Origin of the sequence: Collinsella sp. AM28-11LB (genome assembly GCF_003469895.1) — a bacterium.
Lineage (GTDB): Bacteria > Actinomycetota > Coriobacteriia > Coriobacteriales > Coriobacteriaceae > Collinsella.
This window is the reverse complement of the sequence record NZ_QSKJ01000004.1, coordinates 1-57,671: the sequence shown is the minus strand read 5'-3', so window position 1 is coordinate 57,671 and position 57,671 is coordinate 1. Positions and strand designations below refer to the sequence as shown.

Annotated in this window: 46 protein-coding genes, 2 tRNA genes and 1 pseudogene (1 of these 49 running past the window's edge); 14 read left to right on the top strand and 35 right to left on the bottom strand. The window is 60.9% G+C overall.

The window, feature by feature from the left end; genetic code table 11:
• The 4 genes from DW732_RS04030 to DW732_RS04015 all read right to left on the bottom strand — a co-directional run.
• Positions 1-615: the 5' portion of an FHA domain-containing protein gene (locus DW732_RS04030; protein WP_118098859.1), read on the bottom strand. 387 nt of this gene lie to the left of the window's left edge; only the first 615 of its 1,002 coding nucleotides appear in the window; its start codon is at positions 613-615; its stop codon lies off the left edge, out of view.
• 123 nt (positions 616-738) lie between these two features.
• The gene (locus tag DW732_RS04025; protein WP_158567343.1) at positions 739-1,815 is read right to left on the bottom strand and encodes a hypothetical protein; all 1,077 of its coding nucleotides are present in this window, start codon (positions 1,813-1,815) and stop codon (positions 739-741) included.
• A gap of 196 nt (positions 1,816-2,011) precedes the next feature.
• Complete coding sequence (locus tag DW732_RS04020) at positions 2,012-2,875, bottom strand: zinc ribbon domain-containing protein (protein WP_118098857.1); 864 nt, start codon at positions 2,873-2,875, stop codon at positions 2,012-2,014.
• Between the two features lie 155 nt (positions 2,876-3,030).
• Positions 3,031-3,564, bottom strand: a complete 534-nt coding sequence (locus tag DW732_RS04015; RefSeq protein WP_118098856.1) for a zinc ribbon domain-containing protein — start codon at positions 3,562-3,564, stop codon at positions 3,031-3,033.
• Positions 3,565-3,790: 226 nt separating this feature from the next.
• On the opposite strand from DW732_RS04015, the gene DW732_RS04010 reads away from it, so the two are divergent.
• The 7 genes from DW732_RS04010 to DW732_RS03980 all read left to right on the top strand — a co-directional run bounded on the left by DW732_RS04010 (position 3,791) and on the right by DW732_RS03980 (position 13,850).
• Positions 3,791-6,403, top strand: coding sequence for a WG repeat-containing protein (locus tag DW732_RS04010; RefSeq protein WP_118098855.1), 2,613 nt, complete (start codon positions 3,791-3,793; stop codon positions 6,401-6,403).
• 143 nt (positions 6,404-6,546) lie between these two features.
• Positions 6,547-7,509, top strand: coding sequence for an FHA domain-containing protein (locus DW732_RS04005; RefSeq protein WP_118098854.1), 963 nt, complete (start codon positions 6,547-6,549; stop codon positions 7,507-7,509).
• A gap of 96 nt (positions 7,510-7,605) precedes the next feature.
• On the top strand, positions 7,606-9,705 hold the full coding sequence (locus tag DW732_RS04000; protein ID WP_118098853.1) for a DUF6273 domain-containing protein: 2,100 nt from the start codon (positions 7,606-7,608) through the stop codon (positions 9,703-9,705).
• A 494-nt stretch (positions 9,706-10,199) separates the two neighbouring features.
• A complete protein-coding gene (locus DW732_RS03995) occupies positions 10,200-12,542 on the top strand; it encodes a cation-translocating P-type ATPase (protein WP_118098852.1) in 2,343 nt (780 codons plus the stop codon).
• A gap of 147 nt (positions 12,543-12,689) precedes the next feature.
• Positions 12,690-12,911 carry a heavy-metal-associated domain-containing protein gene (locus DW732_RS03990; RefSeq protein ID WP_118098851.1) on the top strand — a complete coding sequence of 74 codons (222 nt, stop codon included), beginning with the start codon at positions 12,690-12,692 and terminating at the stop codon, positions 12,909-12,911.
• 46 nt (positions 12,912-12,957) lie between these two features.
• Positions 12,958-13,230, top strand: coding sequence for a metal-sensing transcriptional repressor (locus DW732_RS03985; RefSeq protein WP_117763176.1), 273 nt, complete (start codon positions 12,958-12,960; stop codon positions 13,228-13,230).
• A 146-nt stretch (positions 13,231-13,376) separates the two neighbouring features.
• On the top strand, positions 13,377-13,850 hold the full coding sequence (locus DW732_RS03980) for a hypothetical protein (RefSeq protein ID WP_117763177.1): 474 nt from the start codon (positions 13,377-13,379) through the stop codon (positions 13,848-13,850).
• 133 nt (positions 13,851-13,983) lie between these two features.
• Here DW732_RS03980 and DW732_RS03975 read toward each other — a convergent pair whose 3' ends face one another.
• From DW732_RS03975 to gltB, 5 genes are all read right to left on the bottom strand, one after another.
• Positions 13,984-15,387 carry an amidohydrolase family protein gene (locus DW732_RS03975; protein WP_118098850.1) on the bottom strand — a complete coding sequence of 468 codons (1,404 nt, stop codon included), beginning with the start codon at positions 15,385-15,387 and terminating at the stop codon, positions 13,984-13,986.
• A 216-nt stretch (positions 15,388-15,603) separates the two neighbouring features.
• Positions 15,604-16,665, bottom strand: coding sequence for a hypothetical protein (locus DW732_RS03970; RefSeq protein ID WP_158567342.1), 1,062 nt, complete (start codon positions 16,663-16,665; stop codon positions 15,604-15,606).
• Positions 16,666-17,041: 376 nt separating this feature from the next.
• On the bottom strand, positions 17,042-17,749 hold the full coding sequence (locus tag DW732_RS03965; RefSeq protein WP_118098848.1) for a hypothetical protein: 708 nt from the start codon (positions 17,747-17,749) through the stop codon (positions 17,042-17,044).
• 415 nt (positions 17,750-18,164) lie between these two features.
• A complete protein-coding gene (locus tag DW732_RS03960; protein ID WP_118098847.1) occupies positions 18,165-19,646 on the bottom strand; it encodes a glutamate synthase subunit beta in 1,482 nt (493 codons plus the stop codon).
• A 5-nt stretch (positions 19,647-19,651) separates the two neighbouring features.
• Positions 19,652-24,349 (bottom strand): glutamate synthase large subunit, encoded by a 4,698-nt coding sequence (gltB, locus tag DW732_RS03955; RefSeq protein WP_118098846.1) that lies wholly within the window; start codon positions 24,347-24,349, stop codon positions 19,652-19,654.
• Positions 24,350-24,871: 522 nt separating this feature from the next.
• Here gltB and DW732_RS03950 point away from each other — a divergent pair.
• Positions 24,872-26,127: pseudogene (locus DW732_RS03950) on the top strand (Nramp family divalent metal transporter).
• A gap of 152 nt (positions 26,128-26,279) precedes the next feature.
• Here the strand turns inward: DW732_RS03950 and DW732_RS03945 are convergent.
• The 6 genes from DW732_RS03945 to DW732_RS03920 all read right to left on the bottom strand — a co-directional run bounded on the left by DW732_RS03945 (position 26,280) and on the right by DW732_RS03920 (position 28,814).
• Positions 26,280-26,423 (bottom strand): rubredoxin-like domain-containing protein, encoded by a 144-nt coding sequence (locus DW732_RS03945; RefSeq protein WP_035137395.1) that lies wholly within the window; start codon positions 26,421-26,423, stop codon positions 26,280-26,282.
• A gap of 89 nt (positions 26,424-26,512) precedes the next feature.
• The gene (locus tag DW732_RS03940; protein WP_117734391.1) at positions 26,513-27,016 is read right to left on the bottom strand and encodes a flavin reductase family protein; all 504 of its coding nucleotides are present in this window, start codon (positions 27,014-27,016) and stop codon (positions 26,513-26,515) included.
• Positions 27,017-27,171: 155 nt separating this feature from the next.
• The gene (smpB, locus tag DW732_RS03935; RefSeq protein WP_006235325.1) at positions 27,172-27,642 is read right to left on the bottom strand and encodes an SsrA-binding protein SmpB; all 471 of its coding nucleotides are present in this window, start codon (positions 27,640-27,642) and stop codon (positions 27,172-27,174) included.
• Positions 27,632-28,549, bottom strand: a complete 918-nt coding sequence (locus tag DW732_RS03930; RefSeq protein WP_117629560.1) for a hypothetical protein — start codon at positions 28,547-28,549, stop codon at positions 27,632-27,634. Before DW732_RS03930 ends, smpB begins: the two co-directional genes overlap by 11 nt.
• Before the next feature lie 97 nt (positions 28,550-28,646).
• Positions 28,647-28,723: transfer RNA gene (locus DW732_RS03925), tRNA-Glu, on the bottom strand.
• Positions 28,724-28,740: 17 nt separating this feature from the next.
• Positions 28,741-28,814 (bottom strand) — tRNA-Gln (locus DW732_RS03920).
• Positions 28,815-29,090: 276 nt separating this feature from the next.
• Here DW732_RS03920 and DW732_RS03915 point away from each other — a divergent pair.
• Positions 29,091-29,501, top strand: a complete 411-nt coding sequence (locus tag DW732_RS03915; protein ID WP_117794740.1) for a hypothetical protein — start codon at positions 29,091-29,093, stop codon at positions 29,499-29,501.
• Between the two features lie 72 nt (positions 29,502-29,573).
• Here the strand turns inward: DW732_RS03915 and DW732_RS03910 are convergent, their stop codons facing one another.
• The 20 genes from DW732_RS03910 to DW732_RS03810 form a co-directional block, all read right to left on the bottom strand.
• Entirely contained in the window at positions 29,574-29,933 is a 360-nt protein-coding gene (locus tag DW732_RS03910) for an arsenate reductase family protein (protein WP_006235321.1), read from the bottom strand.
• Positions 29,934-30,025: 92 nt separating this feature from the next.
• Positions 30,026-31,078 (bottom strand): MupG family TIM beta-alpha barrel fold protein, encoded by a 1,053-nt coding sequence (locus DW732_RS03905; protein WP_118098845.1) that lies wholly within the window; start codon positions 31,076-31,078, stop codon positions 30,026-30,028.
• 117 nt (positions 31,079-31,195) lie between these two features.
• Positions 31,196-32,626: a PTS transporter subunit EIIC gene (locus tag DW732_RS03900; RefSeq protein ID WP_118098844.1), complete on the bottom strand. Its 1,431-nt coding sequence runs from the start codon at positions 32,624-32,626 to the stop codon at positions 31,196-31,198.
• Between the two features lie 57 nt (positions 32,627-32,683).
• Positions 32,684-33,607, bottom strand: coding sequence for an N-acetylmuramic acid 6-phosphate etherase (murQ, locus tag DW732_RS03895; RefSeq protein ID WP_118098843.1), 924 nt, complete (start codon positions 33,605-33,607; stop codon positions 32,684-32,686).
• Positions 33,608-33,617: 10 nt separating this feature from the next.
• On the bottom strand, positions 33,618-34,469 hold the full coding sequence (locus tag DW732_RS03890) for a MurR/RpiR family transcriptional regulator (protein WP_117734385.1): 852 nt from the start codon (positions 34,467-34,469) through the stop codon (positions 33,618-33,620).
• Between the two features lie 245 nt (positions 34,470-34,714).
• Positions 34,715-35,320, bottom strand: a complete 606-nt coding sequence (locus DW732_RS03885; protein ID WP_117734384.1) for a recombinase family protein — start codon at positions 35,318-35,320, stop codon at positions 34,715-34,717.
• A gap of 177 nt (positions 35,321-35,497) precedes the next feature.
• Entirely contained in the window at positions 35,498-37,633 is a 2,136-nt protein-coding gene (locus tag DW732_RS03880) for a ribonuclease R family protein (RefSeq protein WP_117743525.1), read from the bottom strand.
• 192 nt (positions 37,634-37,825) lie between these two features.
• Positions 37,826-38,746: a permease-like cell division protein FtsX gene (gene ftsX / locus DW732_RS03875; RefSeq protein WP_118098842.1), complete on the bottom strand. Its 921-nt coding sequence runs from the start codon at positions 38,744-38,746 to the stop codon at positions 37,826-37,828.
• Positions 38,733-39,953 (bottom strand): cell division ATP-binding protein FtsE, encoded by a 1,221-nt coding sequence (gene ftsE, locus DW732_RS03870; protein ID WP_117734381.1) that lies wholly within the window; start codon positions 39,951-39,953, stop codon positions 38,733-38,735. The genes ftsX and ftsE overlap by 14 nt, the downstream gene beginning before the upstream one ends.
• A gap of 450 nt (positions 39,954-40,403) precedes the next feature.
• The gene (locus DW732_RS03865) at positions 40,404-41,345 is read right to left on the bottom strand and encodes a transketolase family protein (RefSeq protein WP_117763190.1); all 942 of its coding nucleotides are present in this window, start codon (positions 41,343-41,345) and stop codon (positions 40,404-40,406) included.
• A gap of 1 nt (position 41,346) precedes the next feature.
• Entirely contained in the window at positions 41,347-42,177 is an 831-nt protein-coding gene (locus DW732_RS03860) for a transketolase (protein ID WP_117734379.1), read from the bottom strand.
• Positions 42,178-42,384: 207 nt separating this feature from the next.
• Positions 42,385-43,275 carry a YitT family protein gene (locus DW732_RS03855; protein ID WP_117743527.1) on the bottom strand — a complete coding sequence of 297 codons (891 nt, stop codon included), beginning with the start codon at positions 43,273-43,275 and terminating at the stop codon, positions 42,385-42,387.
• 141 nt (positions 43,276-43,416) lie between these two features.
• A complete protein-coding gene (gene prfB / locus DW732_RS03850; protein WP_117743528.1) occupies positions 43,417-44,565 on the bottom strand; it encodes a peptide chain release factor 2 in 1,149 nt (382 codons plus the stop codon).
• Entirely contained in the window at positions 44,565-47,372 is a 2,808-nt protein-coding gene (gene secA, locus DW732_RS03845) for a preprotein translocase subunit SecA (RefSeq protein ID WP_117794157.1), read from the bottom strand. Before secA ends, prfB begins: the two co-directional genes overlap by 1 nt.
• A 342-nt stretch (positions 47,373-47,714) precedes the next feature.
• Positions 47,715-48,140 carry a 50S ribosomal protein L31 gene (gene rpmE / locus DW732_RS03840; RefSeq protein ID WP_006235303.1) on the bottom strand — a complete coding sequence of 142 codons (426 nt, stop codon included), beginning with the start codon at positions 48,138-48,140 and terminating at the stop codon, positions 47,715-47,717.
• Between the two features lie 674 nt (positions 48,141-48,814).
• On the bottom strand, positions 48,815-49,240 hold the full coding sequence (locus DW732_RS03830) for a hypothetical protein (protein WP_117734375.1): 426 nt from the start codon (positions 49,238-49,240) through the stop codon (positions 48,815-48,817).
• A 1-nt stretch (position 49,241) separates the two neighbouring features.
• The gene (locus DW732_RS03825; protein WP_117734374.1) at positions 49,242-49,901 is read right to left on the bottom strand and encodes a hypothetical protein; all 660 of its coding nucleotides are present in this window, start codon (positions 49,899-49,901) and stop codon (positions 49,242-49,244) included.
• 9 nt (positions 49,902-49,910) lie between these two features.
• Positions 49,911-50,054, bottom strand: coding sequence for a hypothetical protein (locus DW732_RS09860; RefSeq protein ID WP_158567341.1), 144 nt, complete (start codon positions 50,052-50,054; stop codon positions 49,911-49,913).
• 280 nt (positions 50,055-50,334) lie between these two features.
• Positions 50,335-51,075, bottom strand: coding sequence for an ATP-binding cassette domain-containing protein (locus tag DW732_RS03815; protein ID WP_158553158.1), 741 nt, complete (start codon positions 51,073-51,075; stop codon positions 50,335-50,337).
• Between the two features lie 5 nt (positions 51,076-51,080).
• On the bottom strand, positions 51,081-53,303 hold the full coding sequence (locus DW732_RS03810) for a hypothetical protein (protein WP_117743532.1): 2,223 nt from the start codon (positions 53,301-53,303) through the stop codon (positions 51,081-51,083).
• Positions 53,304-53,855: 552 nt separating this feature from the next.
• Here DW732_RS03810 and DW732_RS03800 point away from each other — a divergent pair.
• The 5 genes from DW732_RS03800 to DW732_RS03780 all read left to right on the top strand — a co-directional run bounded on the left by DW732_RS03800 (position 53,856) and on the right by DW732_RS03780 (position 57,534).
• Positions 53,856-54,368: a hypothetical protein gene (locus DW732_RS03800; RefSeq protein ID WP_118098841.1), complete on the top strand. Its 513-nt coding sequence runs from the start codon at positions 53,856-53,858 to the stop codon at positions 54,366-54,368.
• A 9-nt stretch (positions 54,369-54,377) separates the two neighbouring features.
• Entirely contained in the window at positions 54,378-54,629 is a 252-nt protein-coding gene (locus DW732_RS03795) for a helix-turn-helix transcriptional regulator (protein ID WP_006235292.1), read from the top strand.
• Positions 54,630-54,647: 18 nt separating this feature from the next.
• A complete protein-coding gene (locus DW732_RS03790) occupies positions 54,648-55,355 on the top strand; it encodes a site-specific integrase (RefSeq protein WP_255360342.1) in 708 nt (235 codons plus the stop codon).
• A gap of 395 nt (positions 55,356-55,750) precedes the next feature.
• Positions 55,751-56,038, top strand: a complete 288-nt coding sequence (locus tag DW732_RS03785) for an ACT domain-containing protein (RefSeq protein WP_006235289.1) — start codon at positions 55,751-55,753, stop codon at positions 56,036-56,038.
• A 77-nt stretch (positions 56,039-56,115) separates the two neighbouring features.
• Positions 56,116-57,534 (top strand): citrate synthase, encoded by a 1,419-nt coding sequence (locus DW732_RS03780; protein ID WP_118098840.1) that lies wholly within the window; start codon positions 56,116-56,118, stop codon positions 57,532-57,534.
• The last annotated feature ends 137 nt before the right edge of the window (positions 57,535-57,671 follow it).

The following is a 57,671-nucleotide window of genomic DNA, read 5'->3' as shown; positions in this document are numbered from 1 at the left end:
GCCGCACGCCGCCGGCGAGTCATCGGACTCCACAGGCGTACGAGAACAAAGCGTGCGGGCGAAGCGATCGTCCAGGCAGCCAAAGGCCATGGTGCGAAAGCAGGCAGCGAAGAGCTCGGCAAGCGGGGCACAATCGCAAGCGGCCTGTTGCTCGCCCCAGCGCACCACCTCGCGCGACTCGCAGGCCATGCGCATCGGATCGACCTCGCGGCCGGCGCGACGCTCGCTTTCCAGTCCGCGCAGCAACTCGGGCCACGAGGTGTGGAGCGCGTAGTCAAACAGCTCCGCATCGTCCAGCTTGGTCGTCTCGTGCAGCATCTCGATCAACGAAGTCGCGGCCTTGGAGAACGCCGAGCTGTCGTCGGCATAGCCCTGCTGCATATCGGCTGCATAGCGGCTCGAATGCATCAGGCGGGACAGCGCCGCGGCCGTACGCTTACGAACGACCGGGTTGCTGTGGTTGATATACCTGCCACGGGTGCCCACGAGCGCGTAGATGTGCTTGTGGTTGCAACCGCCGCACGTCAGGTTTCTGATGGTCTCGGCAAAACGGTAGAACGCACTGTCCCAGCCATGCTCGTGAACGCAATCGCAAACCTGAGAGGAGCTCGCCATGAGGCCCCCCCCCTTCCTAACTCCCCGGCACCCCAAACTTTAGGGGCCATCGCATTCCCGCGCTGTTGCGCAACACCTCGGGAACAGTCCAGTAACTCAACATCGCCGCCAGTGCGGGCGGCATTACAGCAACGTGACGGGCGTCACCACATCCATCACGTGCCGATCGCCAATAAAGTCGCCCTTAAGCTGCACGTGGCGGCGAGCCAGGTCGTCAAACGCTCGGGCCATCTGAGCCGCCTTTGGACGAGCACCGGGGTCGCTGGCCAGGCACGCCGCGATGGCGGCGCGCACGTCCGCCGGCAGGCCCTCGTCCACCGCAATGGCTTCGGCGCCCGTGTCCCGGCAAGCCCCGAGGAAATCCCGCCACGCGCTGCCGGAGCCACCGACGTCGGGTGCACCCGGCAGGTACGGCAGGCTGCCGCAGAGCGCCTCGTGGGCAAGGACGCCCAGCGAGAACACATCGGACGCAGGCAGGGCGTAGCGTGCCCCATCGGCCTCCCCCAGCAGCAGCTCGGGTGCCAGATAGCCCGGCGTTCCATGCGGGCGGGCGCGATACGCCCCCTCCTCGGCCAAAAACGAAAAGTCCAGATCGATGAGGGCGGCCCGGGGAATATCCCCCAAAAGGTCGGGCGCCAGATCAAAGGGGTCGCTCTCGAACACGATGTTGGAGGGCTTAAGGTCCTGATGGACAAACGTCCCACCAAAGGCGGCCTGTGCCTGGGCAAGTGCCTTAAAGCACGAGGACACGAGCAAAAGCGACTGCGCAAACGAGAGGGTGCGCACGCCCGTGGCGCAGGTGCGCACCACGTCGGCAAACGACACGCCCGGAACCATGACGGTCACCACGGCCAACACGGCGTCATCCCCGGGCAGGGCAACGAGCTCGTGGAAGAGCACACGCGCCAAGCCATGCGAGGAGGGCGTGAGGGTACCGCCGGCATCGGCCTGCGTGTCCGAGACACGACGGAAGAAGTCGCCCTGGCGACGCAGGTGATCGATGTCGCCGCGGATGAGCTTGAGCGAGCACGAGGTGCCACGTAGCCCGTCAGCCGTGCAGGAACCGACAAAGACCTGCGTGCCGCCCGCCGCGCTCGAGACGAGCTTGAGCCCGTCGACGCCGGCGAGCTTGGCAACCATATCGACCTTGGCGTCGATCGGGGCCACCGCGACGTTCTTCTTATCGGTCGTCTGATCCATCTTGGTAAGCACCTGCCTTTCTTTGCTACCAATACCATGAGGGCAAAAATCAAAAAGTTGTTGCGCAACATTGCCTCTCATCACAATTTTTTTGTTTTGCCTGCTGGGCGAGGGTAAAGACGAAAAAGAAAAGCGGCCGGGGATGTTGTCCTCGGCCGCCATGGGTCACGAATCGGTCGTGTTGAGCAACGGTTTTCTAGTGAGCCGACGGAACACTCTGCTCGCGCAGTACAAGGGTGAGCGCGGCGGCTGCGATGGCAAACAGCGCCGTAAAGATGGGGGTGGTCGCCGCAGAGCCAATAGCACTCATCATGTTGGCGTACAGCAGCTCAAAGGCCAGCACCGAGAGCACCATGAGACCACAACCAGCAGGAAGCACGACCTTGAGGCCATGGGTGAGGTAGAGCACGATACCGGCGATCGAGGCGAGCATGCCAAGGGCCCAAAAGGCGGTAACGGCCATCGAGATAAAGGAGACACCGCCGGAGGAAACCTTGCCGTAGTTGGGATTAGTGATGCTCACAGCACGACCGTGGCCCGAGTCGGAATAGTCATCGTAGTAGGAGCTGCTCAGCGAGCTGGCGAGGTCGGACGCCGAGTCGTACATGCTCTGGTAGGTAACGGCGACCTCGCCGGCCTTGCCCAGGCTCCAGACGTTGTAGCTCTCGTCAAAGCCCAGGCTCGACGAATAGTCGGTGTTCTGGCCGGCAAGTTGGCTTAGGAAATTGGCACCCTGGCTCGCGTAGCTCGATGCCTGCACCACCGTGGGCGAGATGCTAAACCACGGCATAAAGGAGAGAACGATCGCGACCACCGCAAGAGCGCAAGGGATGATGCGGGCGATGGACAGGGCCGGATGCACGGCAGAGGCGGGGGCAGCCGCATGCACGGCGGGCGCCGCAGAAAAGGCGGGGGCCGCCTGGGGCTGGGCGGCAGGTACGGGCTGAGCCGGGGCGGCCGCGTGCACAGGGGCATCGGTTGCCGCCTGGATCTGCTGGCCGCAAACAGGGCAGAAACGAGCGCCGTCGTCGATCTTGGCGCCACAACCGGGGCAGAACATATCGGGTACCTCCTTGGGGTCAAACAACAAGTCGTGCGGACCTTTGGGGCCCGCACGACCATATTCACCGCTGCTGTCGCAAAGTTGTTGCGCAACTTTCAACTTATTTTTGAGGCTTTGCCCCCGCCGTCTCCGTCGAAGACCAATCCTGCAGGTTAAACCAGCTTATGGCCACAATTCATGCAGAAGGCATGGCCTTCGGTCACGGGTGCGCCGCACGTGGGGCACACGGCCGCACCATCGGCAGGAGCAACCTGGGCATCGACCGGCACGGGAGCCGCCTGAGTCTGGCGTGCCAGCTCGGCCTGGATCTCGGCCATCGACTTACCGCAGCCCGAACAAAACATAGAGGACTGCTGCAGACGGTTGTGGCAAAACGGGCAATCGATGAATGCGGACGCATAGGCCGCCGCCTGCGCTTGGCGCTCGAGCTCGTCGATCTGGGCCTGAAGCTGCGCGCGCTCGTTGTCGATTGCGGCGATGCCGTCAAAAAGCTCCTCGCGGCCCTGACGAAGCTCGGCGTTATCCTTGGTCGCCTCGTACAGGCTGGCGCCCAGCTGGCCGGCAAGCTGCTGGCGGCGCTTAAGGGCGTCATTCATCTGGCTCTTGAGCCTGTTAACCTGCAGGGCGCGGTTGGCATCCGCAGCCGTACGATCGAGCGATGCCTGTATCTCATCAAGAAAACCCATGGTGGGTCCTTTCTCGTCTAGGTATAAGGGCGCGGTGGGCCCCTCTCAAATGCGCTCATCATCGCACAGCGGCAGCACATCTGCACGCAAAACGGTGTTTTTCAACAGCGCCGCAACCGCGAATGAGAGAAACTAGCCATATTATTGGACATTGCGCGCGAAAGCGGACGGCAATTGCGCCGTCGCCGTCCGCGCCTCATCACGACCGACACCCAAGGGGGCGAAGATGGACAATCAAGGACAGCAGGAGCTCATCGTACTCGACACGTTTGAGCCCGCGGTTGCCTTTGATCCCGCCAAGCGCGACGAATCGCGCCGCCGCTTCTCGATGTTCCTCGTCCAAAGCGAGGCCGGCCAGGGCGGCACGGGCGTAGTCCAGCGCGCCACCAACACCGCCGGCGAGATCTTTGCCATCAAGCGCCTGCATGCGAGCGACACCACGGACGAGCGCGTCGCCGCCGGCATGCGCGCCGTGCTGTTCGAGGAATATCGCAACCAGCTCACCGTCTCGCACCTTAAGGGCTTTCCATGCGTATACGGCTACGGCACCAGCAACGGCGAGCCGCTCATCGTTATGGAATGGGTCGAGGGCTCCACGCTCAAGCGCATCACTCCGCAGCTCCCCCACGAGGACGGCGGCGTGCGTGGCGATGCCGTGGCGGCCATCGGTGTTGCCGTGCTCTCCATTCTCAATAACGTACGGCACCTGGACACGGGCGTTGCCCACCGCGATATCTCGCCGCGCAACATCATGGTCGCCACGAGCGAGCGCTCGCTCCAAGACCAGTTCGCGAAGCTTGACTTCGATATCCGTTTAATCGACTTTGGCAGCTCCACGGCGCTCAACCCCATCGACCCCACGTTTACCGTGCGCGCCGATGTCTGGCGTGGCGGCACGCCCGAGTACGCGCCGCCCGAGATGCTCACCCACGATATCGTGGGCATCGAGACCAGGCGTCTGAGCCCCACCGTCGACATCTATGCGCTATCGAGCGTGCTCTACGAGCTGTATTGCGGCCATACCCCGTTTAACTTGCAGGCGCTGGGCACCGCATCGCCCTACCGCGTCAAAACCGAAACAGCCTTTGAGATACCGCAGGCCCGCACTGCCGCCGATGAGGCGCTCATCAACATTATCGTGGCGGGACTCGCCGTCGACCAGGAGCGGCGTCCCTCCGTCGAGCAGATGCTCGACCTGCTGCGTCGTTGGCAATCGAGCGAGCTGGGCGACTGGCCCACGCCCGAGCCGGTCTGGGGCAGCAGGGCCATGGACGCCCAGACAACCTATATCGGCCCGGGGACAAGCGTCGACGAGCCCGTGCCGGCCACGTTCGACACCGCGCAGCCGGTCATGTTTCCGCTGGACGATGACGTCGCCGCTCCGGTTGAGCCATTTGCAGCAGCATCCGATGGCGCCGCCGAAAGCGCCCCGCTCGACAACGGGCATCAGGACCGCGCGCCCTATCTGCCCGTACCGATTGTGCTCGAGGCACCCCGGGCGGCCTATGGCGCCGATGCCGCCGCGTCCATGCCCGCCGCCTCGGCAACGTCCGCAACGCCGGGCATGCACGCACCCGCGACGCCCGCGGCAGGCACCGCCGCACCCGTCGCACAAAACGCTATCTTCGGTGGCGCGGCGGCAGGCCCTTCTGCATCCACTGGCTCCGCTGTTTCCGTCGCCCCTGCCGGCCTTTCCTCGACAGCGTCCGCAGCCACCACGACGGCCGCCGCAGCAACGTCCGTCTCGCGCCGCGCTTTTCTCGCAGCGGGGGGCTTCGCCTTTACGGCACTTGTTGGTGGCGGCGCCTACCTGCTGTCGCGTAACCTACACAACGGCAATGACACCGCGGTTGCGGCAGACGCCAAAAGCGACGACAGCTCGTCCAAAAGCAAAAAAGACAGCGACTCCGACGCTTCGGACAGCTCCGACACCTCCGCGACGTCGTCCAACACCATCAGCGTGGAGATGCGCTATGCCGCCCAAAGCGACGGCAAGTGGGGACTGATCAACGACACTGGCGCCTGGAAGGCCAAGCCGACTTACAACGACATGCGGCTTTACGGCGCCGGGCTTGCCGCCGCGCTCGATTCTGCCACCGGCATGTGGGGCTACATCGACCAGGACGGACAGTGGGCCATCGAGCCACAGTTCTCGGACACCCGACCCTTCAACGACTACGGTGCCGTCGCCCAAGATGCGCAGACCAGCTTTTGGGGCGTGCTCAACCGTCAGGGCAAGTGGATCGTCGATGCCAAGCACTACGCCATGGGCGATATGGTACTGGGCAACTTTGTCCCCTACCGTTCGAGCAACGAAGAGGACAGCTGGGGCTATATCTACATCAAGACCGGCAAGCGCAACGACGTGCCGCCGACTTTTAGGGGCCTGGGGGGCTGGGACTCGGCAAACGGCCTGGGACCCGCGACACAGGACGGCACCACCTGGGGCTACATCAACGGCTACGGTCAGTGGAAGATTGAGCCGCAGTTTAAATCCGCCCGTCGGTTTGCCAGCAACCGCGCCGCCGTGCAGTTCGACGACGGCTCGTGGGGCTATATCCTGCCCGACGGCACACGCGCATTTTCCGCCACCTTTGCCGAGGCACGCGAGTTTGCCAACGGCTGGGCACCCGTCAAGGACCAGGCGACTGGTCTTTGGGGTTGTTCGACGGTGAGCGGCGCTTGGCAGGTCGAGCCCAAGTTCCGTGCCATGGGCGACATCTTCTATACCTCGTCCGACGTCTTTTTGCCTGTACAGGACAACGACAGCGGCAAATGGGGCGTGCTCGACGATGCCGGCGACTGGCGCGTTATGCCCAAATTCGATGCGATTATCTAGCGCCTGCGCCAAGCCCGTTTATAACAATGTAAAGACGGCGTTAACGTGCATGTTTTAGTCCGCCCAATCGGATATAGTAGATTGGACTATCCACTTACATACAAATTTGACCCGTGTGCTACAACCGCAAGGGGGGGGGACCAATGGATCGAGAGACACCGCGCTCCGTCATGTTCGACGATCTGCGCAAGTTCGGCGGGATCACCAATCGCGATACCGCTTGGATGCTGCTGCGCTCCACCCCCATGGCCGGTGGCAAAGCACCGCGCGACCGCGTGGACGAGCGAACGTTCCTATCGCGCGAGGTTGTTCACGCCCCCGTCGAGCGCCCACGCCCCGAGTTGTTTGCCGATATCACCCAGACGGCCCAAAACATCACCGCTCGCCTTATCGCCAACCTCGGCGGCAGCGAAATGGCTCGCGCCATGGTGGCAGAGCATTACAGCGGCGACGCCGCCGAGGCCATGCGTGAGTCTCTGAGCGCCTATGGGCTCGATGACCGTATCTACCGCAACGCCTGCGACCGTATCGCCGCGCCCGGCACCACGGCCGCCGATTGTGCACTACCGCTGGTCACGCTGTTTGTGGCGTGCGGTTGCCTGTGCGACCCGCAAGCCGCCGTGCAGGTGACCGAGACGCTCATCACCGACAAGATGGGCGGGCACTTCTCCACCACCGAGCTCAGCGTAGGCGAGGGCTTTACCGCCGCCGTCGAGCCCGAGGTCAAGCATGCCGAGCGCCTGGGGCTTATCCGCATTGTGGGTAACGCCGCCAAGCCTCCGCTGTACCCGCTCAACGAGGGCGAAGGCGGCACCGTAATCGGTTCGCTCGCCACGGGCACCGGTGCCATCACCGATGTCGACCGCGATGTCTCGCGCCGCCACGCACGCGTCTTTGCCAAGGACGGCTACTGGTACGTGCAGGGCCTGGGCTCTACCAACGGCACCGTACTCATCTCGGGCGCGAATATGTCCCAGCACGTGGTCGAGCCGCCGCGCCACACACGCAGACCCGGCGTCGAATACCCGCCCGTTCCCCTGTGGCACAGCGACACTATTTGCTTAGGTGCCACGACCCGTTTTTTGGTTATGAAACTCGCAATTTAGCATTGTGCCCGGCGCCGTACGTGGCGTACCGGGTACAACGTCTATTTGGTAAGAAGCGGCGCGATCGCGCCCGCGACACCACAAGGTAAGGTCACCATGGCAGATACCACTCCGCAGTCCGATTCGATGACGGTCCTCTTTCAGCTCGAGTCGTTCGACACCGCCGCCCCCGTCAATCCCGCCGACGAGGAGCTCGCCAAACGCCGCTTTATGACACTCATGGTCACGGCCGACCGTTCCTCGAACGGCAACACGGGCCTCGTGCTGCAGGCGCATAACACCTCAAACGAGCGATTCGCCGTCAAAGTGCTCGCGGACAACACGCTCATGCGTGCGCTGGGAACCAATACCCCGTCGCGTACGGCAGACGAATCTGCCATGCATCTGGCAAACTCCGCCGCGCTTTTTGAGGAGTACCGAAACCTCTGCCGTGTGTCACACTTGCGTGGTTTTCCCCACGTCTACGGCTATGGCACGTGCCGGGGCGAACCGCTTATCCTTATGGAGTGGATCGAGGGTACGTCGCTCGACAAAGTGGCCAGTATGTTGCCGCACGACGGCGAGGGCGTGACTTGTGCCGCCACCGCATCGGTAGGCTGCGCTGTCCTGGGCACGCTGCTGTCGACCCAAAACCTCGAGACGCCACTTGTACACCGCGACCTGTCGCCCGCGAACATCATGTTCCGCACCAACGAGCTTGGCATCGACGAACAGGTGCAGACAATGACGTTTAGGCCGTGCCTGGTCGACATGGGTTCCTCGGTTCCGGCCCTGGGCAGCGACACGCTCACGCAGCGCGCCGACATTTGGCGCTACGCCACGCCGGCATATGCCGCGCCCGAGATGCTCACCCGCGATATTCCCAATATCACCGTGCTGCGTCGCTCGCCCGCCGTCGACGTGTACGCCATCGCGAGCATCCTCTACGAGCTGTACAGCGGGCACACTCCCTTTAGGGCCGCCAGGCACCAGGCGCAAGAGGTCTGCTCGTACTACCTGCTCAAGACGCAAAACGAGCCGGAGCCACTCGTAGCCCACAAGGGTGACGACCAGGCTTTTGCCGACCTTATCATGTCGTGTCTCGTGACCGACCAAGCATCGCGCCCCACCGAACGCGAGCTCTACGAGGGTTTGCTGGCATTCGCTCCCGACCTGGGCGAATCGGCCGTAAGCACGCCGGGACTCTCCAACCAGCCCATCAATATCGATGCTGGCGCGCACCTTAAGGTCGATGTCGCCGGCGACCGTGCCCGAGCGCTTTTGGAGCAGGCTCAACGCGACACCATGACCCGCCGGCGCTTTATCATCGGCGGCGTTGCCGCTGCCGTCGCGGGGCTCGGCGTTATCGGGGCAGCAACCCATGGCTTCGGCATCCCCGACTACCTGGACGGCATCCGCGGTACGCTTGACGACTACACCTGGGATCAGCTGCAGGAGATTTCGCTCAAGATTAAGGCAGCGGAGTCCCGTAGCGAGGCACGCGAGATTGCCAAGCGCTATCATCTGCTCGACGACGACGGCCATATTCCCTACCCGAGTGCCAAGCGCGTTACGCTCACCAACGGGCTGGAGGTCGGGGCGCAACTCGTGGGCATTCTTCACGACGACCTGGCGGATACCAACGGCAAGGCCGGTCTGTCATTCATCTTTGACGCAGGTATTGCCGAGCGCGATGCCGCAACGCAGGCATTGAACGCCGGCTGGGCAGATTGCGAACTGCGAGAATGGCTCGACAGCGACGGCCTCAAGCTGCTGCCAAGCGAGCTGCGCGCACTTATTAAAGAGGTTAAGAAGATCTCGAACAACGTCGGCGCCACCAAAAGCACTTCGTGCCTGAGCGAGCTGCCCGCGACCCTTTGGCTGCCCGCCATGGTCGAGCTCTGCGGCAATCAGCCACCCGAGTCATTTACCGAGGACTTTCACTACCTGGCAGATATCTACAACGGCGAGGGCAAGGAATACCAACTCTTCCGCGAGCTCAAGGTAAGTCCGTATACCACGAACGAGACGATGGTCCGCCAGTGGAAGGGCAAGGACACCTGTTGGTGGGAGCGCACGGTGAGCCCCGACACATCGGAGAGCGAAGGCACACTCTATATGAACCGCGTGGGGCACGACGGCGACGTCTTTACGTACGCAACGCCTGCGGAAAAGCCAAACAAGCGAACCTGCGTGATTCCCGGATTCTGTATCTAGGGAGCGGGCGTCTTGCCGTGACGGGACCCCTCCCCGGCAATTGTCTCGATCTATAACATTAGCTCGGCAGATACAGGTCTAGATGTTACAGAACGAGACAAACCCCAGCCCCGCGAGACAACATCTCAATCTGTAACAGTAAGGGGTCAAAAACCTCTCTTGATGTTACAGATCAAGACATTTGAGTTGACCGCGGGCGATCTGTCTCGATCTGTAACATCTATCAGGAAAAACGGTCCTTAGGTGTTACAGATTGAGACGTTAAGTTGTGGCTCGATGCAATGTCTCGATCTGTAACAGTTACTCGACAAAAACGGGTCTAGTTGTTACAGATTGAGACATTAGACCGGCTACGGTCCGCCGACCTGGCTATCACCTCGACCAATAATCAGAATGTCATACATTTCAATCTCCACTGGACACCCCCAGGGGGTATGGGTGTATAGTATCAGCTGGTTAACATTTCCGACGCTACGTCACAGAAAGGAGAAGCCATGGCTCAAGATAAGTTCGATGTGGGCGGCATGACCTGCGCCGCCTGCCAGGCGCATGTGGACCGCGCCGTAAGCAAGCTCGGCGGCGTCCAGAGCGTCGCGGTCAATCTGCTCGCCGGCTCCATGTTGGTCGACTACGACCCCGCACAGGTCTCCCCCGACGATATCTGCACCGCTGTCGATCGCGCAGGGTACTCTGCCTCGCCCATCGATGCGGGCACCGGTGCCGTCGGCTTAAACGGCAGCGCGCAAGCCCGATCCGGCGCCACCCATATGGAGCCGCCCACCAAAAAGCTGGAGGCCGCCGCCTCCGCCATGCGCACCCGCCTCATCGCCTCGATCGTCTTCCTCATCCCATTGTTCTATATAGGCATGGGGCATATGCTCGGCTGGCCGCTGCCTGGCGTCTTCACCGACCACACCCACAGCATGACGCTCGCGCTCACCGAGCTCGTCCTGCTCATCCCCATCGTCTACGTCAACGACGCATACTTTATCAACGGGTTTAAATCGCTCGCGCACGGCGCACCAACCATGGATGCCCTTATCGCCGTTGGCGCCACCGCGTCCATCGCCTGGTCGCTCTACGCCATGTTCATCATGGCCGACCAGCTGGCCGCGGGTCAGGTCCACGAGGCCATGATGACGGGCATGGACAACCTGTATTTTGAGAGTGCGGGCACGATCCTGTCGCTCGTCACCGTGGGCAAATACCTCGAGGCACGCAGCAAATCCAAAACCGGCGGCGCCATCGAGGCGCTCATCGACTTGGCTCCCAAGACCGCGACCGTCGTTGCCGATGACGGCACCGAAACCACCGTCGACGTCGACAGCATCCTTCCCGGCCAGGTCCTGCGCGTGCGCCCCGGCGAGTCCATCCCCGTCGACGGCGTGGTGCTCGAGGGCAGCTCGGCCGTGGACGAGAGCGCGCTCACCGGCGAGTCCATCCCCGTGGAGAAGACCGCCGGCGACACCGTCAACGCCGCCACCGTCAACCGCACGGGCTCGTTTACCTTCCGCGCCACGCGTGTGGGCGCCGACACGTCGCTCGCCAAAATCATCAAGCTCGTTGAGGACGCCAACGCCACCAAGGCGCCCATCGCCCGTATGGCCGATAAGGTCGCCGGCGTGTTCGTGCCCGTGGTGTTTGTGATCTCGGCCGCGACCTTTGCGGCGTGGATGGCACTGACCGGCAGCGTGAACGAAGCGCTCACCTCCGCCGTGGCCGTGCTGGTGATCAGCTGTCCGTGTGCACTGGGCCTGGCCACGCCTGTCGCCATTATGGTGGGCACCGGCAAGGGCGCCGAGATGGGCATTCTGTTCAAGAGCGCCGAGGCGCTGGAGAACCTGCGCAGCGTGGGCACCGTGGCGCTCGATAAGACGGGCACGGTCACCCGCGGCAAGCCTGCCGTGACCGATATCGTGGTAGCCACGCGCGCTGACGGGTCACCCGCGGCGAGTGAGAAGGCGCTGCTGAAGCTTGCCGCTGCGCTGGAACGCCAGAGCGAGCACCCGCTGGCAGAGTCGATTATGGCCGAGTGCGAGACACGCGGCATTGTCGCTCGCGCGGTTGAGGACTTTACCGCTGCGCCCGGTCGCGGCGTTACGGCACGCGAGGGGCAAAACGCCATCGCCGCCGGCAACGCGCGCCTGATGGACGAGCTGGGCGTGGAGGTGCCCGCCGACCTTGCCGAGCAGTTCGCCGCCGAGGGCAAAACGCCGTTGTTCTTTGCCAAAAACGGCGAGCTTGTCGGTACCATTGCCGTGGCGGACGAGGTCAAGGAGACAAGCGCCGGGGCCATCTCCGCACTGCGCTCGCTTGGCGTCGACGTGCGCATGCTCACCGGCGACAACCGCGTGACGGCCGAGGCCATCGCCCGCCGCGTGGGGCTGAGCAGCGAACAGGTCATCGCCGACGTCCTTCCCGCCGACAAGGAGCGCCATGTGCGCGAGTTGCAGGACGCAGGCAGCATGGTGGCCATGGTGGGCGACGGCATCAACGACTCCCCCGCCCTGGCGCGCGCCGACGTGGGCCTTGCCATCGGCACCGGTGCCGACATCGCCAAGGAAGGCGCCGACGTGGTGCTCATGCGCAGCGACCTTATGGATGTTGCGCGTGCCATCGAGCTTTCGCGCGCCACGATCCGCAACATCAAACAGGACCTGTTCTGGGCACTGTTCTACAACGGCATCGGCATTCCGCTGGCGGCGGGCGTGTTCTTCCCGCTCACCGGGTGGCAGCTCTCGCCGATGTTTGGCGCCGCGGCCATGAGCCTGTCGAGCGTATGTGTCGTAAGCAACGCGCTGCGCCTGAAATCCATTAAGCCCAAAGTGGCAAAATAGGATCACTATTACGTCCATTTAGAACGGGTTTTCCGGGTGCCCGAGATTGACCTGAAAGAGGAGCGTCGCGTACTTTGGTACGCGAGCGACGGCTTGAAGGTCAAGGTCGGGTGCCTGGGAAAGCCGGCACAACAGAGAGGAATACCCATGCGTTACACAATTAAGGCTTCCGGCCTTATGTGCGGCCACTGCGATGCTACTGTCGAGACGGCACTGCTCAACGTGGCAGGCGTGACCGACGCCGACGCCGACCACGAGACTCAGACCGTCCAGGTGGAGTGCGCCGACACCGTGACCGCCGAGCAGCTCGCTGCCGCCGTCGAGGGCGCCGGCGAGAAGTTCCATGCCCTTTCGGTGACCGCTGCCTAGCGCCGTCGGAGATACCTACCCCATCGATCAGAAACGAGGACCCGCCATGATGGCAGACCACAAATCGGTGACCCGCATGCTCAAGACGGCGCGCGGCCAGATTGATGGCATCCTGCGGATGGTCGAGGAGGACCGCTATTGCGTCGATATCTCCACGCAGCTCATGGCCACACAGGCGCTCCTCGCGCGCATTAACGCCGACGTGCTCAAGGCGCATATTGAGGGCTGCGTGACTTCGGCAATCGAATCGGGCGACGAAGACCTCAAAGCCGCTAAGCTCGCCGAGATCGAACGCGTCGTCGACAAGCTCGCCAAGTAACTGATGCAAAGGGGACAGGTTGCATTACACCATCATGGTGCATCAGGGACGGGTACGTCTACGCCACATTGGCGCAGATTAACCTGTCCCCCTTGCTCTAAATCGGGTATAAAGGCGTGCAGCATATCGAACGAAAGGCAATTTGCATGAATGACTTTATGAAGGGTCGCAATGGTGCTGACGAGCTCACCATCGTGATGGGTTTTGCCGGCATCGTCATCGCGATGATCGGATCGATGGCCCGCATCCAGTGGCTCAGCTGGATCGCCATCGCTGTGATCGTGCTCGGCGTGCTGCGCGGCCTGTCCAAAAACATCGACGCGCGCCGCAAGGAGAACGCGGCCTTTGTCGCCGTGACCGCAAACGTCCCCGGCCTAGGCAAGTTCGTCGCCAGTTTGGGCGGCGGCACCTCAGCGACAGGCGCCTCGCGTGCAGCCGGAACGAGCAAGGAAGACTTTGAGCGCGCCAAGCGCACGGCCAAGAAGATGTGGAAGGGTCGCAAGACCACGGCATACCTCAAGTGCCCCAACTGCGGCCAGATGCTCTCCGTCCCCAAGGGCAAGGGCAAAATCCGCGTCACCTGCCCCAAGTGCCACGCCAAGATGGAAACGCGCTCCTAGCGCCCGCACGCGGGACAAATTAATCAGGTTTGTTTGTCCCAAATCTTAAGTATTTGTTCGATAAAAAAGCCGAGGCCTCGTGTTGAGACCTCGGCTTTTTGCATGCGGTAATGGAGTCGTCCCTTTGTCACATCTACGCCACGCCGTCGCGAGTCAGCTCCTCGGCCAGCGCCTCGGCAGGCATGGCCATAATCGCGTCGAGCTCGGCATCCACCTCGGGGATGCGCTTCACCTTCAGCTTGCGCACCAGATCGCCGCGGCACATTACGTGTACCGGCTCACGCAGGGCACACAGATCATCCAGAGGATTCTCGCGCGTCACCAGGATATCGGCGGCCTTGCCGCACTCGATCGTGCCGGTCTCGCCGCCCAGACCCAGCAGCTCAGCATTGACCTGCGTGGCCGTATGCAGCGCAAAGGCGTTGCTCACACCCACGTACTTGGCAAAATAGGCTACCTCGCGCCACATGTCGTACTGCGTCACAAACGGGCAGCTCGAGTCCGTGCCCAGGCCTACCTTGATACCGGCTTCCAGCGCCGCACGAGCACTCTCGATAATGCCCGAGCACACGATATCGCCGTTCTTCTTTTGCGTATCGGTCGAATGGGTCTTCTCCGGGTCGAGCAGCACAAACGGCAGCGCCGGACTGATAGTGCAGGTAACGCTGGGTGCACGATCCTCAAGCTGAGTGCCCGCGGTGCCGCGGTATAGTTCCAAGATCTCGGGCGTCATCGGGGCACCGTGCTCGATCGTATCGACGCCGGCCTGAAGCGCAGCCTTCACGCCCTCGGTGCTCTCGACATGAGCCATAACCGGCAGGCCCACCTCGTGCGCCGCCTTGCACGCCGCCGCGGCAACCTCGACCGGCATGCGCAGCACGCCCGGCTCGCCCACCTCGGTCGCGTCGAACACGCCGCCCGTCACGAACAGCTTGATGACATCGGCACCGCGCGCATACAGGTCTCGCACCTGCTCGGCTGCCTCAACGGGGCTGTTGGCCACCTGCGCGAACAAGCCCGCACCGTGGCCGCCCGGCACCGTGACGCCCGTTCCCGGCGCTACCAGGCGCGGACCCTGATATCTGCCGGCGTCGATAGCGTCGCGCACGGCGAGATCGGCAAACAACGGATCGCCCGCGCCGCGCACCGTGGTCACGCCGCTTGCCAGCTGCTGCTGGGCACTGCCCTTGAGGATGCGGCGGACGATGGCACGGCCCACGGGATTATCGAGTTTCTTCATCAGCGCGCCCGCATCGCCGGCCGAGACCGGTTTGCCCGAGCCGCACAGGTGCACGTGCATATTGATGAGACCGGGCATGAGATACGCACCGCCCAGGTCGATAACCTCGGCACCCGCGGGCGCCTGCGCCACAGCACTCGGCCCCATCCACGTGATGACACCGCGCTCAACAGTCACGGCCATATCGGGTTGCGGCTCCATATGTTCCGAACCATCCAGGACGGTCGCATTGATAAACAACGTGGAACGATCGGCAGACGCCATATCGAGCTCCTCCCTCACGATTAACTTGAACATTTGTCCATTATCGCCCAAGGCGACGGAGATGCAGTCGATGTATCGGTTAACGGAGAAAAGGGAGGATGTGAGGATAGAGAGGCCAGCGCGGCGATATCCCAGCCGTGTGTGCCGAACGTCTCGATCTGCAACAGTAAACCCGGTTTTTGGGCCACTAGATGTTACAAATCGAGACAAACTCGGCAGGAACAACCACATTCGCGTCAGTTGCACCCCTTAGCACCCATACCACTGGCGTCTCCATTCCTCAGCCAGATCGGCCCGCTGTTGAATTCCCGCCAGTCTCATCTTTTCAGCCAGTTTCCCCGGGTTCTTGAGTTCATCAAACGTAAACCGAAGCACCTTGTGCCCGAGCATCGTCAGATGAGGCTCTCGCTGACGTTCTGCCACGAATGGGTCGACCGACTCCCGATCCCCACCATCCTGCAGGGTATACTTTCCCTTCCCGTCGAGCTCGCCGATGACACATGTCCCGTCCTCGAGCTTCCAGAAATAATCAACCCGAAACACCTGGCTCGGATCGAGCGGGTCGCGAAACTCCACCTGCAGCTCCGGAACCGGAAAGCCGTACGCAATAAAGAACGCTCGGAACCGCGACTCGCCGCCGTTTTCGGACAGCCCGTCCGCATACGACGCGATCACCTGTGCCCTGCGATACCCTCGCCTGCCCTCGCAATCGGCGCGGAGGCGCTCGCACAAATCCCCACGTGATACACTTTTCGCCCGCAGTGCAGAATCGGCAATCGCCAACCCGTAGGAGAACGGCGCACGCAGCAAGCAATCCTCCACCGTGCGCCAAAACGACGTCACCCGCACGCCATCAACACGCTCGAGCGTGCCCGCCACCTGTGGACGCAACAACCTGCACCCGCTGCTCAACGTCACTGAACAACCCGTCTTAACAAGAAAACGCGGCCCGAGCAGATCATTCGGCACCTCCAAACCCCACAAAAGTGCCGCGTCATAACCCCAAAACGCCCAATCTGGATGAAACTTCGCAAGCCCTTTGATGGTACGCAGCGTTCGCTCCGCCGGTGTCAACGTATCCCAATCATGTTGAAAACAGAACAGATACGACTCGGGCTCCGCGATATCGTCGGTTCCAACATGGCGTCGCAGCCACATGAGCTCGGCATTGTCATGCGTTGCGAGCAGTGCACCTTGTTCGGTCGCCTCCGTGAGCCGCGCGAGCATCCTGTTCCGTGCCAACGTGTTGCGAGTCGTATGCTTGTGTTTGAAAACGGTACTAGACACTTCCATCACCACCACGTCAGACAAATGGACCATCGTCACCGTTGCCTCCGCTGAAAAATGTCTTGATCTGTAACAGGAAGACAGTCTTTGAGCCTCTAGTTGTTACAGATTTAGATCTTTCGGCACCGCTTCCAGCCTTTGTCTCAATCTGTAACAGTAAGGTCGACTTTCAGCCTGTAGACGTTACAGATTGAGACATTCCCCCCAACCAGGTGCCAAACGTCTCGATCTGTAACAGGTAGACGTTCTCCAGGCCCCTAAACGTTACAGATTTAGACAAACCAGCAGCGCCCAAGCATTCGTCTCGATCTGTAACAGGTAGACCGGTTTTTTTGTCCCTAAACGTTACAGATCGAGACATAAAAGGCAGAAGGCAAGGCAGGCGACAGCTGCCCATCCCCTACTCCCACTCCTGCTCGTAGATGTTGAGCGACTTTACGTACCGCCCCTGGGCGCCCATGATGTCGCGGACCAGACGCAAGAAGAAGCTGATGCACGAGGTGTCAAAGCCGTCCTGCAGGTCCTCCGGATGCACCGCACCCGGCCCATCGACCGCCGTATCGCTCAGCCGCGCGATGTCATACAGGTAGAGCTGTCCCGCCGTAAGCCAGACATCGTCGACGCAGGCGAGGCGCACCGCAATCGCGCCGTCACTCCAGTGCTCCTTCTGCACGATATGCGGATCGTAGACATCAAAGCGATGATCGGTGCGCGTGTCCTTCAGCACGACCATGCCGGACGCAGGATCCTTGTCCAAAATGCCAAAGCGCGAGAAATACTGCGTGTCGCGTACCCGCTCGAGCCGCTTGAGCGAGGCAGGCGAAAGCGATGCCGGCGGCTCATCCACATATAGCTCGAGCAGCGTTTTGCCATGGCGATAGAGGCGCTCGAAGAGCAGCCAATCGGTAAACGCCATGTTGTAGGCCATGATTTCGTTTTGAGAAGGTTCCTCGCAATAGCTGAGCCACGGGTCGACGATAATCTCGAACTGTTCGCGTGCCGGCTCCAGGAATTGAAACTTCCGCAGCATCCAAAAGTGAGCCATGCCGGCAATATCGTTGCCGACGGCTTCAGCCAGCTCTGCTCGGTCAAAAGCGTGGTCAGTCATGGCATCCTCCTCAAACTGATGGACCTCAATTTGAGCTTACGAGGAGGGTGAGCAGCCGAGGCAAGCGCGGGCAAAATAGGCCTCCGGCTGCAAACCAGATGCTGACCAAACACTTGACGAAAAGCTTGACCGAATGAGCGCACCGCAAAGAAACCGCAGGTAGACATAGACAGCCAACCCGCCCTTTTGAGCCAGATGCCCGCAGCCACCACAGAAACAACAGGTGACCACAGCCCAAAAAGTCGACAAATGAACACCCGTACGTCGACAAACGAGCAAATCGCTCGCAAATCCGCAAGGAGTGTCCCCGAATGCCGACAGAAAAGGAACGTCCCCAGCTGCCGGCACTTGGGGACGTTCCATTTGGGCCAGCCGTTGGGGACAGCCCTTGTCGATTCAGCTGTGGACAGCCGCCTTACAGCTCCAGCGCGTCTGCGACTTCGGTAGCACAGGCCAGGGCGTCGGCCATGGCGTTCACCACGAGCGAGCTGCCGTTGCGGGCGTCGCCGGCAACAAACACCGGCGCGGCATCCGCAGCAACGCCATCCACGCGAGCTGCACGATGCGAACCCTCGGCAGCCATTACGGGCAGAGGTCGCCCGGCCGTGGCAACAGGCACGCCGACAGCTTCGAACACGCTGTGCTCCGGACCCGTAAAGCCGCAGGCGATGAGCACCAGCTGCGCCGGCACCTCGTGCTCGGAGCCCGCGATGTGCTCGGGCTTTCCCGCCGACCAATCCAGATCGACCACGCGCAGGCCCGCAGCCGCACCCTTCTTGTCCAGCAGCACCTCGAGCGTATCCACGCCCCAGGCACGCATCTCGCCACCCATCGCAGCGATAGCCTCCTGCTGGCCGTAGTCGGTCTTCTTAACGTTAGGCCACTGCGGCCAGGGGTTGCTCGCCGCGCGCTTATCGGGCGCGGCCGGCAAAAACTCAAACTGGCGCACACTGCGCGCACCCTGGCGCACGGCGGTACCCACGCAGTCGTTGCCGGTATCGCCGCCGCCAATGACCACGACGTCCAGGCCGCGAGCGTCCACCGCGAGCTCGCCACCATCGAGCAGCGAGACGGTCGAAGCCGTCAGGTAGTCCACGGCATACACCACGCCGGGCGCTTCGATGTTCGCAGCCGAAAGCCCGCGCGGGGCACGGGCACCAGCAGCCACCACGACAGCGTCAAAGCCATCGAGCTTGGCTGCCACCGCAGGATCCGTCACATCGGCGCTCAGCTCAAACACAATGCCCAACTCACGCATGAGCGCCACGCGACGCTCGACCACGGACTTCTCGAGCTTCATGTTGGGAATGCCATACATAAGCAGACCGCCCGGGCGGTCATCGCGCTCAAACACCGTCACACGGGCGCCGCGACGCGCAAGCTCCCATGCAGCCACCAGACCAGCCGGTCCAGAACCAACCACGGCGACCGTGGGCGCATCCTCCCCCGCCGGCTCAAAGCGGCGCGGACCGCCGTTGGCCCACTCATGGTCGCTAATCGCGCGCTCGTTATCGTGAATCGTCGTGGGCTGGCCGTCGACCGAACCCAGGTTGCACGCGGCCTCGCACAGCGCCGGACACACGCGGCTCGTAAACTCGGGCATGGGCGAGGTGAGCGACAGGCGCTCGGCCGCCTCGTCCCAGCGGCCGCGGTACACCAGCTCGTTCCACTCGGGAATCAGGTTATGCAGCGGGCAGCCGCTCGGGCGTGCCTTGCCAAGGCTCGCGCCCATCTGGCAAAACGCCACACCGCACATCATGCAGCGGCTCGCTTGGGCGCGACGCGCATCGTCGTCGAGCTCCACGTACAGCGGATCAAAATCATGGCTGCGCTCCTCCACGGGGCGAAGCTCGTGGGTCACGCGATCGATATCAAGAAAAGCACCGGGCTTACCCATGGCACTTACGCCTCCTTCTTGGTCGAAGCAACAGAGCTGGCAGCCACGGACGCAGCGCCCGCAGCACCGCCCACAGCATCGAAGCGAGCAGCATCCGCGGCACTCGCGCGACCGGTCACGATGTCAAACGCCAACTCCTCGCCCTGCGCATGCGTCTTGCCGACGGCCTCGGCGGCGGCGACAATCGCCAGCACGCGCTCGTACTCGGTCGGGATGACCTTCACAAAGTGCTTGCTCATCGTCTCAAAGCTGTAGAGCAGCTTAATGCCGCGCGGGCTCTGCGTCGCGTCCACGTGCTCCTGGATGAGCGCACGAATCTGCGTCAGTTCGTCGGCCGTCGGGGCCTTGAGCTCAACGCTCTCGTGGTTCACACGGGCATCGAGCGTGCCGTACTGGTCAAAGACATAGGCCACGCCACCAGTCATGCCGGCGGCGAAGTTCTGCCCGACCTCGCCCAGGATGAGCGCCAGGCCGCCCGTCATGTACTCGCAGCCGTGGTTTCCGCAGCCCTCGACCACCACGGTAGCACCGGAGTTGCGCACGCCAAAGCGCTGGCCGGCCAGACCGTTAATGAAGCCGCGGCCGCTCGTGGCGCCAAAGAACGCAACGTTGCCCACGATGATGTTCTCGTCGAACTTGTAGGTCGCATGCGGGTTGGGGCGTACCGACACCTCGCCGCCCGAAAGGCCCTTGCCAAAGTAGTCATTGGCGTCACCGCACACGTTGAGCGTAATGCCGCGCGGCAGGAACGCGCCAAAGCTCTGACCAGCCGATCCATCGCAATCGATGGTGATGGAGCCGGCAGGCAGGCCCTCGGGATGCGCCTTGGTCACCGCGTTGCCCAGAATGGTGCCAACGCAGCGGTTGACGTTTGCGATATCGGCGCGGAAGCGAATCGGACGCAGGTGCGCACGAGCATCGGCCGTGTAGGGCACAAACAGCGTGGAGTCGAGCGTCTTGTCGAGCTCGCTGTCGGCAGCCATCTGCGGCAGGAAGTGACGGCCGTCGGCACCCGGGATATGGGCACCGAACTCGCAGGTCGCGCTCGCCAGCACGGGCGACAGATCGAGCAGGTTGGCCTTGCGGTTGCCCGGGACCTCGATCTGGCGCAGGCACTCGGGATGGCCGACCATCTCGTCGACGGTGCGGAAGCCCAGGCTCGCCATGACCTCGCGCAGCTGCTCGGCAACAAAGAGCATAAAGTGCTCGATGTGCTCGGGCTTGCCGCGGAAGCCGCGACGCAGGCGGCAGTTTTGCGTGGCGATGCCGGCCGGGCAGGTATCCTGCTGGCAGTCGCGCTGCATGAGGCAGCCCATCGAGATGAGCGGCATGGTCGCAAAGCCAAACTCCTCGGCACCCAGCAAGCAGGCGACGGCGACATCGGTGCCGTCCATGAGTTTGCCGTCGGCCTCGAGCACCACGCGCGAGCGCAGGCCGTTTTGCAGCAGCGTCTGCTGGGCCTCGGCAAGGCCGAGCTCCAGCGGCAGACCCGCATGCCAGATAGAGTCGCGCGCAGCGGCACCCGAGCCGCCATTGTGGCCGCTGATCAAGATCTTGTCGGCAGCACCCTTGGCCACACCGGTGGCGATGGTACCGACGCCGGCCTCGCTGACCAGCTTGACCGACACGCGCGCGCCGGGGTTGGCGTTCTTAAGGTCAAAGATCAGCTCTGCCAGATCCTCGATGGAGTAAATATCGTGGTGTGGCGGAGGCGAGATCAGGCCGATGCCGGGCGTGGACTGACGGACCTCGGCGATCCAGGGGTAGACCTTCTTACCGGGCAGGTGGCCACCCTCGCCGGGCTTGGCGCCCTGGGCCATCTTGATCTGAATCTCGAAGGCGCTGCACAGGTAACGGCTCGTCACGCCAAAGCGCGCGCTTGCCACCTGTTTGATGGCGGAGTTCTTGGAGTCGCCGTTAGCCAGCGGGGTCTCGCGACGCGGATCCTCGCCGCCCTCGCCGGAGTTGGAACGGCCGTGCAGGCGGTTCATGGCGATGGCCATGCACTCGTGCGCCTCTTTGCTGATGGAGCCGTACGACATGGCGCCGGTGTTAAAGCGGCGGACGATGTCGAGCGCCGGCTCCACCTCGTCAAGTGCCACCGGAGTGCGGCCGCTGGCATTAAAGTCCAGCAGGTCGCGCAGGCGCACGGCACGACCGGTGCGGTGCAGGCGGGCGCTGTACTCCTTAAAGGTGTCGTAGCTGTCCTCGCGACAGGCAGTCTGCAGCAGGTAGACAGTCTGGGGGTCGATCAGGTGATCCTCGCCGCCGAGCGGGCGCCACTTGGTCAGGCCCAGTGTGGGCAGCTGATCGGGAGCCGGGCTCTTAAGGATAGCGAGCGCGGCGTCGTATCGCTCGTTTTGCTCGCGCTCAACGTCCTCGACGCCCATACCGCCCACACGGCTCACCGTGCCGGCAAAGTACGCGTTTACGAACCCCGGCGTAAAGCCCACGGCCTCGAAAATCTGCGCGGAATGATAGCTCTGCACCGTGGAGATGCCCATCTTGGACATGATGGAGACGATGCCGGCGGTCGCAGCCTTGTTGTAATTGGCGATGCCCTGCTCGGCCGTCACGCCCAGATCGCCGCGCGCAGCCAGATCGCGGATGCACGCATGCGCGTTATACGGATAGATGCCGCTTGCGGAGTAGCCCACCAGAGCCGCAAAGTCATGCGGGGACACCGCATCGCCGCACTCCACCACGATATCGGCAAAGGTGCGCACACCGGCGCGGATCAGATGGTTGTGCACGCAGCCCACGGCAAGCAGCGAGGGCACGGGCACCTCGCCCGCTCCGGCGCGATCGCTCAGCACCACGATGTTCACGCCGTCGCGGACCGCAGCCTCAACGTCCTCGGCAAGCTGCTTGAGCGCAGCCTGCAGCGCGCCCTCGCCGGCATCGCGGCGGTAGACGGCACGGAAACGGCGGGTCTTAAAGCCCACACGGTCAATGGCACAGATGCGCTCGAACTCCTCCTCGCTCAGCAGCGGACGCTCCAGGCGCACCAGCTGGCAGGCCGTACGGGAGTCCTCGAGCAGGTTGCCGTGGTTGCCCAGGTACAGCGTGGTCGAGGTGACCATGTGCTCGCGCAGGGCATCGATCGGCGGATTCGTGACCTGGGCGAATAGCTGATAGAAGTAGTCAAAGAACGAACGCGTCTTCTTGGACAGGCAGGCCAGCGGCGCATCGATACCCATCGAGGCGAGCGGGGGCTTGCCCTGCTGGGCCATGGGGCGCACGACCTCGTCAACATCATCCCAGTGATAGCCAAGCTTGGCCATACGCACGGCGGCAGGTACCTCGGCGTCCTCGGCGGGTGTTGCCGCAACGGGCTCATCGAGCGCGTCGACGGTCAGCGTCTCCTCGGCAATCCAATCACGGTAGGGCTTTTCCTTGGCGTAACGGGCGCGCAGCTCGTCGTTGTAGATCACGCAGCCGCGGGCAAAGTCGACCTCGAGCATCTGACCCGGTCCCAGGCAACCGCTCGTCAGGATGTTCTCGGGGCGCACCTCGATGGTGCCCACCTCGCTCGCCAGCATAAAGCGGCCGTCGCGCGTCACGTAGTAGCGAGCCGGGCGCAGGCCGTTACGGTCGAGGGCGGCACCCAGGGTACGGCCGTCGGTAAAGGCGATGGCCGCCGGACCATCCCAAGGCTCCATGAGCATAGACTGGTAGGCGTCGTAGGCGCGACGCTCCTCACTCAGACTATCGTTGTGGTCCCACGGCTCGGGCAGCAGCATGGATGCGGCACGCGTAAGCGGGCGACCGTTCATAACCAAAAACTCGAGAACGTTGTCCAGAATCGCGGAGTCGGAACCCTCGCGGTTGATGATGGGCATCACGCGCTCAAGATCGTGCTGCAGCACGGGGCTGTACAGGTTGGGCTCGCGGGCGCGAATCCAGTTGACGTTGCCCTTAAGGGTGTTGATCTCGCCGTTGTGAATGATAAAACGGTTGGGGTGCGCACGCTCCCAGCTGGGCGTGGTGTTGGTGGAGTAGCGCGAGTGGACGAGCGCCACGGCCGTTTTGACGGCGGCGTCGTTGAGGTCGATGAAGAAGCGACGCATCTGCGTGGCGACCAGCATGCCCTTGTACACGATGGTGCGCGAGCTCATGGAGCACACGTAGAAGATCTTGTCGCGCAGAGCAAACTCGGCGTCGGCCTTCTTCTCAATGGTGCGGCGGCACACGTACAGGCGGCGCTCGAAGGCATCGCCGGCGGGTGTGTCGTCCGGACGGCCCAGGAAGGCCTGCAAGATAGTAGGCATGCAGGCGCGGGCCGTCTCGCCCAGGTCGTGCGGGTCGACCGGTACCTCGCGCCAAAAGAGCAGCGGCACGCCGGCCTCGGCGCAGCCCTCCTCAAACACGCGACGGGCATCCTCTACGCCCTTATCGTCCTGCGGGAAGAACAGCATGGCCACGCCATAGTCGCCCTCTGTCGGCAGAATCTGGCCGCACTTTTGAGCCTCTTTACGGAAAAAGTGATGCGGAACCTGGAACAGGATGCCGGCACCGTCGCCGGTGTTCTTCTCGAGTCCCGTGCCGCCGCGGTGCTCCAAGTTAACCAAAATGGACAGCGCGTCGTCCAGAATCTGGTGATGGCGCTCGCCGTTGATATCGGCAAGCGCGCCGATGCCACATGCATCGTGGTCGAATTCGGGGCGATAAAGGCCCTGCTGCTGAGCGGAATCTGCCTGCATCGCGATCCTCCCCTAGATATAAGACAGTCAGTTGAATAGGCATACTAGGAGCATCGCCGGCCCGCTGTGTTTCCCGCCCGTTTCGAAACAATCGCGTAACGCACGCCCTACGAGTGGACACCGCCGACCTCAAGGGCGACAACAAGGGCCCCAAGTTCGGCCTGTAAGCTCACCGCTTCAAACATCTCAATCTGTAACAGGAAGACCCAATTTCGACGACTTACTGTTACAGATTGAGATGTTTTCGAGAGACAATTCCGAATGTCTCAATCTGTAACACGAAGGGCCGGCTTTGGCGGTCAGCCATTACAGATCGAGATTTTCCATAGGACCATTTCTTCCTGTCTCGATCTGTAACACCTAGGCCCAATTTCCATCCCCAGTTGTTACAGATCAAGCCATTTCGGCAGCCCCCTTTCACCATCCTATTCAAATACGGCAATTTTGTTAGGCATGGTTAACTTTCGAGCCTAAAACGGGTATCCTTTGTGGCGTCAAACAAACGGCACGCAGGAGCGCGCCATGCTCAACCATCTCAAACATCACTTTGGCTCCCCGCGCACCGGTGGTCACGGAGGCCTAGACATTGCGCGGCATATCGGTCCCGGACTGCTCGTCACCGTCGGCTTTATCGACCCGGGCAACTGGGCATCCAATATGGCCGCGGGCTCGCAGTTTGGCTACGCGCTGCTGTGGATCGTCACGCTGTCCACGATTATGCTCATTGTGCTGCAGCACAATGCGGCACACCCGGGTATCGCCACGGGCGCCTGTCTTGCCGAGGCCGCGACACGCTTTCTCCCCCGCATCGTGGGACGCACGGTGCTCGCCAGTGCCTATCTCGCGACCATCGCCACCGCCATGGCCGAGGTCCTGGGCGGCGCGATTGCCCTACAAATGCTCTTTGGGCTGCCCGTGCGTACGGGCTGCGTCATCGTGGCGGCAGTATCGATGGCGATGCTCATGACGAACTCCTACAAGCGTGCCGAACGCTGGATCATCGCCTTCGCAGGCGTGGTAGGACTCTCGTTTTTGGCCGAGCTTGCGCTGGTCAAGGTTGACTGGCCGCATGCCGCCGTAAGCTGGATCACGCCCAGTATGCCCACTGGCTCGGTAGCGATTATCGTAAGTGTCCTAGGCGCGGTCGTTATGCCACACAATCTCTTCCTGCACTCCGAGGTCATCCAATCCATGCACTTCGAAGGCCAAGGCGAGCAGGTTATCGAAGAGCGTCTGCGCTACGAGCTCTTCGACACGCTCTTTCGATGGGCGTGGGCTGGGCAATCAACTCGGCCATGGTCATCCTGGCCGCAACGACCTTCTTTGCGCACGGCATTGTCGTAGACGACATCGCCGTCGCAGCGGCCACGCTCTCCCCCATTCTGGGCCCGGCAAGCTCGACCATCTTTGCGGTGGCACTGCTGTTTGCAGGCCTCTCGAGTAGCGTGACGGCGGGCATGGCGGCGGGAACCATCACCGCGGGCATGTTCGACGAGGAATACGACATCCACGACCGACATTCCTCGATCGGGGTGGCGACCTGTTTCGCCGGCGCAGTGGCGGCGTGTCTGGTCGTCCCAAATCCTTTTGAAGGTCTCATCTGGAGTCAGGCATTGTTGTCGCTTCAGCTGCCGATTACGGTCTTTGTGCTCATACGGCTCACCAGCTCACGCCGCGTCATGGGCAAATACGCCTACTCGCGCCCGCTCAACGCGCTGCTCGTAGGGATCGGTGCCATCGTGACGATTCTCGACATCGTGCTGCTAACGGGAATGTAATTGAGATGGCGTGACTGTCCAGATATAACGTCTTAATCTGTAACACGTGAGACCGTTTTAAACCGTCAGATAAATCAAAAGGGTCCCGGCCGAGAATTCGACCGGGACCCTTGGACAGAGCTATGTGTTACTGCAAGCCGTGTGTCTACGAGCTACTCCTCGACAAGCTCGAACTGATCGGGACCGACGCCACAGACCGGGCACACGTAGTCCTCGGGCAGTTCGGGCGTGTCGACCTCTACCTCATAACCGCAAACGGTGCATACGAACTTATACGTCTTCTTCTCCTCAGCCATGATGTTCTCCTCTCGAACGTGACTGCTGGTGTACTTCATTTATCAGTATATGTTCTCAATAATATAATGCAAGTACTTTCGAAACATTTCTAGCCTTGATACGAAGAAGCCTTGGGCGGCGTCTTACCCTTCAGAACCTTGTGGTAGTAGTCATAGGTCAACGGAGTCTCGCCGCTCAAGCGCTCGGCATCCTCAACCTCGCCGATAAAGAGCAGGTGCGTGCCCACATCCACGGTGTCAATCAAACGGCAGCTAAACAGCGCCGCCGCATGCTCGGGAACATAAGGCATGCCCAGTGCGGTCTCGCGCGTCTCGTACTTGGCAAATTTGTCATAGTCGCTGCTGGTACGGAAGCCAAAGTTGCCAACGTAGAGCATATCAGCCGTCTGGTCGATCACCGTCAGTGCAAAGGCCTTGGCAGACGCGATAACGCCAGACGTAACGTTATCCTTGTTCACGGCAACCGAGATGCGTGGCGGCGCGGACGTCACCTGCACTGCTGTGTTGATGACGCAGCCGGCGCGCAGCCCGTCTGCCGCGGCGCTCACCACGTACAGGCCGCTCGGCATGGTAAAGAACGCAGTTTTGTCCATAACAATCACTCCCCTAACCCGGGATCGAACCTCATGGCTGTATGTACCCACAAAAAAGGCGCCGCCCATAACGGACGCCGCCTTTGAGGAAAATGTGTCAAAAAAGTTAGGAAGACGGGACGGGCACAGCAGGGCAGCTCCCCGCAAATTCGTTCCTAGCGATTACGCTCCTTAAGCGCGCGATCGATTTCACGCTGAACGTCACGCTTGGCCATATCCTCGCGCTTGTCGTAGAGCTTCTTGCCGCGGCCCAGACCCAGCAGCAGTTTTACGCGACCGTCGGTATTAAAGTAGAGTTCCAACGGAACCAGCGCATAACCACGGTTGCGAAGTTTGCCGTCAAGAAAGTCGATCTCCTTGCGGTGCAGCAGCAGACGACGCCGACGGTCGGGATCGCGATTCCACACGCCACCATGGCTATAAGGGTGGATATGCAGGCCGACGAGCCAGCACTCCCCGCCGCGGATCAGCGCGAAGGTATCGGTGATCTGGCAGGCGCGCTCGCGAATCGACTTGACCTCGGTGCCGCTCAGTTCAATACCGCACTCAAACGTCTCATCGATAAAGTACTCGTGATGCGCCGAGCGATTCTTGGAAATGAGCTTGCGCTCGCGCTTACTGGGCATCGCCGGCCTCCTTGACGTCGTCGGCGTTTGAGCCCGCAGCCTCGCGCTTTGCCTTGCGCTCGGCGTTAAGCTCGGCATCGCTCTCGCGCACCAGCTTAATGATCGCCGCGCATGCCTCCTCGCCCACCAGGTCGCGGGCACGGACCGTCAGGCGCGTAGCCTCCTGCTTGTCGCCGTCGCTCGCAGCGTCGGTCGCACACATGATCAGGCAGATGGCGATCTCGGCCGAAGGTGAGGTCGGCACGCCCTGCAGGGCGAGCTCACCCATCACGTGGTCGTCGCTCTCATCGGCGGCATCCGGATAGGTGGTATGGATCTTATTGAGCAGGCGCGTCGTATGCGCATCATTGGGCGCCAGGCGCAGTGCCAGACGCGCGCAGCCCACGGCAGCCGAAATGTTCTCGGTCTCGGGCTCCAAGAAGTACTGACCCAAGTTGGTGTAGGCGCGTGCGGCGCACTTACCGTCGCTCGCGCGCTCCAGCACCGAGAACGAGAGCGATGCCCACTCCTGCTTGTCCTCGAGCGCACGGAACAGCTCGGCCAAGTCCAAGCGATAGTTGCAGTTCATGGGATCCCAACGCACGGCCTGCATCAGGGCATTCCGAGCACTCACATAATCCTGCTGGCGGATGTAGGCAAACGCCATGTCGGAGTACAGGCGGTCAAAGGGAACCTCGACCTGCACCAGCTCGCGCGGATCCTTCTCCACGCGGCGATAGGCCAGACGCTCAAACTTACTATCGAAGCTAAAGTACTGGCGCTTCTCCTCCGTCTTGCACTCAGCGTCGATATACTCCTCGGCGAGCTCAACCAGACGCTCCAGCAGCGGCGTCGCCGTAGCCAGGTCGCCCTGCGCCAGATAGTTCTCGGCATACGTGATGTCTTCCAAGCTGATAGGCAGGTCCATGACAACTCCTCGGTCCGGGCGGCAGACTCAACGCGCGCCTTAAATATCGGTCAATACACAAAACCCGGGTCTCTTACGAGGCCCGGGCGTTCAATTTTGGTAGCCCGTACCAGATTCGAACTGGTGATCTCCGCCTTGAGAGGGCGGCGTCCTAAACCGCTAGACGAACGGGCCATATGTAGCAAATGCAATGGCTGGGATGGAGGGAGTCGAACCCCCATTGACGGAACCAGAATCCGCTGTCCTGCCATTAGACGACATCCCAATGACTGCATCGCTGCGCTCGGCTGTGCCTTTGCGCAAGAAAGAAATATACGGGAAGTACCGCCGTGACGCAAGCCCCAATTTTGACTTTTTTAAAATTCAGCCAAATTGGCCTACTTTAGTCCAACCCGTGAAGGACCTGTGAAGCCGACCGCTGTACACGAAGGGCAAAACGCCGCGAGCGGTAGCCGTCAACCGTTGGCAGATTCTACCGCGAAAGCGATAACACCAGGCAACACAATCGAAGTATCAATGATCGCGTAGATATCGAGGCGCCGTGGACGAAGAGCTTGATTACCTATGGGAGACCCTGGGCCTCGAGATCACTGCTGACCTTTGGCCCGAACGGGACAAGATCCATCCCACACTGCGCCCCGCCATCACGGTGATGCGGGCAAACTACCGCCGCGCCTCATTTTTGATCATGCGGATGTCATGGCACGCGGGACTCCCCGACCTTAAGCGAATCCAGGCAAGCCTCGTCGAGCTGTCCGGTATGCCGACCGTCATATCCGAGGCGCACCTGGAGCAGCGCCAGCGCGAGCGACTGCAACAGCAGCGGATTCCCTTTATCTGCCCCGGCGTTCAGGCATATCTGCCCTTTATGGACGAGGAGTACTGGAGCGGCAAGCCCAACAAGCACGTAAAGGTCTACGATCCGCACGAATGGGCACAGCTCGAGGATTGAGCCGAGCGAGCCCGCCGATGGAAAACACGTCCCGCCCTGAGCACTCAAAACGGGTCGCACTTTCCGCAGCCGCTACAGCAACGCCTCGGCCCAAGCCGCTTCCCTAAAGCCGGGGATCGCAAAGTCGTCGCCCACCAGCAGCGGACGCTTGACCAGCATGCCGTCGGTCGCCAGCAGCTCATAGCACTCCCGATCCGTCATGCCCGCATCCAGACGCGCCTTCAGGCCCAGCTCTCGATATTTCATGCCCGACGAATTGAAGAAGCGCCGCACCGGCAGCCCCGAACGAGCAATCCAGGTCGCAAGCTCATCAGCCGTGGGATTGTCCAAAACGATATCGCGGTCGATATACTCTACCCCGTGTTCGTCCAGCCATGCCTTAGCCTTCTTACAGGTCGAGCACTTGGGATATTCAACAAACAGTACGGTCATGAGAATCCTCCGAATAAAGATCGGCCAACGCAGGCACACGCCACACGAGGCGCCTTCGCACGATGGCCCAATTGTAGCCCACGGATCACACGCTAAACGAACCGTACCCCGAATCCGCGTTTGATGAACGGCAGCAGCTCCATTGCCTCGGGCGTGATATGGCCCGTAACGTTCATGCGCTCGTCACCGGGAAGATCGACCCGAGCAATCTCAAGCTCGCCTTCGTAGCGCCCATAGCCGCTATTGCTCACAGCGATCGACCCCGCCTTTCGCGGCAGGCCGGCTCCGGCATCCGTCGGCACGGAATCCGGCTTATGCGTCGTGCGCGACTCCTGAGACCTAAAGATGAGAACGCTCGAATCGGGCCGGTCGTGATGAATCTGCCCACGTACATAGGCATAACTGGACTCAAGCTCGCATTGCAGGTCCACGTATCCGGCGGAAACTTGAGCAAACTGCGCCCAGCCCGCATCGGAAAGATCGGGGTCGCCGACCAACACAATGTCGCAATCGGCGCCATGTGCGAGCTCAAGCATGTTGAGGGCAACCTTTGACGCGCGACCGCGCTGCGCCTCAACCGTCGGCAGCCCCTCGAATACCGGCCCGCGAACGTTAGCATCACCCGGCACAAAAGCCATGATTTCGAATCCAAGCGCCGCAAGACGAAGATTCACCCGAGCAATGTCCTTCAGAGCTAAGCCGGTATAAGGCTTGGGGTAAAAATTGTGGCAGGCGGCAAAACGAGTCACATCGGCACCGGCCTCACGCCACGATGCGATTTCATCAGAACTCACCGTCGATGCATTGACCACAATGCGAAATACACCGGACAGCTCCGCGACCCGCTGGGCGCTAAAGCCATAGTCCAAACGAAGGTATTCCAACCCCAGATCGCGCAGGTCCTCGATGCGCTCAAGCCCGAGCAAATCGCACGTGCGCGGCCCCACATCGGCAATGAGCGCAATGCCGCGGGCGGAAAGCAGCGACAGCACATGACGGACCTTATCGGCATACGCCGCTCCCCCATCCTCGGGAATATGCAGTGAGGTAAACGCATAGCGCGCACCCGCCGCAGCACCACGCTCAATCGTCCGCTCAATATCCTGCAGAGGGCTGGAAAGATAAATCGAAATACCCGTTTTCACGCTTCAACGCTCCTTTAAAAAAGGCCGGCGGAGCAGTTAGCCCCGCCGGCACAACCATAGCATCAAGAAATCTGCCGCGCGCCGCGAGTTCTGAGCAACACGGCTCGCGATATCAAACTACTCGCCAAAGAACTCGTTGATCTTCTGCCCGTCGACGCCAAAGAACCACGTCAGGACAAAGCCGGCGGCATAGGCAAGCAGCATAGCGGCAACGTAGCCGAGCTGCTGGCCAGGAACGACGATCAGCAGGCCAAACAGACCGGAAACGCCCTGAGAAACCGTGCCGATGTGAAGCAGCGCCGCGAGCGCGCCACCAAATCCGGCACCCAGGCAGGCCGTCACAAACGGGCGAACGAGCGGCAGCGTAACAGCATACATCAGAGGCTCGCCCACACCCAGGATTCCAACGGGAATGGACTCGGCGACGTACTTCTTGAGTTTGGCGTTCTTGGTCTTAAAGTACAGCGCCAGACCGGCACCGACCTGGCCGCCGCCAGCCATCATAAGGATGGGCAGCAGGTAATTGATACCCTTGGTAGCGCCGTCGGGATCGTTGAGCATAGCGTGGATCGGCGTGAGCGCCTGATGCAGGCCGACGGACACCAGCGGCAAGAAGCCTGCCGACAGGATATAGCCGCCCAGGACGCCCAGCTTCTCGAAGATAAAGGTCAAAACGCTAAAGATGGCAGTCGTCAGCCATGCGCCAACCGGCTGGATGACGAGCATCAGAGCAAAGGCGCCGATGATGAGCACCAGCAACGGGGACAGGAACGTGTCGAGTGCGTTGGGCATAACCTTGCGAATCTGACGCTCCATCCAGGCAAAAAATGCACCAGCGATGAGAGCCGCGATCATGCCGCCCGCTGCGGGGTTGTACTGCGCATTGGTAAGCGGCAGCAGAATGGCAGTGGCAGGATCAGCCGCGCCAGGCGCAAGCAGGGGCATGGCACTGTTGGCGATACACATCATGCCGGCGATGCCGCCCAGCGCAGCGGAGCCACCAAACTCACGTGCCGCGTTATAGCCCACCAAGATGGGCAGATAGGCAAACAGGGCCCAGCCCATGGAACGAATGCCCTGGTACCACCACTCGCCTGCAAGCGCGCCTGCCGTCGAGACGTTAATGACGTTGCAGATACCGTTGATGAGGCCAGCCGCAATGATGCCGGGAAGCAGGGCGACGAAGACATTGGAAATCTTCTTGAGGAAGGCCTGAACCGGCTTGGACTCGTACTTGGCCTTCTGCGCGGCCTTGTTTGTGGCCGCAGCGTCAACCACGCTCTCGTCAGCAACGCCTTTCGCAAGGCCGGTGAGCTTGGAGAACTCCTCGAGCACCTTATTCACCTTGCCCGGACCCAGCACGATCTGCATCGTGTCGTCCTCGACCAGGCCCATCACGCCGTCGAGTGCCTTAATGCCCTCCGTGTCGACGTTGCCCGTGTCTTTGACGGTCACGCGCAGGCGCGTCATGCACGCCGCGTTTGCGAGCACGTTGTCTTTACCGCCCAAAAGGTCCAGCAGCTTTTGGGCCAGCTCTTTGTTCGTCATAACTCCTCCTTGTATTGGGTATCTCGTTTGGATGTCATATCAGCTCACGCCGCGCACCTATTGGGCATCGGCATTGTTCTTCTCATGGCCACTCACCGCAGCACGAACATGGCCGCGCGCCCGCTCAAGAGCTACCGCAGCCTGCTCGGCATCGCAGTCCAGCAGTACCGAGACAATAGCGGTTTTTACGTGGCCGTCGGCATCTGCAAGCGCCTGAACAGCGCGCTCGCGCGTGCAGCCGGTCGCCTCCATCACGATGTTCTGGCCGCGCACCACCAACTTCTCGTTCGTCTGCTGCACGTCGACCATCAGGTTTTGGTATACCTTGCCGATCTTGACCATGGCACCGGTCGAAATCATGTTGAGGATGAGCTTTTGAACCGTTCCCGCCTTGAGCCTCGTTGAGCCGGTCAGCACCTCGGGACCAGGCACGGGCTCAATGGCAAGATCTGCGCTCTCCCCGATCTTCGACCCTTGGTTGCAGGCAATTGCAATGGTCTTGCACCCAATTGCCTTGGCGTACACAAGGCCGCCCACCACATAAGGAGTACGGCCGCTTGCTGCCAGGCCAACGACAAAATCCTTGTCCGAGAGTCCACGCTCTCGCAGGTCGTTCGCGCCAAGCTCCTCGCTGTCTTCGGCACCTTCGACAGCCTTGATAAACGCCGTCTCGCCTCCGGCAATGAGCCCGACAATCAGATCGGGTGACACGCCAAACGTGGGCGGACACTCCGAAGCGTCGAGTACGCCCAGACGACCGCTGGTGCCTGCGCCCATGTAAAAGACGCGCCCACCGCGCTCGAGTGCCTCAGCAGCCCAGTCGATTGCTGTGGCAACCTGGGGCAGCACTTTTGTGACCGACTGGACGGCACGAAGATCCTCATCGTTCATCGTCGTGACGATTTGCAGCGATGTCATCGTATCGAGGTCCATAGACCTTTGATTACGCTGTTCGGTCGTGAATTTTGTTAAATCGAGCATTTCATTCACCTCATCTTTCCTGTTTCTCGATGTAGTTTTGCTTAATGACATGCGTCGCCCGTTCGTAGTCGCTGGCAACGTAAGCAGCGTACAGGGCATCGACAACCATAAGCTGGGCCATACGCGAAGCCATGGCACCGCTGCGGACCAAGGGCTCACTCGCAGCGACGCCGAGCACGGCATCGGCCATGGTGGCAAGCTTGGATGATCCATCTACTTTGGTCACGGCCACAACGGGACAGTTGTGGCGTTGGGCCTCGGCGGTGCAGTCCAGCACCTCTTGCGTCAAGCCCGAGTAGCTAAAGGCGATTGCCATATCGCCCTCATGCATGTTCTTGGCACACAAGAGCTGATCATGCCAGTCGTCGTACAGATGGCACTCCTTGTCGACACGCATGAGCTTTTGCGCCAGATCGTGCGCGACCAAACGAGAGGCACCGATACCGAACAGATTGACCGCACGTGCCCGCTTAAGATAGGCCGCACATCGCTCCAAGACGGTGTAATCGAGCGTTCGCGCCGTCGCTTCGATCGTGCGCACGTTGCTTTTCATCACCTTCCCCACGATACGTTCGACGCTGTCATCCATGGAGATGTCCTCGAGGGCAACGTCTTTCTTGTCACCCAAGAGCGCCAGCTCGGCAATCAGTTCGCGCTGGAACTCCTTGTAGCCCGCAAAACCCAAGCGCTTGCAAAAGCGCAAAATGCTCGAGGGCGAGGAGAACGTGACATCGGCAAGACCGCGGACGGACAGCCCGACCACCTCGTGCGGATGAGCGCTTACATATGCGATGACATTGCGTTCCGCCGGGCTCGCGCTGAGCTCACGCTCGCGAAGCCGCAAAAGCAATCCGTTTGCCATCTCAAACACCTCCGTTGAGAAGAATTAAAGACCAACGAACGATTCGTACCGGATACAAACAGCTTTTACGGTACATTGTGCCGCATCGTGGCGCACAAAGGGCGAGCGTTCTACCGCTCGCCCCTCAAATCCGACCGCTCGGAAATACGCGCGACACAAAATAATTCAACAAGGTCGCATTATCGGTAACAGGGCTGTTACCGATACCGCCTCGCGTGGGCGCCAATCGGACGTGCCGCAAACCCCTACCCCGACTCGCGCATCCAGCGATCGAACGTCCCCACGCACACGCCCAGGCGCTTTGCCGCCTGGCTGCGGGTAATATCGCCTGCCTCATAGCTATCGCGCACCAGCTCAAACTGAGGAGGGCACGGCTTGCGAGGTCGACCGAAACGGACCCCTCGCGCCCGCGCCGCTGCAATTCCCTCCGCCTGGCGCCGATGGATATTCTCGCGCTCCACCTGCGCCACGTAGCTCAGCAGTTGCAGCACTATATCGGCAATCAGGGTGTTGGTCACATCCGGCGCGCCGCTGGCCCTGGCGCGCGTGTCAAGCAATGGCATGTCCAACACCACAATGGCAACTCCGAGCTCCTTGGTAATGCGTCGCCATTCCTCAAGAATCTCGGAGTAATTACGACCAAGTCGGTCGATAGAAAGCACCACCAGCACGTCCCCGTCTCCCAGGACGTGCAGCAGCTCGCGATAACGCGGTCGATCGAAGTCCTTGCCGCTCGCATGGTCGGCATAAATATTCGCCGAGCCCACGCCATAGGCGCCCAGCGCATCCAGCTGCCGATTAAGATTCTGATCGCGCGAACTCACCCGCGCATAACCGTACACCGTCGCCATCTCATCCCCGCTTTCTTGTAAACCTGCCAAAAAGGGACAGGTTTATTTTGGTAGGTTTTACCTCTCAAATAGCAGGTAAGCGGGCGGCCGAGCAGAGGGCAAGGTGGCCACGATTCAAATGCGGAGGGCGGCCCCGAAAGACCGCCCTCCGCTCTCCCGCCACGAGTCGGGATTTAGCTAATGGATAAGCTTAAAGTCCAAGTGCCCGCGCGTGGTATTGACGCGCGAGACCTCGATGATCACACGCTGCCCCAGCTCGTAACGGGTGCCCGTGTCGGCACCTGTGAGCGTGAGCGCGTCCTCGTCGAACTCGAACCACTCGTTGCCCAGGCTCTTGATGGAAACCAAGCCTTCGACCTGCGTCAGGTCCAAGCGCACAAAGAGCCCCATGCTGCTGACCCACGAGACCGTTCCGGCATAGCGCTCGCCCAGGCGATCCTCGTAGTACTGGGCAATTTTGATTTTTTGCGTCGCATGGCTGGCGGCGTCGGCCGCGCGCTCGGCATCGCTGCACGCACGGCAAATTTGCGGCAGAATGCGCGGAAGCGACTCCCGGCCTTTTCCGATTAGCCTGGGCGTACGCACTAAGGCGTCTTTTCCACCCAGCTGTTCGTATGCCAACTGCAGTTTGAGCACGCGGTGCACCACCAGATCGGGGTAGCGACGGATGGGACTCGTAAAGTGACAGTAGCACGGCGCGGCGAGCGCAAAGTGGCCCTCGTTACGCGGTTTGTACAGCGCACGCTGCATGCTGCGCAGAAGCAGCGTGTTGACGAGCGGTGCGTTGGCCGTACCGGCGGCAGCATCAACTGCAGCCTGTAGCTCATCGGGACTCCCCAGGGCAATACCGGCAGCACGGCGATCGTCGATGATGCCTAGCTGCGCCAGCGCAACGGCGGCACCGTGCAGGCTATCGGGGCTCGGATCCTCATGCACGCGATAGCAGGCCTCGATATCACGGTCTGCCAGCCACTCTGCAACGCACTCGTTGGCGAGCAGCATGGCTTCCTCGATAAGCGACGTAGCACACGAACGCTCACGCGCGACAATCTGCACGGGTACTCCGTCCTCATCCAATAGAGCGCGGATCTCGGCCGTGTCAAAATCGACTGAGCCGCGGGCGCGACGAATGCGACGGCGAAGTTCGGCGAGTTCGTTGGCGGCGACAAGGAAATCGCCGAGGTCGACGTTGTAGCCGCGGGCGGCCTCCTCGCACGCAAGACCGCGCTCAAGCGCTTCCTCGCGCGAGGTCTCGGCAGCCGCAACATCCTCGGCCGCACCCTCCAGCACCGAATGCTCAACCGCGCCGGCACGCACCAGCAGCGCCTCGGCGCCGTCATAATCCATACGCACACGCGAGCGAATCACGCTGGGGTACGGATCGTAATGGCGAACGCGGCCCTGCGCATCGAGCTCAATGTCAACGGTAAACGCCAGACGGTCCTCGTCAGGGCGAAGCGAGCACAGGTCACAGGACAAGCGTTCGGGCAGCATGGGAAGCACGCGATCGGCCAGATACACCGATGTCGTACGATGGCGAGCCTCAAGATCGATATGCCCGTCCCAAGCCACATAGTGAGAAACGTCAGCGATATGCACGCCCAGTTTGTAGCCGCCCCCGGGTGTGCGCTCCAGCGAAATGGCATCGTCAAAGTCACGCGCGTCGACCGGGTCGATCGTGATGACAAAGCGGTCGCGCAGGTCGCGGCGAAGCGGATCTTTAAGCGCCGCGGTCACATCGAGCGAAAGTTCCTCGGCGTCGTCCAGCGCGGCCTCGGGATAGCTATCGGTATAGCCGTAACGCGCCATCACATATTGAACGCCCAAATCGGGCGCGTCATCTCCGCCAATGCGGCGCTCGATCGTCACGGTGCCCGATTCCAGGCGCGTCGGGTAGGTCAAAATGCGCGCGACAACGGCATCACCCGGGTGGACGCCCAGACAATCCGCCGAGGTATCCTCGGGCAGAATGAAGAAGTCGGCCTTCAGACGCGAATCGAGCGGCTCGATCACACCAAGCGGACCGGCGGTCTGGTACGTCCCCACCACGCTTATGGCTGCGCGCTCAACCACGCCTTCGATCACGGCGCGCCGTTCACCGTGTGGGCTGTTCTTAATGCTCACGGCAACGGTATCTCCATCCATGATCTCGCGCTTACCGCGACCCATGACCTTGTAGTCGCCGTTTTCGGTTACAACGTAGGCGCTATGCTCATGGAGCTGCACGCGTCCGGTCAGGCTCGGACGGCGTTCGCTGCGCACCGGCCCGCGCTTATTGCGAGCTCCACGCTTATGCTTATTATTGCGCCCCATGGCGCCTCCTAACTATCGATGGTCGTTTACACCCCAAGAGTCTACCCAAATGGTCCTTAGGGGGCGGAGGAAAACGGATCACATAGATAGACCAGCGCCACGATGATCCGCAATCCTGCCGTTCCCTAGGGATCAAAAAACGGGCCGCCCCATAAGAGACGACCCGTTGGAAGGGGTGAATTCCAGGCATGCCTACACGCGCAGGTAGCGGCGCATGGCGATGGCAGAACCAAAGAGACCGATAATCACGCCGACCAGAATCAGCGCAGCATAGGTCACCAGGTAGTACTGCATCGGCAGGGCAAACGACATCCAGCCGATGCTCTCCTGCAGACGCGGAATCATCAGATTACGCAGCAGCTCCAGAACACCGATGGAAAGCAGCGAGCCCAAAATGGCCTGCAGTACGCCCTCGGTGATAAACGGGCCACGAATGAAGCCGTTGCTGGCGCCGACCAGACGCATAATCGCAATCTCACGACGACGCGCCGTGATGGACAGGCGAATCGTGTTGTTGATGAAGATGAATGCGATAAAGGTCAGAAGGCCAACGAGCACCACGGCGGCGATGCGGATGTAGTTGGTCACCTGGAACAGGCGGCTCACTTCCTCCTGGCCGTACAGCACGCTCGCGTTGACGTCGCCGTCATCCGCGATCTTCTGGAAATCGGCATTCTTCTTGAGCTTCTTGGCCGTGCTTTCGACCCGAGACGGATCGTCCATCTCAATCGCGAACGAGGCCGGAAGCGGGTTCTGGCCGTCGAGCGCACTCATGGTGGCATCGGCGTTGCCTGACATCTTGCTCGTATACTCGGCCAGCGCGTCGTCCTTATCCTTATAGGTCACGGACTTGACGTTACTCCACGTCTTGAGCTCGGCCTCAAAGGCCTGGACGTCCGCTTGGTCGGCATCATCGCTGATGAATGCGTTGATAACAACCTGATCCTCGACGGTGCCGATCACGGAGTTCAGCATCGCGGAGCCCATAATGAACAGACCGATGATAAACAGCGAAAGGAAAATCGTGATGACGGCGCCGAGCGAGGTAGTCCAGTTACGGAAGAAGTGGCTGATTGCCTCTTTGAAGGAGTAGCCCACGTTAGTTGGTGCCATAGTTGCCGTAACCTCCCCTCTCCTGGTCGCGGATAACGTGGCCGCCCTCGAGGGCGATCACGCGACGGTGCATGCTATCGACCATCTCGCGGTCGTGCGTGGCGACGATCACGGTGGTGCCGGTGCGGTTAATACGCTCGAGCAGCTTCATGATGCCCAGCGAGATCGCCGGGTCGAGGTTGCCCGTCGGCTCGTCGCAGATCAGCAGCGGCGGACGGTTGACCATAGCGCGGGCGACGGCAACGCGCTGCTGCTCGCCACCGGAAAGCTGGTCGGGCAGCGAGTCCATCTGATCGGCCAGACCGACCAGGCGCAGCACCTCGGGCACTTGGCTGCGAATGACGCCCTTGGGCTTGCCGATGCACTGCAGGGCAAACGCCACGTTTTCGTAGGCGGTCTTTTGCGGCAGAAGCTTAAAGTCCTGGAACACGGCGCCAATCTGGCGGCGCAGGAACGGAACCTTGCGGTTCTTGATCTTCATGAGGTCCTGACCGGCAACCAGGATGCGGCCGCTCGTCGGCTTGACGTCGCGGTTGAGCGTCGACAGCAGCGTGGTCTTACCCGAACCGGAGTGACCGACCAGGAAGACGAACTCGCCCGGATAGATCTCGATGTTGATGTCGTCGAGCGCGGGCTTGTTGGGCTGTGCCGGATAGATCTTGGTGACATGCTCCATAAGAATGACGGGCTCGACACCGGCCTGCTTAGCCATCTTCTTGCGGCTGGCCTGCGGATCGATGGGCGCAAACACCGACGTAAAATCGGGATTGTTGAGCGCGTTATCGAGGCTTGCGACCTCGGCGGCCTGATCGCTCTTGACCACCGGGGCAGCAGGCTGCGTGGGGTCGGGAATAGCGGCAAAGAGGCCGGACTGCGCAGGCTGAGGAACCGGCGTCGCAGGGGCCATGGGGTCGGGAATGCCGGCCATGGTAGGCTGCGGCGTGGCGGCGCCAGCCTGAGGCTGCTCCACGCGAGCGGTCACGGCCTGAACGGGCTCAAAACCCGCCGTGCCGGAAAGCGCGACATCGCTGGTGGGATTGTAGGCAAAGGGATCGGATGCCGGCTGTGCCTGATCTGCCGGCTGAGCGGGGGCCTGAGCAACAGGCTGGCCCTCTGAATCCGGAGTGGCGAAACGACTGCCCTGGACGCCTGTCTGCGTCTTGGGGGCATCATCGCCCGCACCGGAGGTACGGAAGTGGTTACCCACTGGTGCTCCTTATCGTCGTGCGTTTAAACTACATGAGCGCTTTGTATTTTAGCAGCATTAGCTTTGCTGCACATAAGAAGCATGGCGGGGTTTGGTCTCACCGGCCGCGCGTAGGGTTACCTCCCAAATCGTCCTCGGACATGTCGGAGCCCCCGCTGCGCACTACGTGCGGCGGGGCTCCTCCGTCCTGCGGAAAGATTTGGGAGGTAACCCTACGCGCGGCCTGCGGCTACTAAGGGGCCGCCGCGTTTATCTTACGGTGCTGCATATACAAAGTTGGAAGGGTCTGAATTGCACTTTGCTGGTCTGGTCCCGTTTCCCGGAGAAAGCCCTTGCTTGGTGCGGGCCTAATTTGTTTGTTGCCGACAAAAAACAGGGGCGTCCTCTTTGAGAACGCCCCCGTTTTGGATTGCATACGGTTGCTGAAGCGATGCTTTGCCTCGTCTTGCCTTATGCCAAGAACTCCTTGGTGGTCGCCACGATGTTGGCGGCGTCCAGGCCGTACTTGTGCAGGAGCTCCGCACCCGGGCCGGACTCGCCGAACGTGTCGTTAACGCCGATCTTCTTGAGCGGCGTCGGGCACTGCTCGCACAGGACATCGGCAACGGCGCTGCCCAGACCACCGATCACGGAGTGCTCCTCGACGGTCACGACGTGGCCGGTCTTGGTGGCGCTCTTGACGATCAGGTCGGCGTCGATGGGCTTGATGGTGTGCATGTTGATGACCTCGGCGTCGATACCCTCGGCAGCAAGCTGCTCGGCGGCCTCGAGGGCCTCGCCGACCATCAGACCACAGGCAATGATGGTAACGTCGGCGCCCTCGCGCATAACGATGCCCTTGCCCAACTCGAACTTATAGTTCTCGGGGTCGTTGATAACCGGCGAGGCCAGACGGGCAAAGCGCATGTACACAGGGCCGTCGCACTCGTAGGCGGCGCGCGTCACGGCGCGGGCCTCGACGTCGTCGGCGGGAACGATAACGGTCATGCCAGGGATAACGCGCATGAGGGCGATATCCTCGCAGCACTGGTGCGTGGCGCCGTCCTCGCCCACCGAGATACCGGCATGCGTGGCGCCAATCTTAACGTTGAGATGCGGATAGCCGATGGAGTTGCGGACCTGCTCAAAGGCGCGGCCGGCGGCGAACATGGCAAAGGTGCTCGCAAAGGCAACGCGGCCGGTGGTCGCGATACCGGCGGCAACACCCATCAGGTTGCTCTCGGCGATACCCACATCGAAGAAACGATCGGGGCAGGCGGCCTTAAACTTGCCGGTCTGCGTGGCGGCGGCCAGGTCGGCGTCGAGGACCACAAAGTCGTCGTGCTCGTTGGCGAGCTCGACGAGGGCCTCGCCGTAGCTTACGCGCGTGGCGATTTTCTTGACGTCTGCCATCCTAGAGCTCCTCTCCGGCGGCCGTGAGCTCTGCCATGGCCTGCTCAAACTGTTCATCGTTGGGGGCCTTGCCGTGCCAACCCACCTGGTTCTCCATAAAGGAAACGCCCTTGCCCTTCATGGTCTCGGCGATAATGGCGGTCGGCTGGCCCTTGGTGGCGCGGGCCTCGGCAAAGGCGGCGCGGATCTGATCGAAATCGTTGCCGTCGGCAAGCTCCACCACGTGGAACTTAAAGGCGCGGAACTTGTCTGCCAGCGGCATGGGGTCGTTGACCTCCTCGACGGGACCATCGATTTGCAGGCCGTTGTGGTCAACGATCACGCAAAGGTTATCGAGCTGCTGGTTGCCGGCAAACATGGCGGCCTCCCAGACCTGGCCTTCCTCGCTCTCGCCATCACCCAGCAGGGCGTAGGTGCGATAGTCATCGCCCCAGTGCTTGGCGGCAACCGCCATGCCCACGGCGGCGGAGATGCCCTGGCCCAGCGAGCCGGTGGACATATCGACGCCCGGGGTGTCGTTCATGTTGGGGTGGCCCTGCAGGTGGCTACCGATATGGCGCAGCGTCTCGAGATCCTCCTTGGGGAAGAACCCACGCTCGGCGAGCACGGCGTACAGACCCGGAGCACAGTGGCCCTTGGAGAGCACAAAGCGATCGCGGTCGGCCTTGTGGGGATCAGCCGGGTCGACGTTCATTTCCTCAAAGTACAGATAGGTCATGATGTCGGCAGCGCCGAGCGAACCGCCCGGATGGCCGGACTTGGCAGCGTGCACGCCGGTGACGATGCCCTTCCTAACCTCGTTGGCAACCTTTTTGAGCTCTTCGTCGCTCATTGTGCCTTCCTTTCATCCTCATTAGACAAAATGCGCACGGCACAGAAGGTAATCCCAACACAGCCGCAATGCACGTACGTCATTCATTATGCTGGAAACTGATGGCTTTACCAGACTTTTTATCATTATTTGAGCAATTTAGCAGGCAGACCCACTGATGAAACGGTTTATCAATGTGAACGTCTTTTGGATGGGGCGCAGCCTGCCCTACGCGTTAATGTCCTTGAATCCCTCGCCAAAGGTTTCCGTAACATCGGCAACCGTCACAATGGCGTGAGGATCGCGCTCGCGCACGATCGTCTTCAGGGTGTTGAGCTCTCGACGGCTCACGATGACCATAATCACCGGCTTCTCGGCGCCCGAATACATACCGGTCGCCTTTAACTTGGTGCAGCCGCGGCCCAGGCCATACATGATGTCGGCCGCGATATCGGGGAAGTTGTCCGAGATGATGAGCACCATACGACGCTTGTTGCCGCCATCGACCACAGCATCGATCACGTAGCCGCTGATCACCATCGAAAGACCTGCATACAGCGCGTTTTCGACCGAAAAGACCGGGGCCGACAGCGCGCACACGGCAACATCGATCGCCATGACGGTGGAGCCCACCGGTAGCGACGTATTGCGCGAGATGATCTGGCCGATCGTGTCGGAGCCGCCGGTGTTGGCACCGGCGCGCAGCACCATGCCGTAGCCGATGCCCGTGATAATGCCGCCCCACATAGCGGGCAGCATCAGATCGGCATGTGCCAACGGCGCCACAAACGGAGCGAACAGGTCGGTGAAAAAGCCCAGCAGCACAAAGCCCGTCGCGGTCTGCACCACATAGAACATGCCGCCCTCGCGCATAACGACCAGCAGCAGCAAGGCATTCATCACGATGGTCTGGATACCGACGGGAAGCGATATGCCATGCGAGGCGCCGACCGCCTGGATAATGGTGGCAAGGCCCGTAACGCCACCGGCAGCAAGGCCGTTGGGAATCAAAAACAGGTCGGTCGCAATAGCGGCCAGAGCGCACCCCAACATAATCTGGGGCAGATCGCGAAAGAAGTTCATCGAAAGAATGCGCTTGATGTCCAGACGATATGCCATGCTGCCTCCCTCAAAAAAGCGCACCCAAACGGATGCGCTTTGAGCTTCTTCTTGTATTCGATTTTACCGATTCGCCGACCAAATACCACCCCCGCTCAGGGTCCGTATTGGCCACATCTGCCCAAAGCCAACCCTATGGGTTTAGACAGACGGGGCCTCCGCATCGGCGTTGCCGGTTGCCCAGCGATGGTAGCCGATCACAAACGGATCCAGATCGCCATCGTCGAGAACGGCCTCGACGTTGCTGGTCTCCACACCCGAGCGCAGGTCCTTGACCATCTGATACGGGTAGAGCACGTAGCTGCGAATCTGGTTACCAAAACCGATCGTGGTCTTGGGTCCACGAATCTCGTCGAGCGCCTCGGCGCGCTTCTCGAGCTCGATCTCGTACAGACGGGCCTTGAGAATCTGCATGCACGCGGCCTTGTTTTGAATCTGGCTGCGCTCGTTTTGGCAAGTGACAACGATGCCGCTGGGAAAATGCGTCACGCGTACGGCGGAGTCGGTGGTGTTGACGCCCTGTCCGCCCGGGCCGCTCGCGTGATACACGTCCACGCGGATATCGTCGGGACTGATCTCGATGTCGATATCGTCAGGCAGCACGGGGATGACCTCGACGCCGGCAAACGTGGTCTGGCGGCGCTTCTTGTCGTCGGTGGGGCTAATGCGCACCAGACGGTGGACGCCGGCCTCGGCGCGCAGCATGCCAAACGCGTCCTTGCCCTCGACAGTAAAGGTCGCACGGTCGATGCCGATGACCTCGGCTGCGGGGCAGTCGTTAATGGTGACCTTCCAGCCGCGACGCTGGCAGTACTTCATGTACATCTTGAAGAGCATGAAGGTCCAGTCCTGCGCCTCCAGGCCGCCCTGTCCGGGTTTGATGGTCACAATCGCGTCGCCGTGATCGAACTCACCGGTAAACCAGCTCGAAAGCTCGAGCTCGTCGATAGCGCGGGCCAGGCGTTCTGCCGTAGCGGCAGCCTCCTCGCGCAATGCGGCGGCATCGGGGTCGTCGCCCATCTCCTCGGCAAGCTCCAGCGCCGCGCGGGCGTCAGATAGCTCGCCGCGCGCGGTATCCACGGCAGCGATATCTTCCTTGGCGCGAGCGATCTCCTCCATGGTGGCGCGAGCGGCGTCGGCGTCATCCCAAAAGCCGGGGGCCACGCTTTTGGTCTCGAGCTCGGTCACGCGCGTGCGCTTCTCGTCCAAATGAAGATACGACTCGACCTCGCCGAGCCGGTCCGCAAACGCGTCCAGCTCGGCGGGCGTTACCTCTAAAGCCTCGGCCATTAACGATTCCTGCCGTGGCAGTACTTGAACTTCTTGCCGCTGCCGCAGGGGCACAGGTCGTTGCGGCCCACGTTGACATAAGGGTCATCGCTCTCGGACTTGCGGTAGGTGGTCACCTTGCCACCGTTGTTGACGGCAGCCGGGCCTCCCTGGACGACCGTACGGGCTTGCACCTGTGCCTGCTTGCGCAGCACCGAGTTGCCGTTGTCGCCATCGACATCGGCGGGGCCGGAGAAGTGTGCACCCTCGAGCGCAGGGTCCTCCTTGTGCTCCACGGCGTGCGGGGCGGCCTTGATCTCGATGCGCAGGACGGTGCGCAGGTAATCCTCGTACATGGTGTCGACGAGCATCTGGAAGGCACCATAAGCCTCGGTCTTGTACTCGACCAGCGGGTCGCGCTGACCAAAGCCGCGCAGTCCGATACCGGTCTTGAGGTAGTCCATCTCCTGCAGGTAGTTCATCCAGCGGGTATCGATGACGCGCAGCATGACCTGGGTGTTGAGCTCGCGCATGAGGTCCTCACCCAGGCGCTCGGCCTTCATGTTGTAGCACTTCTCGACGTAGGCCAGGACATCGGCAGCCAGGGCCTCAAAGTCCTCGTCGGGGAACTTGGGCGTATCGATATGCCCGGTGAGCTCCACGACCCACTTGCGCAGGCCCTCGAGATCGCGCTCGCCATCGTGGCTGTCCTTGGTGCAGAACTCCTGCACGCAGCGGTACACGGTGTCGTGCATGACCTCGGTGATGTGGTCGGTCAGATCCTTGCCGTCCAGAATCTTGTTGCGCTCGGCGTAGATGACCTGGCGCTGCTTGTTCATAACGTCGTCGTACTCGAGGACGCTCTTGCGCATGGAGAAGTTGATGCTCTCGACCTTGTGCTGGGCGCTCTCGACGGCCTTGGAGATGATCTTGTGCTGGATGGGCATGTCGTCGCCCATGTCGGCCGTGACCATCATCTTGGAGACGCGGTCCATCTTGTCGCCACCGAACAGGCGCATGAGGTCGTCCTCGAGCGACAGGTAGAACTGGGTCTCGCCCGGATCGCCCTGACGGCCGGAGCGGCCGCGCAGCTGGTTGTCGATACGACGGGACTCGTGGCGCTCGGTGCCGATAACGGTCAGGCCACCGGCGGCAAGCACGCGCTCACGCTCGGCCTTGCAGGTCTCCTTGGCCTCGGCGTTAAACTGCTCGAGCTGCTCGGGCGTTACGTCCTCCATGGTCAGGCCCTCGTACTCAAGGCGCTCGCGCACCAACTCGTCGGGGTTGCCGCCCAGCAGGATGTCGGTACCACGACCGGCCATGTTAGTAGCGATGGTCACGGCGCCGTAGCGTCCGGCCTGCGCAACGATATGGGCCTCGCGCTCGTGGTGCTTAGCGTTGAGGACCTCGTGCGCGATGCCGCGCTTGGTAAGGGCGGCTGACAGCTTCTCGGAGCTCTCGATGGAGACGGTACCCACCAGGACCGGCTGGCCCTTAGCGTGGCGCTGCTCAACGTCGTCGGCAACGGCGTTGTACTTAGCCTGAATGGTGCGGTAGACCAGGTCCTCGTGGTCCACGCGCTGCACGGGTCTGTTGGAAGGAATGACCTCAACGGGCAGCTTGTAGATCTCGCGGAACTCGGCGTCCTCGGTGAGTGCCGTACCGGTCATACCGGAGAGCTTGTCATACAGGCGGAAGTAGTTCTGCAGGGTGATGGTCGCCAGCGTCTGGTTCTCCTCGCGCACGAGCACGCCCTCTTTGGCCTCGATGGCCTGGTGCAGGCCCTCGGAGTAACGGCGGCCTTCCATAATGCGGCCGGTGAACTCGTCGACGATCTTGACCTCGCCGTTGGTGACCACGTACTGCTTATCGCGGTGGAACATGTACTGGGCCTTCAGCGCCTGCTGCAGGTGGTTGACCAGCTGGCCCGAGAGATCGGCGTAGATGTCCTCGATGCCTAGGCGGCGCTCGATTTTCTTAAGGCCACGCTCGGTGGCGGCAATGGTGTGCTTGGCCTCGTCCATGACATAGTCGCCCGTGGGCTCGACGTCCTCGGTGGCGGTGAGCATGTCGTGCGACACGTCCTCGCCGCGCTCAAGGCCACGCACGGCACGCGCGAAGTCCTTGTAGGTACTGGCGGACTTGGTACCAGCGCCCGAGATGATCAGCGGGGTGCGGGCCTCATCGATCAGGATGGAGTCAACCTCGTCGACGATGGCGTAGTTGTGGCCGCGTTGCACGCGCTGCTCGGGACGGGTAACCATGTTGTCACGCAGGTAATCAAAGCCGAACTCGGAGTTGGTGCCGTAGGTGATGTCGGCCTGATAGGCCGGGCGCTTGAGCTCGAGCGGCATGTTGTTCTGGAGCAGACCGACGGTCATGCCCAGGTACTTATAGATGCGGCCCATCCACTCGGAGTCGCGCTTGGCAAGGTAATCATTGACAGTAACGACGTGCACGCCCTTGCCGGCAATAGCGTTGAGATAGCCAGCCAACGTGGAGACGAGGGTCTTACCTTCGCCGGTCTTCATCTCGGCGATGTGGCCCTCGTGCAGTGCCATGGCGCCAATAAGCTGCACGTCAAAGTGGCGCATACCCATGGTGCGCTTGGAAGCCTCACGCACGGTGGCAAAGGCCTCGGGGAGCATGTCGTCGAGCGACTCGCCGTTGGCGTAGCGCTCACGGAACTTATCGGTCTGGGCGCGGAGCTCCTCCTCGGTCATCTTCTCAAACTGTGGCTCAAGACCGTTGATCTTGTCGACGATCTTGTAGTAGCGCTTGAGGTCCTTATCGGATCCAAAGGACAGCAGCTTTGACATGAATCCCATGTGGTTTTCCTTTTTGGCCATCGCCCGTGGCATAAAACCTTGGACGAGTTAAACACAGATATTTGTACTTTAGCCAAACAAGGCGCCGCCTATGCGGTCGACACGCTCGACCACGTAATAACTACGACAGCCTGCCAAAAAGGGACTGGTTTATTTTGGCGGCTTTTATCTGGGAAACCGCTGCCTCTCTCTGCCATTTGGTGCAAGCTAGCCCGTCCCCTTCGCACCAACCTGGCGCAATGGGGACGGGCTAGCTTGCACCAATAAAAAGAAAAGGGCCGCGCACCCAAACGGATGCGCGGCCCTTATGCCATGAATGCGAGTGTTTCCGCGGCGAGCTACTTACTCAGCAGCCTCGGTGGTCTCGGCCTCGGCAGCGGCCTCCTCGACGGGAGCCTCTGCGGGAGCCTCGGCGGCCTGCTTGGCAGCCTCCTCGGCAAACTTAGCGGCACGCTTAGCCTTCTCGGCAGCCTTAGCCTCAGCGGCGGCCTTGCGAGCGGCCTCGGCCTCAGCAGCCTTGGCGGCCTTGGCAGCCTTGGCCTCCTCGGCCTTCTTGAGCTGAGCGGCAGCGGCGCCACCGAACTTGTCGGCGAAGCGCTGGACGCGTCCACCGGTGTCGACGAACTTCTGCTGGCCGGTGTAGAACGGGTGGCACTCGTTGCAAAGCTCGACCTTCATCTCGGACACGGTAGCGTGCGTCTTGAAGGTGTTGCCGCAGGAGCACGTCACCGTGCACTCGACATACTGGGGATGGATACCCTGCTTCATGGTAGGACTCCTTATTGGTCAGGCGCTGGTTACCGATCAGCGCATAAGGCGTCTTGGTTTCCGACCAAGACAACAAACTCGGCTATGGTACCACGGCGCCGCGTGTCCCACAAAAGGTTCACGGTCTTTTCGGCACAACGCGAGGAAAAATGACCCACGGATTACCGACAAATGGTCCCATGAATTACCTTCAAAACGACCCACGCACTGGTAGAACGTTGCAAATTTCAACGTTCTGGAATCGTGGGTGCTGACGGTTTGCCATTGCGAGAGGCATGGCGGCTCGACCATCAGGATAATCTCGGCGAGAAAATCGACGAGGACAGAGGGACGGCAGTATTGGAGCTATCGAAACGAATGGCAAGGACGAGATTATGGAGATGCCCGCCGAGGTCGACTTCTCCGACAGCGTTCCGAACCCCTACATCGGGAAGGTGCGCCGCCGCGTCACTATGAACATCGACGGCTAGAACATCGACTACTTCAAGGCGGAGTCCGCCCGTACAGTGGTGCCGTATCAAGTCATCATCAGCATGTACCTGGCCGAGTGCCGCGGGCGGAGGAAGCGTCTGACGTTCGCGAACTGCAGTGGTGAGCATTCCCGCTTGGGCAGTAAAAGGAAGAGGGGGCTGGCAAGGCCAGTCCCCTCTTCTCTCATGACACTCGATTTGCATTTACGGCACGACGAAAGCCGGGCCGCTGGTTACCTTGTCAAATTCGAGCACCGACGTTCCGGTGTTCAAATAAAGGCTTCCTTGGTTTCCGTCTGCGGAGGCGTAAGCCAGGTGGACAAATCCGTAATCATCTCCTGATTGGTCGGCCAACATGAAGATGTTCGGATCGCCGGTTGTCTCAAATGAACCGTCGGTCACATTTCCATTGCTGTCGACGATTTGCCACCTGTTTTCGTCTTCCCCAAGGAAGGAGAGCTGGGTTAAGCCGGTCTCGTGGTCTCGGTACACTCCGTCTAGGCGGAACCCTTCGGAAATGCCATGTTTCAAGGTGTTCGCATCTTTTATGGATACGGCAGAGACTGCGATTGCGGCTATCGCGACCAATAACGCCAGCGCAATGGGTATTTTGGCGGAGCCGGTCTTCATGTCAGCCTACTTTGCGCTTGCCGAGAGCCATGCTGTAGAACGTGTTGGTGGCCATCTTTGCGTAGACCCTGCGTACCCCGTTCGTCGTCTCATAGACGACGTAGGGTTGAATCTTGTGGGTCACGTTCGCCGTCGCCTTGTAGAAGCCCGATCCGGAAATGTTGACCGCGTACCCCGTCACGCTGAGGGAGCGATTTGCCTTCGGGATGGAAACGCTCACGCTGCCAACTCCTCCGGGAAGGGATACCGACACACCGACCGATCCGCCGCCGGAAGGTGATACGAAGATAGAGCCACCTCCCGATATCTGCACGCCGCCCGCCGGCTGTCCGGCGACGTCATGCCATCCAGTGCTCTTGTTTACCACGCTGCCGTATACCGTGTCGTAGGTCGGACGTCCCCCGGCTCGTGCGTCGCCATCGTACCCGGCGAGGGCTTGCTCGATGATTTGCGCAGCTTCTTCCTCCGCGCGTTCGCGGAGCATCGCGTCAAACTGGTTTTCAGTGAGGTCGGGGCGAACGAAGTAGTCGATTCGATTCTGATCAAGTGTTTGAAATTCCGCCGCTAACACCCCTTTTGGCATCAGTAGGGAGATTCCTCCAACCGCCGCTGCGGCGATAGCGGCTCGCCTGGTGATCCCGGTTTCGACGATTTTCTTCATTGTGTCCTCCTAACGGACGTCTTGGATAGAAAACATCTCCTTTCTCAAAATTGCCCCTGATAACGTGATGATTCCTCGCTCGTTCATATTGCCGTTGGCTTGGGTTGCGCGCGTATTGAATGCGTCGACAAAGCTCTGCATGCCCTGCTTCATAAAGAAGGGGCCGAAGATGGGTGAATTGAACGCGATGGGGACGGAGAAGGCTGCGGCAAGAACGAGCGTAGAGATCCATACGGCCCTGTCTCTTAGGATTAGTTTGAGAAGAAGTCGACAGTACATTTAGAAGCACCTACATTTCTCAAAGCATCGTTAGTTTAATTAATGACAGACCGAATGAAGATACGTGCGACGGGGGCGAGGCAAATGGCTGAGCGGTATTGATACGCGGGTTCAACGGTATCATATTGACCACATAGATTTTTAACTTGCATTTCTACCCGCCCTTTTCGTAGAGTCGCCGATACGTGCTTAGCGCACCCTCGGCGCGTCCGGCAGGCTTTGCGAAATGGGATCCACGAGACTTCGGCGCAGTATCATCTTGCGGGATGCTTCTAATGAGCCTCCCATCCTTCAAAAACAGAATCTCATCGCACTGCCTATCGACCGAATCCAAGATGTGGGATGACATGATGATGCACGTACCAGAATCGGCCAGCTTCCTGAGGATCTCTGAATGCAAGTCCACCCTGCTGGGGTCGAGCGCGTTCATGGGCTCATCTAATAGAAGGTACCGCGCACCCGTCGCATACGCAATCGCCAGGGTAAGCTGCTGCTTCATGCCCTGGCTCAGAGTACGGATCCTCATCTTCGCGAACTCGCCTATCTGCGTTTGTTCCACTATCACTTCGATATCGCGAGCATGTGGCCACATATCGCAAACCATCTTGAGGTGATCTTCCGCACGCAATCCGGGATACAGCAGCGTCCCCTCACCAGGTGCGTAGAAGATCATAGAACGGACCTCTCTTGTACCCGTGCCCTGCGCCTCATCCAGAACGATGCTCCCGTCCACGCGAGGACCCGGCAAACCTGCCATCGCCCGCAGCAACGTCGTCTTTCCATGCCCGTTCGGAGCGACGAGACCGTAGACCGTACCCGGGGCAAACTCAGCGTCCACCGAATCTACGAGTACCTTCTTTCCATAAGAGATCGTCAGCGTTTGAAGGCCAATCATCGAGATCATCCCCTTTCGATCTTTGGAACACTCAGGCGCACCATCAACGGAGATACGGCGCCCAAGACCACCAGCAGAGCGACCGATGCGCCGACGACCTCTCCAAAAGGCATCGCGTTCGTCCCTCGCCCAAGGAACCCAATCGTCCCCACCTGGGAAGCGGGATCAAACGAGGCGAATGGAGCCAGCAGCGCGACGCCCATGCCCGCGCTTTCAACATGAGCGCTCAACGAACCCAACACCAAGAGAACCGCGCAAACCACTCCGGTGACAACGGGGTTGCGGCTAATCGCTGCTGTCAACGCAGCGACGACGGAAATCACGCCGTATGCCATGACCAGCAACGGAATGCTGCACAACACCGCCTCCCCCACCATGGACGTTGTCGAAGCTCCCGCCCGAATGAGAGCGACGGGATACTCCGATCCACCCGCACCGTTCTTAATCAAGGACACAACCGCAGCGGGAACCATCGACACCAAAAGCAGCGCCAAGCCAAGCAGGAGAGACAGCGCAACAGCCGTCAGAAAACGCACATGCGCTGTTGCGGGGACTTGGAAAACCAGAAGGGAACGGCACCGCAGGTAGGTGCACGCAAGCGATGTGACAACCACGGGCAACAGCCAAAACAAGGAAGGAAGCGCTGCCTGGAGATAGGAAAGGAGGATTAATGGGGGCATCTTCGTACTTAACTCGTAAACCTTGGGGTCCGGCAAGCTCGCGATCGACTCGAGCAGAAGGGCGCGCGCCTCCGCACGAGAAGGAGTCTCCGGCTCGATTCCGATCGATTGCAGGAGGGTCGCATCTGCCGCGCCCAGCTCGCCTCGAGCGCGCTCGTACGTCGCAAGGCTTCGAAACCCCTCCGCAGGCGTGGGCGCGTACACGAAACCCGAAAGAGCATCTCGCATGCCTTCCAGGGCCGCTTTGCCCTCGACGTCCATATTCGCAACGTCCTGCTCTAGATACCGATCTATTGAACGGAGCTCCCCATCCCTATACCGAACAGCGGAAACGTCACCAGCGTCAGGAAACACCTCGACCAGAGCCGGGGCCAGCATCGCCGTCGACATTGCAATCGCGCATACGGCGAGGGCAGGAGAATGCAGGAGCAGCTTCCCCATCGTTCTTACGTATGCAACGGCGGAGGTACAAGCGCTCGAACGGGCTGTCGTTCTCGATGCGGTGAAGGAACCTCTCTCAAGACAAATCGGGGACATCGGGCGCGCGCAGCCGCTCTTTCCAGCAACGCAAAGCAGGCTAATTGCCAGCACCTCGATCCCGATTGCGCATACGAGGGTAATCGCGCCACGCTCGAAGCAAAGTCCAGGCAGATTCACTATCTGCGTTGTCGGGTACGGGCTATAGGCGCCGACGGTCAACTCAGTGTTCGCATACGTAAGGGGATTCAACAGGGCGAACTCACGTAAAGCGATGGATCTTCCGTAATACCCGGGAACCATCGTCGCCCCCATCAGGGCACATACGAACACGATTCCAAGCGTAGGGTTATTGGCAATCTTCACGGCAAGGTGAACGACGAGCGAGATGAACGCCGCCACCAAGAATTGCAAGATGGCCGTCTGTGCGAACACCAGCCAAGCCGGTTTGATAACCGGAGTCGCATATTGAACGTAGCCTATCGGATAGAACAGCGAGCCCGGGCCATTCTTCACAAGTGCGGCGATTATCCCTGGAAGATTGACGGCGAAGACGGCAAGCATCGCAAAAACACTCGCCCATACGCTCGATGCAACAAGCCTGCCCAGCTCACCCATCGGTGCCTGGATGATGAGTTTTTCACGTTTGTTAAGACGCGCGGCAAGGAACGAGACGGCAACGGCCGTTGCGGCCCATAGCAAGTACTCCTTCGATCCGTCATAAAAGGAGTACGCTCCATCCGATACCTGCAGAAACGGAAGCAGAGGAGAGAGCGGCGCCAAGACAAGACGCCCCGCGGCAAGAGGGTACAGAAGCGCGGGCATGCTTGATGAAGAGGTATAGACGCCCTCCTCCCCCGCATTCACAAGCGCATCCGCATAGGATGCTGACAATTCCTGCTCAACACGGGTTATTCCCGACTCGAGGTATTCAACCCGTCCGTCGATGCCAGCCGCGCTCCTGAAGACGGGCAGAGCACAAAGAACCATCAACGCAACAACGGCAACACAGAGCGACCTGGAGGAGAGGAGCGACCTAAAGATTGCCTTCGAGATTTTGAGCATATTCATCGCCAACCTTAACCTCATCCAGTCGGAACAGAGGGGCCGAACAAAATGCTCGGCCCCTCCTCGCATCTAGTAGGTGCTATAGACAAATTGCCATTTATCAGTTGTGCCAAGAACACCACAGGAACACATTGCAGCGAGGCGGGATTCCCTATGATGCGCGGATCGGCGATAGCCATTTCGGTAGGAGATCGTCTTGTAAGAGATGTTGAACATCGAGATGCTGTGCCCGCTCACGCCGCGAGGACAGCTGTAGCTCCAGTAGGTATCGACGACGTCGTCCGTATACCCGAGGGGCTCAACGAGGGCACACTGGCTGCTCTCCTGGGAAGGAGGCATCGGGGTATCCGCAAAAGCGGGGGCTCCCGGCAGCAACAGACAAAGAGCGAGGCCGAGGAAAACCAAGAGCTTACACGACTTAACAGTACTGAACATAATCCTCTCCAATCTAGAGGGGTTTCGGTTGCAGCATGCTGTGATTACTTGCCGGCAAAATCAATTTAACATAAACTGTTAAAAAGTAACCTGAGGTTTTTAAATTCTTCGGAGGTTATTATGAGTTACGACAATCGCACTCCCCGGCTTCATTCCTTCCGCATCGCATGTGCGATAGCCTCTGCGGCCCTTTGCGTCACCGCCATCGCACAAGTGGCGTTCTCCTTAAAGCCAGCAATCGAAGTGCTCGACAACCCTGTAATTGCAGACTCCCCCGCGTATCCAGCCCTTGCGATCTCGACATTGGCCCCTGCCGTCATCGGTATCGCCACGACCATCCTCAGCGCCGTTCTCGTGTGGACGATCAAGAGCGGAGACCCCTTCAAGAAAGGGTCTGCGACATGCTTGAAGGTGCTCGGCATTCTCTTCGTTGTTCAAGCTGCCACCAGCTTCTACGCCGGCTCACTCGAAACCTCCGTTTCGATGTTTGGCGGCGAGGGGGCCGTCGGCGCCCAAGAGATCGCTTCATCATTCGATTGGACCTCTCTGGTTCTCGGCATCGTCCTGTTCATGCTTTCCCAGCTCTTCTTGTACGCCCGAGAGCTGTACCTCGACTCCGACGAGATTGCGTAAGGAAACGCCATGCCCGTAATTGTTCGCCTCGACAAGATCATGGCCGAGCGAAAGATTTCCTCGAACGAACTTGCCGAAAGGATTGGAACCACGCCCGTGAACCTGTCCCGTATTAAAAAAGGGCATATTCGCGGCATTCGCTTCAACACACTCGAGCAGCTATGCCTCGCCCTTCGTTGCCAACCCGGAGACCTTCTCGAAGTCATGAGCGAAGAGGATGCCCGAAAGGAGTTCGGACTCGATTGGTCCGCCGAGGATTAGAGGGCGGTCGTACTCGCCCTGCACACGGGGATGCGAATCGGCGAGGTCTGCGGCCTTCGGTGGTGCGATGTGGATTTCGAGACGGGCCTGATCTCGATCAGACACTCGGTGGCGTACGCGAAGGGAATGGGTTCGTTCATCAAGGACACCAAGACCCATGACGCCAGGGGTATCCCCATCGACCCGGTCGGCCTACTCCCCTTCCTGAAGGAGACCCACGAGATCGACTGCGGAAAGCTGCGCTTGCGCGGCCTTACCGGGGCGGTCGAGATCGGGGACTGCTACATCCTGTCGGAGCCGGGCGCGACCTTCGCGACGACAAGCTATATCCGCAGGGCGTTCAAGACGTTCTCGGAGACCAACGGCCTCATGGGCACCAACGACGAGCTGATCACGTTCCACGGCCTTCGCCACACGTTCGCAACGCAGTGGATCCGCCAAGGCGGCGATATCAAGGCGCTCCAATCGATCCTCGGCCACAAGGACGCCATGGCGACGCTCAACGTCTACGCCGACATCGAGCCCATCTCCAAAATCCATAACATGCTGCGCGCCACGCCGTGCCTTTGGCGCGGGCACCTCGGGCCGAGGGTCGATCCGGGTCCCATGTTCCAACAGAGGATCCAGGAGTCCATCGAGACGCTCCAGGCGTTCGGCTACGGCATCACCGAGCCGGACGACCGAAATATCGCCATACGCGACGTGAAGACGAACAGTTGGCTCTAGCTCACCGAGTACGCGGCAGTGCTGGGCCCATCCCAACTGAGGTCACGGTGGTCCGATAGGGGCGCCGCCCGCGGCATGCGCCGCGGAGCGGTATCCCCTACCGAAGGGCGGGGATGCCCTCCGCTTCCAGTTCGGAATCAGCCGTCGGAGGCGTTCGGCTGACTGCGGGAACGGCCTGTCCGCTCAATGTGTTCGGCTGAGATCGGAAATCAACCCAACACGAGCCGGACACGCGCCAGACGGCTCTTCCCCGTACGGCCTTCCCCCTTACGCTCATGTTGCAGGCATGTAACGCCGCAGCGAGCGCGCCTTTTTTGCGCCAGACAGGTACAATGATGAACACTGTACCGTAGCGGAGCGCCCTCGCGCGCCGCAACCACGCGAAAGGGTTTCCCATGGCCGAGATCTCGTCCTCCCGTATCGTCATCACCGTCCTTGGCAAGAACCGCCCCGGCATCGTCGCCGGCGTCACCCGCGTTCTGGGCGAGGCCAACGTCGACATCCGCGACATTACGCAGTCCATTATCGAGGACATCTTCACCATGACCATGCTGGCCGATACCGCCGAGTCCAAGCTCGACTTCGCTGAGCTGCAGAAGGCCCTGGCCGAGGCCGGCGAGCTTTCGGGCGTCAACGTGTCCATCCAGCGCGAGGACGTCTTCAACTTTATGTACCGCCTGTAGCGAGCAAGCCGCTGGGGATAGCCTGACGCGCGCATGCCCATGCAAGTCACCCCGATGCGGCCCGGAGAGGAGCGCGCATGGCCTACGACGCCAAGAAAATCTATTACCGCTTCGATGACCACTTGAGCCGCCTGGTTCTGGATTACGAAGCAAGCCGCCAGATTTCGCCTGAGAGCGAAAACCTCTACCACGGCCTGCCGACCGACCCTTATGACGAGGGCCTGTTCGTAGAGCACAACGTCAAGCGCGGCCTGCGCAATGCCGACGGCTCGGGCGTGGTCGCGGGCCTTACCCGCATCTCGGACGTGCACGGCTACAACAAGGTCGACGGCAAAGTCGTGCCTGACCAGGGCAAGCTCACGCTGCGCGGCTATAGCATCGAGGATCTGGTCAACAATGCCCAGGCCGAGAATCGCTACGGCTACGAGGAAGTCGCCTATCTGCTTATCACGGGTTCGCTGCCCAACAAGGAAGAGCTCGACGGCTTTTGCGAGCGCCTGGGCGCCTTTAGACATCTGAGCGACGAGTACGTCAAAGAGTTCCCTATGACCACGGTGTCGTCGAGCATCATGAACGTGCTCCAGCGCGCCGTGCTGCTGCTCTACGCCTTCGATGCCGAGCCCGATGTAATCACACCCGAGCACGAGATCGACGTTGCCATTTCCATGCTGGCACGTCTGCCCCGCATCGCCGCCTTTGCGCACATGGCATCGATCGCAAAGTGCCACGGTTCGGAGATGCACGTGCCGCACCCCACGCCCGGTCTCTCCACCGCCGAGACCATTCTGCAGGTCCTGCGCGGCGGCATGGCGTTCACCCGCGACGAGGCCATGCTGCTCGACGTGATGCTCATGCTCCACGCCGAGCACGGCGGCGGCAACAACTCCACCTTCGCTTGCCGCGTGCTGTCGTCTTCGGCCACCGACCCGTATTCCGCCTACGCCGCGGCTATCGGATCGCTCAAGGGCCCGCGCCACGGCGGTGCCAATGCCAAGGTCGTGTCTATGCACGAGGACATCCGCGCGCATGTCTCCAACTGGGAGGACGAGGACGAGGTCGCGGCCTACCTGGGCAAGATCCTCGACAAGCAGGCCTTCGACGGCACGGGCCTCGTCTACGGCATGGGCCACGCCGTCTATACGCTCAGCGACCCGCGCGCCGAGGTATGCCGCCGTTACGCGCGCGCACTTGCCGCCAAGAAGGACTTGGGCGAAGAGTTCGCACTCATCGAGCGCATCGAGCGCCTGGCACCCCAGGTCATGCGCGACCACGGTATGACCAAGCCCATCTGCGCCAACATCGACCTGTACACGGGCTTTATCTACAAGATGCTCGGCGTGCCCGAGACGCTCTTTACGCCGCTGTTCGCCGTCGCCCGCATGGCAGGCTGGTCGGCGCACCGCATGGAAGAGCTCTTCTGCGCGCACCGTATTATTCGCCCGGCATACCGTCCGGTAATCGAGCCACTGGAGTACAAGCCACTCGCCGACCGTTAGGACGCGCACCGTTATAGAACACGAGCGTGGCCAGGGTATCACCGCCCTCGGCCACGCTTTTTATGCCAGCAGAAAGGGCTGCATCGAATGATTGTTTTTGGCTCTTCGGTGGTTTCTGTGGGAGAGATTCCGGCATA

Coding starts and splice junctions, on each gene's coding strand:
- DW732_RS04025 (WP_158567343.1), bottom strand. CDS start 1,815: ATGGATCAGACGACCGATAAGAAGAACGTCGCGGTGGCCCCGATCGAC.
- DW732_RS04020 (WP_118098857.1), bottom strand. CDS start 2,875: ATGTTCTGCCCCGGTTGTGGCGCCAAGATCGACGACGGCGCTCGTTTC.
- DW732_RS04015 (WP_118098856.1), bottom strand. CDS start 3,564: ATGGGTTTTCTTGATGAGATACAGGCATCGCTCGATCGTACGGCTGCG.
- DW732_RS04010 (WP_118098855.1), top strand. CDS start 3,791: ATGGACAATCAAGGACAGCAGGAGCTCATCGTACTCGACACGTTTGAG.
- DW732_RS04005 (WP_118098854.1), top strand. CDS start 6,547: ATGGATCGAGAGACACCGCGCTCCGTCATGTTCGACGATCTGCGCAAG.
- DW732_RS04000 (WP_118098853.1), top strand. CDS start 7,606: ATGGCAGATACCACTCCGCAGTCCGATTCGATGACGGTCCTCTTTCAG.
- DW732_RS03995 (WP_118098852.1), top strand. CDS start 10,200: ATGGCTCAAGATAAGTTCGATGTGGGCGGCATGACCTGCGCCGCCTGC.
- DW732_RS03990 (WP_118098851.1), top strand. CDS start 12,690: ATGCGTTACACAATTAAGGCTTCCGGCCTTATGTGCGGCCACTGCGAT.
- DW732_RS03985 (WP_117763176.1), top strand. CDS start 12,958: ATGATGGCAGACCACAAATCGGTGACCCGCATGCTCAAGACGGCGCGC.
- DW732_RS03980 (WP_117763177.1), top strand. CDS start 13,377: ATGAATGACTTTATGAAGGGTCGCAATGGTGCTGACGAGCTCACCATC.
- DW732_RS03975 (WP_118098850.1), bottom strand. CDS start 15,387: ATGTTCAAGTTAATCGTGAGGGAGGAGCTCGATATGGCGTCTGCCGAT.
- DW732_RS03965 (WP_118098848.1), bottom strand. CDS start 17,749: ATGACTGACCACGCTTTTGACCGAGCAGAGCTGGCTGAAGCCGTCGGC.
- DW732_RS03960 (WP_118098847.1), bottom strand. CDS start 19,646: ATGGGTAAGCCCGGTGCTTTTCTTGATATCGATCGCGTGACCCACGAG.
- gltB (WP_118098846.1), bottom strand. CDS start 24,349: ATGCAGGCAGATTCCGCTCAGCAGCAGGGCCTTTATCGCCCCGAATTC.
- DW732_RS03945 (WP_035137395.1), bottom strand. CDS start 26,423: ATGGCTGAGGAGAAGAAGACGTATAAGTTCGTATGCACCGTTTGCGGT.
- DW732_RS03940 (WP_117734391.1), bottom strand. CDS start 27,016: ATGGACAAAACTGCGTTCTTTACCATGCCGAGCGGCCTGTACGTGGTG.
- smpB (WP_006235325.1), bottom strand. CDS start 27,642: ATGCCCAGTAAGCGCGAGCGCAAGCTCATTTCCAAGAATCGCTCGGCG.
- DW732_RS03930 (WP_117629560.1), bottom strand. CDS start 28,549: ATGGACCTGCCTATCAGCTTGGAAGACATCACGTATGCCGAGAACTAT.
- DW732_RS03910 (WP_006235321.1), bottom strand. CDS start 29,933: ATGACCGTACTGTTTGTTGAATATCCCAAGTGCTCGACCTGTAAGAAG.
- DW732_RS03900 (WP_118098844.1), bottom strand. CDS start 32,626: ATGACGAACAAAGAGCTGGCCCAAAAGCTGCTGGACCTTTTGGGCGGT.
- murQ (WP_118098843.1), bottom strand. CDS start 33,607: ATGCTCGATTTAACAAAATTCACGACCGAACAGCGTAATCAAAGGTCT.
- DW732_RS03890 (WP_117734385.1), bottom strand. CDS start 34,469: ATGGCAAACGGATTGCTTTTGCGGCTTCGCGAGCGTGAGCTCAGCGCG.
- DW732_RS03885 (WP_117734384.1), bottom strand. CDS start 35,320: ATGGCGACGGTGTACGGTTATGCGCGGGTGAGTTCGCGCGATCAGAAT.
- DW732_RS03880 (WP_117743525.1), bottom strand. CDS start 37,633: ATGGGGCGCAATAATAAGCATAAGCGTGGAGCTCGCAATAAGCGCGGG.
- ftsX (WP_118098842.1), bottom strand. CDS start 38,746: ATGGCACCAACTAACGTGGGCTACTCCTTCAAAGAGGCAATCAGCCAC.
- DW732_RS03865 (WP_117763190.1), bottom strand. CDS start 41,345: ATGGCAGACGTCAAGAAAATCGCCACGCGCGTAAGCTACGGCGAGGCC.
- DW732_RS03860 (WP_117734379.1), bottom strand. CDS start 42,177: ATGAGCGACGAAGAGCTCAAAAAGGTTGCCAACGAGGTTAGGAAGGGC.
- DW732_RS03855 (WP_117743527.1), bottom strand. CDS start 43,275: ATGGCATATCGTCTGGACATCAAGCGCATTCTTTCGATGAACTTCTTT.
- prfB (WP_117743528.1), bottom strand. CDS start 44,565: ATGGCCGAGGCTTTAGAGGTAACGCCCGCCGAGCTGGACGCGTTTGCG.
- secA (WP_117794157.1), bottom strand. CDS start 47,372: ATGGGATTCATGTCAAAGCTGCTGTCCTTTGGATCCGATAAGGACCTC.
- rpmE (WP_006235303.1), bottom strand. CDS start 48,140: ATGAAGCAGGGTATCCATCCCCAGTATGTCGAGTGCACGGTGACGTGC.
- DW732_RS03830 (WP_117734375.1), bottom strand. CDS start 49,240: ATGAAGACCGGCTCCGCCAAAATACCCATTGCGCTGGCGTTATTGGTC.
- DW732_RS03825 (WP_117734374.1), bottom strand. CDS start 49,901: ATGAAGAAAATCGTCGAAACCGGGATCACCAGGCGAGCCGCTATCGCC.
- DW732_RS09860 (WP_158567341.1), bottom strand. CDS start 50,054: ATGAAGCAGGGCATGCAGAGCTTTGTCGACGCATTCAATACGCGCGCA.
- DW732_RS03815 (WP_158553158.1), bottom strand. CDS start 51,075: ATGATTGGCCTTCAAACGCTGACGATCTCTTATGGAAAGAAGGTACTC.
- DW732_RS03810 (WP_117743532.1), bottom strand. CDS start 53,303: ATGAATATGCTCAAAATCTCGAAGGCAATCTTTAGGTCGCTCCTCTCC.
- DW732_RS03800 (WP_118098841.1), top strand. CDS start 53,856: ATGAGTTACGACAATCGCACTCCCCGGCTTCATTCCTTCCGCATCGCA.
- DW732_RS03795 (WP_006235292.1), top strand. CDS start 54,378: ATGCCCGTAATTGTTCGCCTCGACAAGATCATGGCCGAGCGAAAGATT.
- DW732_RS03785 (WP_006235289.1), top strand. CDS start 55,751: ATGGCCGAGATCTCGTCCTCCCGTATCGTCATCACCGTCCTTGGCAAG.
- DW732_RS03780 (WP_118098840.1), top strand. CDS start 56,116: ATGGCCTACGACGCCAAGAAAATCTATTACCGCTTCGATGACCACTTG.